This is a genomic window from Priestia sp. FW507-14D1A (assembly GCF_058781295.1).
Genome location: NZ_JBYSWQ010000003.1, coordinates 285538 through 343208, shown reverse-complemented (window position 1 = coordinate 343208; position 57671 = coordinate 285538). Strand labels below are relative to the sequence as shown.

The 57671-nt window shown below is 38.8% G+C and carries 64 protein-coding genes (2 of these 64 only partly in view); 57 read left to right on the top strand and 7 right to left on the bottom strand.

The window, feature by feature from the left end; translation table 11 throughout:
• The 3 genes from AC3WJG_RS15345 to pdxR form a co-directional block, all read left to right on the top strand.
• Positions 1–704, top strand: the 3' portion of a protein-coding gene (locus AC3WJG_RS15345) for a pyruvate oxidase (protein ID WP_337134378.1). It extends 997 nt beyond the left edge of the window; 704 of the gene's 1701 nt are visible here — the last part of the coding sequence; its start codon lies off the left edge, out of view; its stop codon occupies positions 702–704.
• Positions 705–841: 137 nt separating this feature from the next.
• A complete protein-coding gene (locus AC3WJG_RS15340) occupies positions 842–1084 on the top strand; it encodes a hypothetical protein (RefSeq protein WP_081085286.1) in 243 nt (80 codons plus the stop codon).
• 186 nt (positions 1085–1270) lie between these two features.
• Positions 1271–2704, top strand: coding sequence for a MocR-like pyridoxine biosynthesis transcription factor PdxR (pdxR, locus tag AC3WJG_RS15335; protein ID WP_492588379.1), 1434 nt, complete (start codon positions 1271–1273; stop codon positions 2702–2704).
• Between the two features lie 204 nt (positions 2705–2908).
• Here the strand turns inward: pdxR and AC3WJG_RS15330 are convergent, their stop codons facing one another.
• Positions 2909–3109 carry a cold-shock protein gene (locus AC3WJG_RS15330; RefSeq protein ID WP_013057405.1) on the bottom strand — a complete coding sequence of 67 codons (201 nt, stop codon included), beginning with the start codon at positions 3107–3109 and terminating at the stop codon, positions 2909–2911.
• A gap of 348 nt (positions 3110–3457) precedes the next feature.
• Here AC3WJG_RS15330 and AC3WJG_RS15325 point away from each other — a divergent pair, with 348 nt between their 5' ends.
• The 14 genes from AC3WJG_RS15325 to AC3WJG_RS15260 all read left to right on the top strand — a co-directional run bounded on the left by AC3WJG_RS15325 (position 3458) and on the right by AC3WJG_RS15260 (position 19644).
• Positions 3458–4336 (top strand): NAD(P)-dependent oxidoreductase, encoded by an 879-nt coding sequence (locus tag AC3WJG_RS15325; protein WP_337134377.1) that lies wholly within the window; start codon positions 3458–3460, stop codon positions 4334–4336.
• A gap of 23 nt (positions 4337–4359) precedes the next feature.
• On the top strand, positions 4360–5154 hold the full coding sequence (locus tag AC3WJG_RS15320; protein WP_028408234.1) for an SGNH/GDSL hydrolase family protein: 795 nt from the start codon (positions 4360–4362) through the stop codon (positions 5152–5154).
• Between the two features lie 13 nt (positions 5155–5167).
• On the top strand, positions 5168–6079 hold the full coding sequence (locus AC3WJG_RS15315; protein WP_060746655.1) for an ABC transporter ATP-binding protein: 912 nt from the start codon (positions 5168–5170) through the stop codon (positions 6077–6079).
• A complete protein-coding gene (locus AC3WJG_RS15310) occupies positions 6072–7052 on the top strand; it encodes an ABC transporter permease (RefSeq protein ID WP_013057401.1) in 981 nt (326 codons plus the stop codon). The genes AC3WJG_RS15315 and AC3WJG_RS15310 overlap by 8 nt, the downstream gene beginning before the upstream one ends.
• Positions 7053–7449: 397 nt before the next feature.
• The gene (locus AC3WJG_RS15305) at positions 7450–7896 is read left to right on the top strand and encodes a DUF6376 family protein (RefSeq protein ID WP_225049821.1); all 447 of its coding nucleotides are present in this window, start codon (positions 7450–7452) and stop codon (positions 7894–7896) included.
• Positions 7897–8523: 627 nt separating this feature from the next.
• Positions 8524–12162, top strand: a complete 3639-nt coding sequence (locus AC3WJG_RS15300; protein ID WP_492588376.1) for a multifunctional 2',3'-cyclic-nucleotide 2'-phosphodiesterase/3'-nucleotidase/5'-nucleotidase — start codon at positions 8524–8526, stop codon at positions 12160–12162.
• Positions 12163–12447: 285 nt separating this feature from the next.
• On the top strand, positions 12448–13044 hold the full coding sequence (locus tag AC3WJG_RS15295; RefSeq protein WP_043983012.1) for a TerD family protein: 597 nt from the start codon (positions 12448–12450) through the stop codon (positions 13042–13044).
• 23 nt (positions 13045–13067) lie between these two features.
• Positions 13068–13646 (top strand): TerD family protein, encoded by a 579-nt coding sequence (locus AC3WJG_RS15290; protein WP_025751616.1) that lies wholly within the window; start codon positions 13068–13070, stop codon positions 13644–13646.
• Positions 13647–13681: 35 nt separating this feature from the next.
• A complete protein-coding gene (locus AC3WJG_RS15285; RefSeq protein ID WP_013057395.1) occupies positions 13682–14260 on the top strand; it encodes a TerD family protein in 579 nt (192 codons plus the stop codon).
• Positions 14261–14354: 94 nt separating this feature from the next.
• Positions 14355–15971 carry a YceG family protein gene (locus tag AC3WJG_RS15280; protein WP_098432967.1) on the top strand — a complete coding sequence of 539 codons (1617 nt, stop codon included), beginning with the start codon at positions 14355–14357 and terminating at the stop codon, positions 15969–15971.
• An 18-nt stretch (positions 15972–15989) separates the two neighbouring features.
• Positions 15990–17081, top strand: a complete 1092-nt coding sequence (locus AC3WJG_RS15275) for a toxic anion resistance protein (protein WP_162214385.1) — start codon at positions 15990–15992, stop codon at positions 17079–17081.
• Between the two features lie 274 nt (positions 17082–17355).
• Entirely contained in the window at positions 17356–18126 is a 771-nt protein-coding gene (locus tag AC3WJG_RS15270; RefSeq protein WP_098659322.1) for a DeoR/GlpR family DNA-binding transcription regulator, read from the top strand.
• Positions 18123–19157, top strand: a complete 1035-nt coding sequence (locus tag AC3WJG_RS15265; RefSeq protein ID WP_098659323.1) for an oxidoreductase — start codon at positions 18123–18125, stop codon at positions 19155–19157. The genes AC3WJG_RS15270 and AC3WJG_RS15265 overlap by 4 nt, the downstream gene beginning before the upstream one ends.
• A gap of 13 nt (positions 19158–19170) precedes the next feature.
• Positions 19171–19644 (top strand): heme-degrading domain-containing protein, encoded by a 474-nt coding sequence (locus AC3WJG_RS15260; protein ID WP_098331808.1) that lies wholly within the window; start codon positions 19171–19173, stop codon positions 19642–19644.
• 36 nt (positions 19645–19680) lie between these two features.
• On the opposite strand, the gene AC3WJG_RS15255 is transcribed toward AC3WJG_RS15260, so the two are convergent.
• Complete coding sequence (locus AC3WJG_RS15255; protein WP_492588373.1) at positions 19681–20850, bottom strand: erythromycin esterase family protein; 1170 nt, start codon at positions 20848–20850, stop codon at positions 19681–19683.
• Positions 20851–20936: 86 nt separating this feature from the next.
• The gene (locus AC3WJG_RS15250; RefSeq protein WP_169305157.1) at positions 20937–21095 is read right to left on the bottom strand and encodes a hypothetical protein; all 159 of its coding nucleotides are present in this window, start codon (positions 21093–21095) and stop codon (positions 20937–20939) included.
• 171 nt (positions 21096–21266) lie between these two features.
• Between AC3WJG_RS15250 and AC3WJG_RS15245 the strand changes: the two genes are divergently transcribed.
• The 26 genes from AC3WJG_RS15245 to AC3WJG_RS15120 all read left to right on the top strand — a co-directional run bounded on the left by AC3WJG_RS15245 (position 21267) and on the right by AC3WJG_RS15120 (position 41511).
• Positions 21267–22028: an exodeoxyribonuclease III gene (locus tag AC3WJG_RS15245; protein ID WP_028408247.1), complete on the top strand. Its 762-nt coding sequence runs from the start codon at positions 21267–21269 to the stop codon at positions 22026–22028.
• 117 nt (positions 22029–22145) lie between these two features.
• On the top strand, positions 22146–22583 hold the full coding sequence (locus AC3WJG_RS15240) for a MarR family winged helix-turn-helix transcriptional regulator (protein WP_060746664.1): 438 nt from the start codon (positions 22146–22148) through the stop codon (positions 22581–22583).
• A 193-nt stretch (positions 22584–22776) separates the two neighbouring features.
• A complete protein-coding gene (locus AC3WJG_RS15235) occupies positions 22777–24432 on the top strand; it encodes an MFS transporter (RefSeq protein ID WP_028408249.1) in 1656 nt (551 codons plus the stop codon).
• A gap of 29 nt (positions 24433–24461) precedes the next feature.
• Complete coding sequence (locus AC3WJG_RS15230) at positions 24462–25094, top strand: HlyD family secretion protein (RefSeq protein ID WP_025751627.1); 633 nt, start codon at positions 24462–24464, stop codon at positions 25092–25094.
• Between the two features lie 154 nt (positions 25095–25248).
• Entirely contained in the window at positions 25249–26643 is a 1395-nt protein-coding gene (locus AC3WJG_RS15225) for an MATE family efflux transporter (protein WP_014459767.1), read from the top strand.
• A gap of 336 nt (positions 26644–26979) precedes the next feature.
• Entirely contained in the window at positions 26980–27411 is a 432-nt protein-coding gene (locus AC3WJG_RS15220) for a YwqH-like family protein (RefSeq protein WP_013057382.1), read from the top strand.
• Positions 27408–27665: a YwqI/YxiC family protein gene (locus AC3WJG_RS15215; RefSeq protein ID WP_013083474.1), complete on the top strand. Its 258-nt coding sequence runs from the start codon at positions 27408–27410 to the stop codon at positions 27663–27665. The genes AC3WJG_RS15220 and AC3WJG_RS15215 overlap by 4 nt, the downstream gene beginning before the upstream one ends.
• An 18-nt stretch (positions 27666–27683) precedes the next feature.
• Complete coding sequence (locus AC3WJG_RS15210; protein WP_098967718.1) at positions 27684–29702, top strand: T7SS effector LXG polymorphic toxin; 2019 nt, start codon at positions 27684–27686, stop codon at positions 29700–29702.
• A 14-nt stretch (positions 29703–29716) separates the two neighbouring features.
• A complete protein-coding gene (cdiI, locus tag AC3WJG_RS15205) occupies positions 29717–30094 on the top strand; it encodes a ribonuclease toxin immunity protein CdiI (RefSeq protein WP_098249535.1) in 378 nt (125 codons plus the stop codon).
• A 252-nt stretch (positions 30095–30346) separates the two neighbouring features.
• On the top strand, positions 30347–31360 hold the full coding sequence (locus tag AC3WJG_RS15200) for an HNH endonuclease (protein ID WP_098659326.1): 1014 nt from the start codon (positions 30347–30349) through the stop codon (positions 31358–31360).
• 2 nt (positions 31361–31362) lie between these two features.
• Entirely contained in the window at positions 31363–31806 is a 444-nt protein-coding gene (locus AC3WJG_RS15195) for an SMI1/KNR4 family protein (protein ID WP_098249538.1), read from the top strand.
• Positions 31807–31808: 2 nt separating this feature from the next.
• Positions 31809–32435, top strand: coding sequence for a suppressor of fused domain protein (locus tag AC3WJG_RS15190; RefSeq protein ID WP_169305158.1), 627 nt, complete (start codon positions 31809–31811; stop codon positions 32433–32435).
• A 259-nt stretch (positions 32436–32694) separates the two neighbouring features.
• Positions 32695–33894, top strand: coding sequence for an AHH domain-containing protein (locus tag AC3WJG_RS15185; RefSeq protein ID WP_492588370.1), 1200 nt, complete (start codon positions 32695–32697; stop codon positions 33892–33894).
• On the top strand, positions 33891–34379 hold the full coding sequence (locus tag AC3WJG_RS15180; RefSeq protein ID WP_225049827.1) for a cytoplasmic protein: 489 nt from the start codon (positions 33891–33893) through the stop codon (positions 34377–34379). The genes AC3WJG_RS15185 and AC3WJG_RS15180 overlap by 4 nt, the downstream gene beginning before the upstream one ends.
• A 183-nt stretch (positions 34380–34562) precedes the next feature.
• A complete protein-coding gene (gene cdiI / locus AC3WJG_RS15175) occupies positions 34563–34925 on the top strand; it encodes a ribonuclease toxin immunity protein CdiI (RefSeq protein WP_337134415.1) in 363 nt (120 codons plus the stop codon).
• Positions 34926–35064: 139 nt separating this feature from the next.
• Positions 35065–35565 (top strand): ankyrin repeat domain-containing protein, encoded by a 501-nt coding sequence (locus AC3WJG_RS15170; RefSeq protein ID WP_230184212.1) that lies wholly within the window; start codon positions 35065–35067, stop codon positions 35563–35565.
• Positions 35566–35595: 30 nt separating this feature from the next.
• Positions 35596–36393, top strand: a complete 798-nt coding sequence (gene imm47 / locus AC3WJG_RS15165) for an Imm47 family immunity protein (RefSeq protein ID WP_230184269.1) — start codon at positions 35596–35598, stop codon at positions 36391–36393.
• Between the two features lie 74 nt (positions 36394–36467).
• Positions 36468–37091: an immunity protein Imm33 domain-containing protein gene (locus tag AC3WJG_RS15160; RefSeq protein ID WP_225049829.1), complete on the top strand. Its 624-nt coding sequence runs from the start codon at positions 36468–36470 to the stop codon at positions 37089–37091.
• Complete coding sequence (locus AC3WJG_RS15155; protein WP_225049830.1) at positions 37078–37497, top strand: hypothetical protein; 420 nt, start codon at positions 37078–37080, stop codon at positions 37495–37497. The genes AC3WJG_RS15160 and AC3WJG_RS15155 overlap by 14 nt, the downstream gene beginning before the upstream one ends.
• Positions 37498–37534: 37 nt before the next feature.
• Positions 37535–37951, top strand: a complete 417-nt coding sequence (locus tag AC3WJG_RS15150; RefSeq protein WP_337134374.1) for a tetratricopeptide repeat protein — start codon at positions 37535–37537, stop codon at positions 37949–37951.
• Positions 37952–38225: 274 nt separating this feature from the next.
• Positions 38226–38738 carry an ankyrin repeat domain-containing protein gene (locus AC3WJG_RS15145; RefSeq protein WP_225049832.1) on the top strand — a complete coding sequence of 171 codons (513 nt, stop codon included), beginning with the start codon at positions 38226–38228 and terminating at the stop codon, positions 38736–38738.
• A complete protein-coding gene (locus AC3WJG_RS15140) occupies positions 38729–39187 on the top strand; it encodes an antitoxin YezG family protein (protein WP_337134373.1) in 459 nt (152 codons plus the stop codon). Before AC3WJG_RS15145 ends, AC3WJG_RS15140 begins: the two co-directional genes overlap by 10 nt.
• A gap of 76 nt (positions 39188–39263) precedes the next feature.
• Positions 39264–39776, top strand: coding sequence for an Imm6 family immunity protein (locus AC3WJG_RS15135; protein WP_225049834.1), 513 nt, complete (start codon positions 39264–39266; stop codon positions 39774–39776).
• Between the two features lie 116 nt (positions 39777–39892).
• A complete protein-coding gene (locus tag AC3WJG_RS15130) occupies positions 39893–40423 on the top strand; it encodes an ankyrin repeat domain-containing protein (protein WP_337134372.1) in 531 nt (176 codons plus the stop codon).
• Positions 40424–40476: 53 nt separating this feature from the next.
• Positions 40477–40971 carry a hypothetical protein gene (locus AC3WJG_RS15125; RefSeq protein ID WP_225049836.1) on the top strand — a complete coding sequence of 165 codons (495 nt, stop codon included), beginning with the start codon at positions 40477–40479 and terminating at the stop codon, positions 40969–40971.
• Positions 40972–40998: 27 nt separating this feature from the next.
• Entirely contained in the window at positions 40999–41511 is a 513-nt protein-coding gene (locus tag AC3WJG_RS15120; protein ID WP_337134371.1) for a hypothetical protein, read from the top strand.
• A gap of 34 nt (positions 41512–41545) precedes the next feature.
• Here AC3WJG_RS15120 and AC3WJG_RS15115 read toward each other — a convergent pair whose 3' ends face one another.
• On the bottom strand, positions 41546–42421 hold the full coding sequence (locus AC3WJG_RS15115) for a glycerophosphodiester phosphodiesterase (protein ID WP_430247618.1): 876 nt from the start codon (positions 42419–42421) through the stop codon (positions 41546–41548).
• Positions 42422–42689: 268 nt separating this feature from the next.
• Between AC3WJG_RS15115 and AC3WJG_RS15110 the strand changes: the two genes are divergently transcribed.
• The 4 genes from AC3WJG_RS15110 (at position 42690) to AC3WJG_RS15095 (ending at position 45527) form a co-directional block, all read left to right on the top strand.
• Positions 42690–43409 carry an endonuclease V gene (locus AC3WJG_RS15110; protein WP_221840616.1) on the top strand — a complete coding sequence of 240 codons (720 nt, stop codon included), beginning with the start codon at positions 42690–42692 and terminating at the stop codon, positions 43407–43409.
• Positions 43410–43503: 94 nt separating this feature from the next.
• Positions 43504–44097 (top strand): undecaprenyl phosphate transporter UptA, encoded by a 594-nt coding sequence (uptA, locus tag AC3WJG_RS15105; protein ID WP_098432951.1) that lies wholly within the window; start codon positions 43504–43506, stop codon positions 44095–44097.
• Positions 44098–44232: 135 nt separating this feature from the next.
• The gene (locus AC3WJG_RS15100) at positions 44233–44517 is read left to right on the top strand and encodes a DUF3219 family protein (protein WP_014459792.1); all 285 of its coding nucleotides are present in this window, start codon (positions 44233–44235) and stop codon (positions 44515–44517) included.
• A 14-nt stretch (positions 44518–44531) separates the two neighbouring features.
• Entirely contained in the window at positions 44532–45527 is a 996-nt protein-coding gene (locus tag AC3WJG_RS15095; protein ID WP_102813982.1) for an LLM class flavin-dependent oxidoreductase, read from the top strand.
• A 17-nt stretch (positions 45528–45544) separates the two neighbouring features.
• Here the strand turns inward: AC3WJG_RS15095 and AC3WJG_RS15090 are convergent, their stop codons facing one another.
• Positions 45545–46459, bottom strand: a complete 915-nt coding sequence (locus tag AC3WJG_RS15090; protein WP_043982973.1) for an aminoglycoside phosphotransferase family protein — start codon at positions 46457–46459, stop codon at positions 45545–45547.
• 92 nt (positions 46460–46551) lie between these two features.
• Here AC3WJG_RS15090 and AC3WJG_RS15085 point away from each other — a divergent pair, with 92 nt between their 5' ends.
• The gene (locus AC3WJG_RS15085; protein ID WP_098524954.1) at positions 46552–46749 is read left to right on the top strand and encodes a hypothetical protein; all 198 of its coding nucleotides are present in this window, start codon (positions 46552–46554) and stop codon (positions 46747–46749) included.
• A gap of 131 nt (positions 46750–46880) precedes the next feature.
• Entirely contained in the window at positions 46881–47294 is a 414-nt protein-coding gene (locus AC3WJG_RS15080) for a GNAT family N-acetyltransferase (protein WP_028408268.1), read from the top strand.
• A gap of 40 nt (positions 47295–47334) precedes the next feature.
• Here AC3WJG_RS15080 and AC3WJG_RS15075 read toward each other — a convergent pair whose 3' ends face one another.
• Together AC3WJG_RS15075 and AC3WJG_RS15070 are read right to left on the bottom strand one after the other, a co-directional pair.
• Complete coding sequence (locus tag AC3WJG_RS15075; RefSeq protein WP_102813984.1) at positions 47335–48921, bottom strand: MptA/MptB family glycosyltransferase; 1587 nt, start codon at positions 48919–48921, stop codon at positions 47335–47337.
• A gap of 154 nt (positions 48922–49075) precedes the next feature.
• A complete protein-coding gene (locus tag AC3WJG_RS15070) occupies positions 49076–49612 on the bottom strand; it encodes a DL-endopeptidase inhibitor IseA (protein WP_014459798.1) in 537 nt (178 codons plus the stop codon).
• 292 nt (positions 49613–49904) lie between these two features.
• On the opposite strand from AC3WJG_RS15070, the gene AC3WJG_RS15065 reads away from it, so the two are divergent.
• The 8 genes from AC3WJG_RS15065 to AC3WJG_RS15030 all read left to right on the top strand — a co-directional run.
• Positions 49905–50027 carry a hypothetical protein gene (locus tag AC3WJG_RS15065; protein ID WP_013057357.1) on the top strand — a complete coding sequence of 41 codons (123 nt, stop codon included), beginning with the start codon at positions 49905–49907 and terminating at the stop codon, positions 50025–50027.
• 299 nt (positions 50028–50326) lie between these two features.
• Positions 50327–51562: a Zn-dependent hydrolase gene (locus tag AC3WJG_RS15060; protein ID WP_014459799.1), complete on the top strand. Its 1236-nt coding sequence runs from the start codon at positions 50327–50329 to the stop codon at positions 51560–51562.
• Positions 51563–51729: 167 nt separating this feature from the next.
• Positions 51730–52368 carry a response regulator gene (locus AC3WJG_RS15055; RefSeq protein ID WP_028408271.1) on the top strand — a complete coding sequence of 213 codons (639 nt, stop codon included), beginning with the start codon at positions 51730–51732 and terminating at the stop codon, positions 52366–52368.
• A 4-nt stretch (positions 52369–52372) separates the two neighbouring features.
• Positions 52373–53494 (top strand): sensor histidine kinase, encoded by a 1122-nt coding sequence (locus AC3WJG_RS15050; RefSeq protein WP_098249556.1) that lies wholly within the window; start codon positions 52373–52375, stop codon positions 53492–53494.
• A 101-nt stretch (positions 53495–53595) separates the two neighbouring features.
• Positions 53596–54534 (top strand): ABC transporter ATP-binding protein, encoded by a 939-nt coding sequence (locus AC3WJG_RS15045; protein ID WP_098249557.1) that lies wholly within the window; start codon positions 53596–53598, stop codon positions 54532–54534.
• Positions 54535–54553: 19 nt separating this feature from the next.
• Positions 54554–55660 carry an ABC transporter permease gene (locus tag AC3WJG_RS15040; protein ID WP_028408274.1) on the top strand — a complete coding sequence of 369 codons (1107 nt, stop codon included), beginning with the start codon at positions 54554–54556 and terminating at the stop codon, positions 55658–55660.
• 1 nt (position 55661) lies between these two features.
• Positions 55662–56810 (top strand): ABC transporter permease, encoded by a 1149-nt coding sequence (locus tag AC3WJG_RS15035; RefSeq protein WP_102813988.1) that lies wholly within the window; start codon positions 55662–55664, stop codon positions 56808–56810.
• Between the two features lie 245 nt (positions 56811–57055).
• Positions 57056–57671: the 5' portion of an iron-containing alcohol dehydrogenase gene (locus AC3WJG_RS15030; RefSeq protein ID WP_081085311.1), read on the top strand. It continues 575 nt past the right edge of the window; only the first 616 of its 1191 coding nucleotides appear in the window; it begins with the start codon at positions 57056–57058; its stop codon lies beyond the right edge, outside the window.

Genomic DNA, 57671 nt, shown 5'->3' with positions numbered 1-57671 from the left:
TTTTAGAGCAAAGTCAAGAACGTATGAAAAAGTGGTGGAGTCAGCTTGATACCCAAGAAGCAAAAGAAAGCCTACCTATCAAGCCACAGCGAGTGATTCGAGCGCTTCAGCACGTAGCGGCTGATAACGCGGTCTTGTCCGTAGATGTAGGAAACGTCACAGTATGGATGGCGCGTCATTTTCGTATGACAAATCAGCAGTTTGTGATTTCAAGCTGGCTAGCAACTCTTGGATGCGGGCTGCCGGGCGCACTTGCTGGAAAAATTGCTTATCCCGAGAAGCAGGTATTTGCGGTCTGTGGAGACGGTGGCTTTGCGATGACGATGGCAGATTTTATTACAGCTGTTAAATACAATCTTCCGCTAGTTGTGGTGCTATTTAATAACCATAAAATCGGTATGATTAAATTTGAACAAGAAGTAATGGGAAATGCTGAATTCGGCACAGACTTAACAAATCCGAACTTTGCCAGGTATGCAGATATTTGCGGAGGTGTTGGCTACCGAGTAGAAAAAGAAGAAGAGCTGCTGCCGGCTTTTGAAAGTGCTGTTAGGCAAAACAAGCCGTGTATTATCGATGTAATCGTTGATGCAAACGAAGCGCCTATGCCAGCTAAGATTACGCTAGGACAAGCAACGGGTTATGCCAAGCATATGGTGAAAGAATTGTTTCAAGAAGGCAAGCTAGATTTACCGCCTCTATAAAAAATAGACTGTGACAAAAGTACTTTAGTAAAGATCCGAACGATGAATCGAGACTCTTAATAGAGAATCAACTTCGTTTGGGTTTTTTTTATTGGCACGGTTAATGTAGTTTTCATGTATTTCGTTGCTTCTAGCAGTTGATTGGAGAGCAAGGCGAAGACTCCTGCGGGAAAAGCGGAATAGGTGAGACCCCGCAGGAGCGTATGCGACGAGGAGGCTCACCGGCCGCCCGCGGAAAGCGAAGTCTTGCACGGAAATCAACTGCGGTGTACCAAGCAACCCATATGAGCTCATGTATCACATTTGTTCGTCTTCAGATTGGACTGGTGTGGTTATGTCTCAATCTCTTTTTTATGGTGAAATTCATTCAATATGATTGACTATAAAATTATTATGTAAACTAAAATATTTAAAAATGAAAAATAGCTACTATTATAATTTTTGATAAAGTGGATGAGCAAAAAAACACCGAATTGGATGGTCTTTTTTTATAAAACTGCTTTAAGATAAGAGAGATAAAGGATAAACTACTAATAAGAAAGTTTAAATGTAAGGACTGACGCCGCATGAACTGGAGACCAGATCGCGCTAGCAAAAAAGCGATTTATAAACAAATTGCAGAATATATTGAAAGCTGTATTTCATCGGGAGCGTTTCCGCCGGATTCTATGCTGCCATCAGAACGAACGCTTGCTGCTGAGCTAAACGTGAACAGAAGCACGGTAGTAGCTGCTTATGAAGAACTGCAGGCACTTGGAATCGTAGAACGTAAAAAAGGAAGCGGCACGCGAGTTAGTTCAAGCATCTGGGGAATTTCCCGTAAACGTATTCCAAACTGGGGGAGATATGTAGAAGACGGTTCATTTTTGCCTAATTTACCGCTCGTACAGCGAATAAGAAGCGAAGCTTTGCGAACAGATTTTGTAAACTTAGCCAGCGGAGAATTAGCTCCTAGCTTATTTCCAAGTGAAGATTTTCAGCGAATATTAGCGGGCATGCCGTTTAATGAGCATTTAGGCTATGATCATCCTCATGGCAATGAACGTCTGCGTGACGCTATTGCTGCTCATGTTCATGAGTACCGGAAAATCTCCACCGATGCTAATTCCATTTTAATTACATCAGGTGCACAGCAAGCACTTCATTTGATTGTTCAGTGTTTGTTAAAACCAGGAGATGCAGTAGCGATTGAAGATCCGTCCTATAGCTATTCACTGCCGCTTTTTCAATCAGCAGGTTTACGAACGTTTTTGCTGCCTATAGATAAAAATGGAGCCAACCCGGAGGACTTAGTAGAATTACATAAAAAGCATCGCATTCGTATAGTTTTTTTAAATCCGTATTATCAAAACCCGACTGGTATTGTGTTATCAGAAGCGCGCCGAAAGCGGTTTTTAGAGCTTTCTTCAGAATACGGCATTCCGCTTATTGAAGATGATCCTTATTCACTCACGGCATTTGACGGAAATGTACATCAAACGCTGAAATCGATGGACGAGAACGGAAATGTCCTTTATATCAGCTCGCTTTCTAAAATTGTGGCATCGGGCCTTCGAATTGGCTGGATAGTAGGGCCAGAGCAAGTGATTCAGCGCCTGGCAGACGCTAAGCAGCAAATTGACTTTGGCCACAGCATCTTTCCCCAGTGGATTGCTTATCAATTCTTAGATTCTCCTACGTTTTCTTCACATATTGAAAAGCTTAGACAAGAGCTCAAAAAGCAAGAGTATGCCCTGTCGTCGAGTCTGAACGAATTGCTCGGATCAAAAGTATCTTTCGATTCACCTCAAGGCGGGATTCACTTATGGTGCAAAGTAAATCAGCCGGTCGATGACTATCGACTATTGGAAGAATCGCTTAAAAGAGGAGTGGCTTTTGTACCAGGAAGCGTGCTGAGTTCTCAAAGCGGAGCTATTCGCTTTACGTTTGGCAGAGGGGAAGAAGAGGTCATTCGAGAAGGAATCAAACGATTTGCAAGCGCCCTAGAGAGTCTGGAATAGCTATAAACATAGGTAAACGTACCGGATGAAAGTTTTATTTTATTATTTCGTATAGATTGTTATGATCTTGTGCTATACTAAGAGTACCATTAACTTTACTTCTGTATTTGTACCGACTGGCCCTGTTGAAAAACAGGGCTTTTTTATGTTTGTACACAAAAAAACAGATCCTTTAAAGGATCTGTTTCTGATATGTTGTGTTTCTTATGCTTTTTGAACGTTAGCAGCTTGAGGTCCGCGTTGACCTTGTTCTACGTCAAATGTTACAGCTTGACCTTCGTCTAAAGATTTGAAGCCTTCGCTTTGGATTGCTGAGAAGTGTACGAATACATCGTCTCCACCTTCGCGCTCGATGAATCCAAAACCTTTTTCTGCGTTAAACCATTTTACTTTACCTTGTTCCATAATTGTTGCCTCCTCGTGCGGACTCGCACATTGTGGTACTATTCTTGCTCAAATCTAAAGACGAAAAGTGACAATACTCATACATCCCCACCGAACAAAAATAATTCTCTTACATCTTAGCAGAAATTTCCTATGTTTGCAAGCGCTTTATTTAAAAACCATTCGTATTTTTTAGACAAGTTTTTTATAAGACACGTCTAAAAAATGTCACATTTTGAACATTTTAGAAAGGCTATTCTTTGTATTCGCTTTTACTGTAGTTATATAATAATGAAAATATGCTTTTTCTAAAGATAGACGACAAGCATAAGAAACGTACATACTGAGTGCTGAAATGGAGTGGTAAAGATGAAGGTGGGTTTAATTGGTTTAGGAAATATGGGATTACCGATGGCGGAAAATATGATAAAGGCGGGTCATGAACTTGTGATTTATAACCGCACTGCTTCGAAGGCGGAAAGTCTTGTGAAAAAAGGAGCAAAGGTTGTGGAGACACCTGCTCAAGCAGCACAAGAAGCGAATCTTGTCTTTACGATTCTTTCAAATGATGAGGCTTTAGAAGAAGTAACGCTTTCAGAAGCCGGTGTACTTGCAGGCCTTCAAGAAGGTGGTATTCACGTCTCTGTGAGTACTATTAGCGTAGATTTATCGGAAAAATTAACAAGCGCACATGCTGCATCAGGACAGCATTTTGTTGCAGCGACTGTTTTAGGTCGACCCGACGCAGCAGCAGCCGCGGCTCTCAAAGTAATAGTTGCAGGTAACAAAGAAGCAAGAGAGCACGTTTGCCCGCTGTTTGAAGCGATTGGTCAAACTGTTTTTACTGTAGGAGACGAGCCTTACTTATCAAATGTAGCTAAGCTTGGCAATAATTTTTTATTAGTATCGATGTTAGAAGCTGTTTCTGAAGCAGTAGTCATGGTAGAACAGTATGGCATGCAAGCGGAAGAGTTTCTTGAAGTGGTTAATAGCTTATTTGCATCTCCTGTGTATAAAAATTACGGCAATTTAATTGCTAAAAGAGACTTTGATCCGGCCGGGTTCAAGCTGGAGCTTGGACTAAAGGATGTAAACCTAGCTATTGATGCAGCCAAAAAAGTGTCCGCTCCGCTTCCGTTAGGAGAGCTTGTGAAAGGTCACTATGAACAAGGAATCGAAAATGGCTGGGGTCATTTAGACTGGTCTGCTTTACTAAAAACAGTTGAAGCTCTAAAAAAAGATAACTAAAAAGACGAAAAGGAGTGCAGCCAGTGAAAGCGAAAGGGAAGTGGGTATGGATTGTATCCTTGATTTCGATTATTTCGTGTCTGCTGTTTGCAGCGGGACTTGGAATGTCTATTTATGATTATGTTAGCGCCTCAAAAGCTACTGTAAAAGAAATGCCAAAGCCAAAGCAAGAAACAAGCAGCAGTAACAAAAGTACAAAGAATTATACGATTGTTGCTTTAGGAGATTCACTGACAAGAGGAACAGGAGATGCAGCGGGAAAAGGATACGTTGGGTATTTAAAAGATAATCTTGAAGAAAAAACGAAGAAGAAAATTCTCTTAAGTAACTTTGGAATAAAAGGTCAAACGTCTTCGCAGCTGGCAAGTCAAGTAAAGCAGCAGGAAATTCAGCGGCAGGTTAAGTCGGCAGATACCGTGCTGATCACCATTGGAGGAAATGACTTATTTCAAGGCGGACAAACGCTGCAGAACTTAAATAAAAACAATATTCAAAAGCTAGAAAATGACTATTTAAAAAACGTAGACAGCATCTTAAAAAGCATCCGGTCGGCCAATAAAGACGCGACGATTTTTTTAATTGGTTTATACAATCCGTTTAGTAACCTGCAAGATGCAAAAACGACAACGGCTATTGTACGAGAATGGAATTACAAAAGCAGTGAATTAAGTGCTAATTATAAGCAAACTGTTTTTGTTCCGACCTTTGATTTGTTTCAGCTAAAGGTAGATGACTACTTATATACCGATAAGTTTCATCCTAATGCAAAAGGCTACAAGCTGATCGCAGAACGTGTAGCATCGCTTATTACGTGGTAAGGGAGGGAATGATATGAGTGAAGTAACGCTTTCAGTAAAAGGACTGAAAAAAGTAATAGGAAAACGAGAAATTATCAAAAATATTGATTTTGAACTAAAAAGAGGCGAAGTGTTCGGCTTTTTAGGACCCAATGGAGCCGGTAAAACGACAACGATTCGAATGCTTGTCGGCTTGATTCGCCCGACCGCTGGTTCCATTTATATTTGTGGATACAGCGTATCGAAGCAGTTTACAAAAGCGATGGAACATATCGGCTGTATTGTTGAAAATCCTGAGCTGTATCCATACTTAAGCGGCTGGGAAAATCTGCAGCACTTTTCACGCATGATTCCTTCTATGACAGAAGAACGCATTCATGAAGTGGTGGAATTAGTTGGCTTGCAAGAGCGTATCCACGATTTAGTTCGCACGTATTCGTTAGGTATGAGGCAGCGTTTAGGAATTGCGCAAGCGCTTCTCGGAAAACCAAAAGTGCTTATTTTAGACGAGCCAACGAACGGACTAGACCCTTCTGGGATTCGGGATATGCGTAAATTTATTCGCTTTTTAGCTGAAAGTGAAGGTCTAAGCGTCTTAGTATCGAGTCATTTACTGAGCGAGATTCAGCTAATGTGTGACCGAGTAGCGATTATCGCAAAAGGAGAAGTTATTCACACAGAATCGGTGAAGACCCTGTTAACTCAGCAAGAGCGTTTACTGTGGAAGCTAGATCCGCAGCCTGCAGGAATAGACGTTTTAAAACAAGTGACGGACTTTGTACAAGTGCAGGGGGAGTACGTCACGACGTTTTATGAAGAAGCTGAAGCGGGAGAGTGGAATAAACAGCTCATTGCAGCAGGAGTAACGGTAAAAGAAATGAATCGAAAGCTTCCAACTCTTGAAGATTTATTTATCGAAATGACAGGAGGCGAATCGATTGATTAGTTTGGTTCAAAATGAAATGATCAAGCTCGTTCGAAAAAAGCGCCTGTTAATCGTTACTCTTATTATGGGCGTTTTGATTTCCATGTTCACCTATGCTCAGCTTCGCGAAACACAGCGCCTTCAAGAAAAGCTAGGAACGACCGATTGGCGCAGTACGCTGCAGCAAGAAATTATCGATACGCAAAACCGGCTGAGCGGAAGCCAAATTTCAGATGATTGGCGCAAGCAGCTTGAAATTCGCGTGGCGCAGCAACAGTATTATTTAGATAATGATATCAATCCTTCGGAACCAGGGGCACCAACGTTTGTGCGAGGATTCATTGAAAACGCCATTCAGCTTTTGCTGCCGCTGATGATTATGATTATTGCAGCGGATTTAGTGTCTTCAGAGTACAGCTTGGGATCCATCAAGGTATTGTTGACGAGGCCTGTGAAACGGTGGAAAATCCTGCTTAGTAAATACATCACGCTCGTCATGTCCGTCTCGTTTTTAATTTTAATGTTTGGCGTTTTGTCGTATCTCATTTCTGGCGTTGTATTTGGATTTAAAGGCTGGACAGCGCCTATTCTTACGGGATTTAGCGTGCAGGGCAATGATTTGAATACAGCGGACGTTCATTTAATTTCGCAGTGGAGATATATTTTAATGGAGTTTGGTCTTGCTTGGTTTGTATCTCTGGTGGTTGGAACGCTTGCTTTTATGCTGTCTGTTTTAATTAAAAGTACGGCTGCGGGTATGGGTGTGATGCTTGCTTGTTTGATTGCAGGTACGATTTTAAGCAGCATGGTTTCTTCATGGCATTCAGCTAAGTATTTGTTTATGGTTAATTTAAATTTAACTTCTTATCTGCAAGGAACAGCTCCTCCGACTGAAGGAATGACATTAGGGTTTTCCTTAGGTGTTTTAACCATTTGGGGACTTGCCGGGCTGCTCGTGTCGTTTCTGGTATTTACCAAAAAAGACGTGTACTAATTCCGTATAAGTTGACGATAATCAGGAACGTGCGTTATGATTGTGTTAACAAAAAATGCTGTTTTGCTCAAAGGGGAGTAGCTCTTGCAGTAAAGTCGTCATTTCGAGATTATTATCTCCGGCTTTATTGACAATGCAAATTGTTAGCGAGACCTTTGCCAATGTTGCCATTGGTAAAGGTCTGGATACAAACACCTTTACCACATGTGGTAAGGGTGTTTTTTGTTATTTCAAAATGAGAGAGGAGCTTAAAAATGTCAAAACTATCGAGACTGTTAAAAAGCCCCGCTGTAAAAAAAGGAATAAAAAAAGCTGTACCCATTATTATGAAAGAGTTAAAGAAACGAAAATCGAAAAGAAGATAGCAGAAAAGAAAATAAGAAAGGTTGAGTGCTAAGTGAAAAAGTGGATGCTAGTCATATCAACTGCTGTTCTTTTTATGGTCGGCGGCTGTTCTTTTCTTGAAGATACAAGCAGTACGCTGAACTACGCAAACGATGCGAAAGATTACGTGAGTGAAGCACAAAAGTTTGCTGAAGAAATACCGCCTCTAGCGGAAAAAGCTGTTAATGATGACGAGGCAATAAAGAAGCTAGAGCAAAAGCTGCGGGAAATGAAAGGAAAAGCTGAAGAATTTAATCAAACAAAAGCTCCTGACATCGCTTCTGATGTGCACGATCAGCTTGTTCAACAAAATGAAAAAATCATTAGTGGAATTGAAGCGTATGAAGCCAATATAAAGGATGGCAGTTTCAATCCAGAAGCGCTAAAAAACAGTGAATTGTTTCAATCAATTCAAGATGTATCAAGTATTATGAAACAAATTAAAGAATTAGGTCAGTAAAAAAGCGAGCCTGGGACAAAAGTATGTAGTTGAAGAAAATCCGAACGATGAATCAAGATTCTTGATGGAGAATCAACTTCGTTCGGATTTTTTTATTTGTAGGGTGAACGTAGGTTTCATGTGTATAGATGCTTTAGGTTGGATTGATATAGTAGGTATGTCTTATAACTCAACCTCGTTTCCGTGTTATAAATGTAAAATTATATAAATATATCTATTTATTAGAAGACAAAAACCTTCTCTTTCTTTTTTATATCTACGAAATTTTGTTAGAAGCTGTGACAAACTTAATGTCTGCTTTTCATATCCTATGTATAGTACATATATACACACCGCTTGAAATAAATTTTTTTTGAATGAAAAGGGGGCGTGGGAACGTTGATGTATTAGGTAATAAGACTCATTTTAAAAGGAGGGTTCATCCAATTAATAAAAACTATAGTCCTTGGTTTTGAAGAGAGAAACTAAAAAAAATTTTTCCGTTTACAAAAAGTTAATAAAACGCATACAAATGGTTTACTAAAAAATCAAAAAATTTACATCCTTTATAAATCTTTTCTGCTATACTATTTTTGAACAGTTGCTAGATTTATAGCGATGATAACTTACTTGAAAGGTGAATGGTAGATGAAAAAGAATACTCGCAGTAAAACGAAGAAAATCCTATCCACATCACTGGCACTTTCTCTATTATCTATGCCTCTTTTAACTACACAGGCAGGAGCGGAAGAACGTCATCTTGGACAAAGCTCACAGCAAAGCAAGCATCAAGGCCACAATAAAAAAGATGCGCTTGTGAACATACGCCTGATGGAAACAACCGACGTTCATACGAATCTATTAAACTATGATTATTTCAAAGACGCCCCTTATGAAAAAGTAGGTTTAGCTAAAACCGCTACCTTAATCAAAAATGCTCGAAAAGAAGTAAAAAACAGCTTATTAGTAGATAACGGAGACCTCATTCAAGGAACGCCTCTAGGCACGTATAAAGCCAAGATTAACCCGCTGAAAAAAGGTGAAGTTCATCCTGTATTTAAAGCAATGAATCAGCTGGATTACGATATTGCAACGCTTGGAAATCATGAGTTCAACTATGGATTAGACTTCTTAACAGAAGCGTACAACGATGCAAATTTCCCTTACATAAATGCCAATGTCTACGTTGATGATCATGACAACAACCCGAAAAATGATAAAAATAAATTTACGCCTTATAAAATTATGAATAAAAAAGTCGTCGATGAAAATGGAAAGAAACGAACGATTAAAGTTGGTTTCATTGGCTTTGTGCCTCCTCAAATTAACGATTGGGATAAAGTAAACCTTGATGGAAAAGTCATTACAAAAGGCATTGTAGAAACAGCCAACAAATATATTCCGGAAATGAAGAAAAAAGGTGCAGACGTAGTTGTTGCAATGGCTCACTCTGGATTTAGCAGCAACAAGCAAAACACGGAAGATGTCATTTACTCATTAAGTGAAGTAAAAGGCATTAACGCTATTACGTTTTCACACACGCATAAAGTCTTCCCTGCTAAAACGGAAGCTGCGCTAGACGGTTTGTTCCTTGGAGTAGATAAAAAGCCTCTTCCTGGCGTTGATAATGCAAAAGGAACGATCAACGGCGTTCCCGCTGTTCAAGCAGGTTACGGCGGAGGATCACTTGGCTTAATTGACTTAACGTTAAAAGAAGAAAAAGGAAAATGGAAAGTAGTAAGCTCTCAATCGTCTACGCGTGAAACGTATAAAGACGTAAAAGATGCGTCAGGGAAAACGGTTACGCAAAGTACGGTAGAACCGGATAAAGGTGTTGTTAAAGCAGTTCAAAAAGATCACGATGCAACGGTTAAATATGTGAATACACCAATCGGTAAAACGACGGATGATATCCACAGCTATTTTTCTCTTGTGCAAGATGATCCATCTATTCAAGTGGTAACAAATGCACAAAAAGATTACGTAGAAAAATACGTTTCTCAAAACAAGCCGGAATATAAAGACCTTCCGATTTTATCAGTGGGAGCGCCTTTTAAAGCAGGAAGAAACGGCGTGGATGAATATACGGAAATTAAAAAAGGTGACTTAACGATCCGAAGCGCTGGCGACCTGTATCTATATGACAACACGTTAAAAGCGGTTAAAGTAAAAGGTTCTGTTGTAAAAGACTGGATTGATATGTCTGCAGGTAAGTTTAATCAAATTACACCGAATAAAACAGAAGAGCAGGAATTATTAAACCCAAGCTTCCCTGTTTATAACTTCGACGTAATTGACGGCGTTCAATACCAAATCGACGTCACAAAACCAGCAAAATACGATGTGAATGGAAACGTGATTCACGGAGATTCAAGCCGCGTTGTTAACTTAACGTATAACGGCAAGCCGGTTGATCCGAACCAAGAGTTTATCGTTGTGACAAATAACTACCGAGCTGGCGGAGGCGGAAACTTCCCTGGTCTAAAAGGAAGCGAGCTCGTGGTGGATTCAGCGGATGAAAACCGTCAAATTCTAATGGACTACATCACCGAGCAAAAAGAAATTACACCAACAGCTGACGATAACTGGTCCATTGCACCAATTAACGGAACGGCTAACGTGACGTTCACAAGCTCACCGCGCGGAGAAAGCTATTTAACTGAAGGAAGCAACATTACGTATACAAATAAAACGGATGACAAAGGATTCGGCATTTACAAAATTAATTTAAACGGCGAATCAAAAGATAATACAAAGGTTCAGCTGTTAGGCATGAACGACCTGCACGGTCAGCTCGATACAGATACAAAAATCAATTCAAATGGCCAAGCGCTTTTAGCTGGAAATATGAAATATACAGCAGCAGCTATTCGTAAACAAGAAGCTGAAAATCCGAATACGCTTTTAGTTCATGCTGGAGACATGATTGGCGGAAGCCCGTTAGTTTCAGCGCTGTTTCAAGACGAGCCAACGGTTGAAGTGATGGAATCACTTGGATTTGATGTGGGTACGCTTGGAAATCATGAGTTTGATGAAGGCATTGCTGAGCTTCACCGTATGATTGAAGGCGGAGACCATCCAAAAGGTACAAAAGGATACGACGGCATGAATTTCCCGGTTGTAGCGGCAAATGCTTATGATACTTCAACTAATGAATTAATTACGGAGCCTTATGCAATAAAAGAAGTAGGCGGCAAGAAAATCGGCTTTATCGGCGTTGTCACACAAGAAACGCCAAGCATGATTGTTCGTAAAGGAAATGAAAACTTAAAAATTACGGACGAAGCAGAAGCGATTGATAAATACACGGCAGAGTTGAAAAAACAAGGTATTAAAGCCATTGTAGTACTTGCTCATAATCCATCTAATCAAAATGGAACGTCTACCGAGTTTGATGCAGCAGATATCGCTAAAAAAGTTGATGATGAAGTTGACGTGATCTTTTCAGCTCACAATCACGTATACAACAACAAAGTAGTAGATAACAAACTAATTGTTCAAGCTTATTCATACGGCTCAGCGTTTTCTGACGTAGACGTTGAAATCGATAATACGGGTGACATCGTAAAAAAAGATGCAAAAATTGTAACCGTATATCAAAAAGACTATACGCCAGATCCTGAAGTTTCAAAGATTATGCAAAAATATGAAGACTTAGCGGCACCTATTAAAGCAGAAGTGGTTGGAAAGTCATCTACTGATTTAGCAAAAGGCTATCCGTCTAGCGGAGCAACAGGGGATATCGCACTTGGAAACTTAATTGCTGACGGCATGAAAGCAGAAATGAAAGCAGATTTTGCTTTAATGAATGGCGGAGGCGTTCGTTCACAGCTTGATGCAGGTGACGTGACATACGGTGATTTGTTTGCAATTCAGCCGTTTGGTAACGTCTTAAATAAAGTAAAGCTAAGCGGAGCAGATTTAGAAACGGTGTTAAACAATCAAATTACATCATCCGGACTAGATTTTCATATTGCAGGATTTAACTATACGTGGGATGGAAGTACGAATAAAGTAGTCGATATCACGCTTCCAGATGGAAGTAAAATCGACAAAGAAAAAGAATACACGGTAGTAGTCAATAACTATATGTATGGAAATGAAAAATACGGTATTGGTGCACTTTCTTCAGATATGGAAGTGGGACCAGAAGATTTACAAGCAACGGTAAACTATATTAAAACACTCAACAGCCCGTTTGAATACAAAGCTGAAGGCCGTATTCAAAACGTGGCAGCTGCTAAAACAGCTGAACAGCAAGAACCTACTTTGAAAATAGCTCAATAAGCCAAAAAAGACTGTCTCATAACTCGGATTTCCAGTTTAGAGACAGTCTTTTTTTAATAGTTTAACTTAAATTTTAAACTCTCAGTCAATGAATTTACGTTATAAAACATAGCTTAATTTTTGAAACAATCACCAAATTGTGGTATTCTCTCCATAAGAAGACTTACGTAAACGTTAAAAATAGTATCAAAGATTTCACTATTTTTTCATTTATCTACGCTATTATGTAAAGTTATATAGAACCTGTAAAAGAACGTGTTCGCTATAGTAAAGGAGTAAATAAAAGTGGCTATTAATCTACAAAAAGGTCAAAAAATTGATTTAACAAAAGGAAGAGAAGGCCTATCTTCTATTACAGTTGGATTAGGATGGGATCCTGTAAAAAAACGCAGCTTTTTTGGTTTCGGAGGAAACGGACCAAGCATCGACTGCGATGCGTCTGTTCTTATGCTCAATTCGAACGATAAGCTTGTAAGTAACTCAGCCGTTGTGTATTTTGGGAATCGTCATAGTAACTGCGGGAGCGTTAAGCATTCAGGCGATAATCTTACCGGAGCAGGTGAAGGGGACGATGAACAAATTTTTGTTAATTTAAAAAATGTTCCCGGAAACGTACATAAACTTGTGTTTGTGGTCAACATCTATCAGTGTGTTGAGCGAAACCAAGATTTCGGTATGATTAAAAATGCTTTTATCCGCGTTGTGGACAGCGCTAAAAACGAAGAGCTTGTACACTTTAATCTATCTGAAGATCATTCAGGAGCAACAGCTTTATTTGCAGGTGAAATTTACCGAGACGGGAATGAATGGAAGTTTTCAGCAACTGGAGATGCAACGAGAGATACTGGATTAGGAGAAATTGCAAACAAATATACAAAATAATCAACTAGAAAAGAGGGAATAAAATGGCTATTAATCTTTCAAAAGGACAAAAAGTAGATTTAACAAAAACAAATCCAGGATTAACAAACGTAGTAGTAGGTCTTGGGTGGGATGTAAATAAGTATGACGGTGGAAACGATTTTGATTTAGATTCATCTGTCTTTTTATTAAACGGAGCAGGAAAATGCGCTTCAGAATCTGATTTTATTTTTTACAACAATACGACGGGTGCAAACGGAGCGGTTGAGCATACCGGAGATAACCGTACAGGCGTAGGCGAAGGAGACGATGAGCAGGTTCAAGTAGATTTGAAAAATGTGCCTCAATCTATTGAACGTATCGCGTTTACCATTACGATCCATGAAGGGGAAGCACGCGGTCAAAACTTTGGCCAAGTAAGCAACGCCTACGTTCGTATTTTAAATGCAACAAATGACGAAGAGTTAATTCGTTATGATTTAGGTGAAGACTTCTCGATCGAAACAGCCGTTGTAGTAGGAGAGCTGTACCGACACGGCGGAGAATGGAAGTTTAATGCTATTGGCAGCGGCTATCAAGGCGGCTTAGCGGCACTTGTCAACGACTTTGGTTTAAACGCCTAATCATTAAAGTAAGAAAACGTACGGAGGATATTTTTATGTCAATTTCTTTATCAAAAGGTCAGCGCATTGACCTAACCAAAACGAACCCAGGCTTAACAAAAGTAATAGTAGGTCTTGGGTGGGATACAAATAAATATGCTGGATCTCAGGATTTCGATTTAGATGCATGTGCATTTTTAGCCAATAAATCAAGTCAGGTTGTAAATGACGAAGAGTTTGTTTTTTACAACAATTTAAAAAGTCCAAATGGCGCTGTGGAGCATACCGGTGACAACCGTACGGGTGCAGGAGATGGAGACGATGAGCAAATAGCCGTTGATTTTTCTCTTCTTCCTGACCACGTTGAAAAAATCGGAATTAGCGTCACGATTCACGACGCAGATGCTCGCGGACAAAACTTTGGACAAGTATCCAACGCGTTTGTTCGTCTGATTGATGCTGAAACAAATGAAGAAGTACTGCGCTATGATTTAGGTGAAGATTTTTCAATCGAAACAGCTGTCGTTGTATGCGAGCTATACAAGCACGGAAACGACTGGAAGTTTAATGCCATTGGCAGCGGATTTTCCGGTGGCTTGGCCGACCTTTGCCGCAACTACGGATTATCCGTATAAAAAAGGCATGGGATAAATGAAAAAGAAAGGGTGCTTTAACGAGTACCCTTTCTTTTTAGCATGTATATGTCTGAAAAGAAAGGAGCTGTAAGGCGTGAGTAAACTAATTGATCCTCATATCATTAATCTTAACGAGCAAAATGGAACTTCTCTTTTTTCTCAAGATGTTTCTCTGCGAGGTGACTTTATACAAAATGAGCAGCAAATTTCCTATAAACAAGTGGCGGGAAGATATGTAGGCACCCATCTTGATGCGGACGAGTACGCAGCTTTTCTTTATGAACTTGCGCATTCATCATCATCGATCCTTGTCCTGCACGATAAGCTTGATAAGTCCATTTCAAATGATAGATTAAAAGAAGTACAAACGATTCTTAAAATTAATCAAGAAGAACGCGGCCTTTCTGTCAATCGACTGTTTGCTTTTTTAGAAGGAAAAAAGCTGATCGTGAAGTCAGAAAATCCCGCTATACATAGAAGAATACGCGAAAAATTTATTGAAACGTTAACGTGCTTTAAAGAACAGCACGCAGAGGGCTTTATGGACGGGCATTTTCAACGCTTATTAATCGATTTAATAAAGTGGCAGTGGAATCACGTGAAGTCTTGGATGGTCGATCAAGCATTTCCTGAACACGCGCCTCGCATCATGTGGTATGGAGATGCGAATAAAAGCGAGCAGTATTTTCTCTATTATTTGATTTTACTAGGTTTTGACGTCCTTACCTTTCATCCAGAGGGAAAGGATCATTTAAAAGAAGTAGATAAGAATCAACATTTAACAACGGTTTATACGTTTCCTTCTACTAGCTCGCTTTTACCTTTTCCAACGGATAAGCCGGTTCGAAAAGGTACGGTAGCATTTCGAGCTTCTCAGGAAATTGAGCAAGTGCTTCATTCAGAGGAGTCTATGCTGTATAAACCATGGCAATTTCGTTCGTATTTTCCAACTTCAGTTACTCTTAAAACGACGTATGATGAGATTTTTTTATTAATGAGAGAACGGGCGTTTATTCGTCCTAATTTTGAAGTGTCAAAGCCATATGTACACGTGCCGGTTCTGTTTTCAAAAGTGCTTGGCATTTCCAAAAACCGAAAAGAGTACTGGAGTAAAGTACATGAGCTCATGCAAACAGAAAATGAGTTAGCTCTGACTGTTGATTCTGTTCCTTTTGCCAAAAAAATAGAAGGAAATAATCACTTTCACTACCAAGGCGCTCTCGGAAGTGATGGGACGCTCAGTCCTGATAAAATGATTGAAAGCAACTGGTGGCGCTATAAAGAACTGCCTATCGGGCTTCAGCAAGGGCTAGCTGCTGCTATTTCCAGATACTGTGCACATTCAAAGCTCCTTCGGTTGGATCATGAAGATGCGTATCAGCATCAAATGTACTTGTTTAATCAGTCTTTGAAGCTTCCGAACAACGTGCTTCGCATGCTTCAAAAATTTGATTATACGCAGCACGTCCCTCGGCTCATTATTTATCACGGAAATGAACATGAAGCGTTTACGCGTGAAGATGCAGCTTTACTGCTTCTGTTAAATGAATTTGGCGTTGACATTGTACTTTTTAATCCGACCGGTCAAATAGATATAGAAGCGTTTGTCGAAGAAAAATATTTCGATATACATTGGCTAGAAGAAATTAGCTTTAATGAAGAATTCAAAGAGCCGTCGCTCATTCAAAAATGGTTAAAACGAATCTTTTAAAGAAAGAAGGGTTTTTAAATGGCAACAAACGAATTACAGTCTTTAGATGTAAACGAAGCCGAAGAAGTTTTAGAAACAAAGCCTAATGAAGTAAAAGCAAAACTGCGAGAAGAGCCGGAAGTACGTCGCTTAGCAGAACAAATTGATTATAAAAATCAGCTGGCTTTACTTGAGTATGGGAAAGAAACAGCCAATGAAATTTCCTCGTTTTCCGGAAAAGTGCTTAGTACGATTAAATCGTCTAGCATGGAAGAGTCAAGTCAATTATTAAAGCAGCTTGGAAAGATTATGGACAAATTTGATGCAAAGGATTTTGTTGAAGATAAAGGGTTTTTCTCTAAGCTTTTTAAACGCGGTCAAAAAATAGTGGATAAGCTGTTTCAAAAATATGAAACGATGGGCTCTGAAATTGATAAAGTATATGTAGAGATTACAAAATATGAAACTGAAATGAAGCATTCAACCACGACGCTTGAACAGCTTTACGAGCAAAACTATCAGTATTATATGGAGCTTGAAAAATACATTGTAGCGGGCGAAGTGAAAGTAGAAGAGTTAAAACAAGAGGTAAAGGTGCTTGAAGAAAGAGCGTCGAGTGGAAATCAGCTGGCGGCAATGGAGCTTCAAACCTTAAAAAATGCGGTTGAGCTGATGGAGCAGCGATTATATGATTTAGAAATGGCAAAACAAGTATCTTATCAATCCGCTCCTCAAATCCGTATGCTGCAGCGAGGAAATACAAAGCTGATCGGCAAAATCAATTCTGCGTTTATTACAACGATTCCTATTTTTAAAAATGGACTCATTAACGCAATCGCAGCAAAACGTCAAAATTTAGTAGCGGAGTCTATGAACGAATTAGACAAACGCACAAATGAGCTGCTCATTCGCAATGCAGAAAACATTTCACAGCAAAGCGTTAAAATTGCCAAAATGTCCGGTGCTCCTAGCGTAAAAGTAGAAACGATGGAACAAACGTGGAATATTATTATGAAAGGAATGCAGGAAACAAAAGCAATCGAAGAGGAAAACAAACGCCTTCGTGAAGAAGGACTTGTTCGCTTAGCGCAATTTCAAGAAAACTTCAAGGCGCTTGAACATAAGATGTAACGAAAAAGCGGGAATCTTTACGATTCCCGCTTTTTTTGCCTATACGTTTGCTAGAAGTCTGAACCGTAAGAGATTAGTGAAAAGCGTGAAAGGGTATCAGGTATAAAAGAAGTATTATCCAAAATAAGATAGTTATTTCCAGAAGACGTTTATGTACTTTTATAATTTAAGTTAAAAATGCAAAAAACTTAATTATTTTAAGTTTTTTGCTGGTTTTTAACTTTTCTTTGCGCTACAATTAGCTCATATCAAAGTAAAAAAGGAGGGTATTCGGGTGTATCAAGAACAGCGCATGAGTGCGATTATTGAATACCTTCACACACACCGCACGATTACATTAGACGAAATTTGCGATATGTTCACCGTTTCAAAAGATACGGCGAGGCGTGATTTAGTCAAGCTTGAAGAAAACGGCGAGGTTATGAGAGTTAAAGGCGGAGCGACGCTATCGTCAAGTCATATCATTGATTACAGTGAACGGACGCCTACCAAAGCCAAAGAACAAATTGCTAAAGAAGCAGCTTTGTTAATATCGGAGGGGTATGACGTGCTTTTAGATACGTCTTCTACCATCGTACTGATGGCGAAGTATATGGATGTAAAGCATGTAACCGTTATTACGAATTCCATTGATAATGTGGATTTGCTCGATCAATATACAGCGTGTGATACGTTTTTGCTGCCGGGCAAGTTTAACGGGAAAAACCGTAACGTCACTGGGCCAAGAACGATTTCTACGTTGCAGGAATACAAAGTAGATCAGCTGTTTTTAGGTACGTGCGGCGTTGGTGCAGATGGTATTACATCTCCAAGTGAAGAAGAAGCGTTTTTAAAAAGACAGATGATTCAATGCGCAAGACAAGTTATTATGCTTGCGGATCATACAAAGTTTGAACGTGAATTTTTACATCGAGTATGTGATATGAGCGACATTGATATCCTAATTACAAATAAAGCGCCAGAAGTGGATGTAAAAGAAAAAATAGAACAAAATCAAGTGCGGCTTATCGTAACAGATTTTGATAAAGGAGAGGAAACACAATGAAGAAAATAAAAGTAGGATTAGTAGGATACGGATTTTCAGCAACGGTCTTTCACACGCCGCTTTTAAGCGTGTTAGAAGAATTTCATATTTCAAAGGTAATGAGTTCAAATCCTGAAAAAGTAAAGAGTGACTTAGAGGATGTTGAAGTAGTGAGCACTCTATCTGAACTTCTAGAAGATGACAGCATTGATTTAGTTATTATTACAACGCCTAGCGGCATGCACTATGAAATGGTGAAAGACGCACTACGCGCAGGTAAGCATGTAATTGTTGAAAAGCCGATGGTCGTATCAGAAAAAGAAGCAAATGAATTAATTCAATTAGCAAAAGAACAGGATGTTCAACTAAGCGTCTATCATAACCGCAGATGGGATAATGATTATTTGACGGTGAAACAGCTGATTGAAGAAGGGAAATTAGGCGACGTTAAAATGTATGAAGCGCATTTTGACCGCTATCGTCCAGCTGTTCGAGACCGCTGGAGAGAAAATGAAGGACCTGGGTCAGGAGCGCTTTACGATTTAGGATCTCATTTAATTGACCAAGCTTTACATCTTTTTGGAATGCCTGACTTTGTTCAAGCTGATGTGTTTGGTCAGCGAGATCATGCACGTACGGATGATTACTTCCACGTAGTGCTTGGATACGGTTCTCTTCGCGTTATTTTGCATTCAAGCGCTATTGTGCCAAGCAACGGGCCGCGCTTTCAAGTTCACGGAATAAAAGCAAGCTATATTAAATACGGGATTGACGGCCAAGAAGATATGCTGAGAGCCGGCAAGAAGCCTGTGGACGATACGTGGGGAGCCGACAGCCCTGAACACTACGGGAAGCTGACCACTGGCGAAGGCGAAACGAAAGAAATTCAAACGCTGCACGGTTCTTATGTGACGTATTATCAAAAAATTGCCGACAGCCTGCTTCGAGGAGAAAAACTTCCGGTTTCAGCAGAAGAAGCTCGTGACGTGGTTAAAGTCATTGAAGCGGCATTTGAAAGCAGCAAGGAAAAACGAGCGGTTTATTTTAACTAAGGAGCGAGAAACAGTGTGTAATCATTCGGTAGAGACGCTGCTTGAAAAAGTAGTTCAACAGGAAAAAGAACTGATCTTTTATCAATTTACAAATGACCAGGCGTTACAGATCGGCACGGCCATTATTAATGAAGCAAAAAGCAAGGGTAAGGCAGTAACTGTAAGTATTAAACGAAATGGTCAAACACTTTTTCATCATGCGATGGAAGGGGCGATTCCCGATCATGAAGAATGGATTAAACGAAAATCAAACACCGTTCTTCGTCACCATCACAGCTCGTATTATATGAAGCTGTACTGCGAGTTAAAAGATCGTTCTTACGCGCAGTTTTATGCAGCGAACCCTCAGGAATTCGAAGCGGTAGGCGGGTCATTTCCAATTTTGGTTAAAAACGTCGGCGTAATTGGAAGCATCACCGTATCAGGCATGTCACAAGAAGAAGATCATGCACTGGTGACCGATACGATTCGTAGCTTTTTGCAATAAAAATAAGCGGACTTCGTTGGAAGTCCGCTTATTTCATTAAAAGATGAGTGGCGATAAGGCGTGTGTTTTTTCTACATACATAAAAGCATCATATCGTTTTGACAAGCGAGAAGGAACATAATTTCCGTATTGTTCAATCTCTGGGTCGTATACAACACCAATGGCGCGATGGCCTATCGTTGAATGAAAAAATGTTCGGTTTTCCTCTGTGAACATGAGGTATTGATCAAAAGCACCTGCTCGGTGAATGGCATCTTCCCAGCTTCCTTCTATAGCTGGAGGAACGGTTAATTCCTGATGAGGATTACCCCAGCTATCAGAAGCAATGACCGTGCCGTGATGAGTTCCGAATCCGACGGCGTAAACATGCTTCTGTCCGTATTCTTCACGGGTAAGCTGACCTACATTCACCATGCCGCTGCTTTTCATGTCCGTTGCTCTTGCATCTCCGATGTGAGTGTTATGCTCCCATACAATTCCTTTAGCGCTATCTTTGTAGTAAGCTTGAATATATTTTAAAGCTTCTACCATATGACGATCGCGAATATTCCACGATTCATTGTCGTTGGTAATCATCGTATGATAATAAGCTTCAGCATTGCTTGCTACCAGCGCATTTACCTGCATACTAAGCGCAGCCTCAGGCTCATGAGTATAGGTATCTTTCTTTTGCTGAATGGTTTGTAAAAGCTCTAAGATTTCTACCATGCAGTTTTTTCCGTAAAGGGCAGAAGAAATTCCGTACATCTGTGCTTCGCGATGAAAAGGTTCAAAGCATTCAAAGGCTTTTTTCGCTTTCTTTGCATCAGAAGCGTGGTTGTTTTCTAAGTACTCAATAATGGCTTCCATCGATTCCCACAGGCTGTATACATCTAAGCCGTAAAAACCTACTTTTGGCTGATGTGCTGGCAAGTTGTTGTTATAATCACGAAGCCATTCAATCAATTCTTTTATTTCTTGATTAGCCCACATCCATGAAGGCCAGTCTCCTTCCACTGCTATAAAGGAAAAATCATAATGCTGAATTAATTCTTTCGTAATAGCTGCTCGAATTTCGTAAAATTCAGATGTGCCGTGAGAGGCTTCTCCAAGAAGTACGTATTGAGCGCGGCTTGCTGTGTTAATAAGCGGCAGTAAGTCATCGACATCAGCAAAAGGCATAGAATGTTTTTTAATGGCTTCTATCATTTGAATGGTTTTTAGCATACGACCACCTTATGTTTAAGAAATGGATAGCAAGAGCTTGAGAAAGCAAGTCTTGCTACCAGTTAACGGGTTTTTATTTTTATGAATTACCTGCTAAAGTGCTTAATGGCAGAATCATTTAAAGAAAAATCTTCTTTAGTAAGCGCCGTTTGATTCTGTGTTTCGCATTCTTTAGCAGGGTGCTCTTCTTTTTTAGAAACAGCAGAAACTTCTTCGTTATTTTCATACATGTTGTTTGTTGACATTATATTTCACCTCTTGTATCTAGTGTTTGAGGTACAGAAAATAAAATAAGAAGAAATATCAGGAATACCTTGAAAAGAAAAGTATACGCTTTAAATTATTTGAACTCATGCAAAAAATTGTCTACACTAAACACTGATACATAAATCGAGTGAGGAGAACGTGAAAAGTTTATGAAGTTGATTTCGTGGAACGTAAATGGCATTCGCGCGTGTGTGCGAAAAGGATTTTTAGATTATTTTCAAGAAGTGAATGCGGATGTATTTTGTATTCAAGAGACGAAGCTGCAGGAAGGCCAAATTGATTTGCAGCTAGAAGAGTATTATCAGTACTGGAATTATGCCGTGAAAAAAGGGTATTCCGGAACGGCTGTTTTTACAAAGCAAAAGCCTTTATCCGTTTCATACGGTGTGGATAAAGAATTGGAAGACGAAGGACGTATTATTACGCTTGAATTTGAACAATGCTATGTAGTAAATGTGTATACGCCAAATTCTAAAAGAGACTTAGCAAGGCTTGAAGAAAGGCTTCAATGGGAAGATGATCTGCTCGTGTACTTAAAAAAATTAAATACCCGTAAAGCAGTGATTTTATGCGGAGACCTAAATGTAGCACACGCAGAAATTGACTTGCGTAATCCAAAGCCAAACCGAGGCAATTCTGGTTTTACCATAGAAGAGCGAGGGAAAATGACGACGCTTCTTGCTAGCGGATTTCTTGATACATTCCGCTATTTATATCCGAATCAAGAAGGATCCTATACCTGGTGGTCGTATATGAACAAAGTGCGAGAACGAAATATCGGGTGGCGCATTGATTATTTTATCGTATCAGAGAGAATGAAAGACGTTATCCAAGAAGCTGCTATTCATCCGCATGTAATGGGAAGCGACCACTGTCCTGTGATGCTAGAATTAAATGTACCTCATCTATGATTTCTTTCTATATAATAGAAGAAAAACGGAAAAAAGGTTGGTTCACGCGAACGGTTGCGGTATAGTAAACATATTAAAAAGTACAGAATGTTTTATAAGATAAAGGGGGAGACAGAGGTGAAGCGAGACTCGCTGCAAACCATTGAGCACGAAATTGCGCTGCTTGTTCGTCTAACAACGACGCACAGTCCTAAGCTTGGAAGCCTGGACCGTTCTGAGTATTTACTGTTAAGCGAGCTAGATCAGCGCAGTCCGCTCGGGATTAATGCATTAGCTGAAAATTTAAAGCTGAGCTTATCTACAGCTAGCCGGCAAGTATCTGCGCTTGAGACTAAACAGTTTGTCCGCCGCTTTCCAAGTCCGGAAAACGGGCGAATTAGTTTAATTGAAATGACGGATTCAGGAAAAGAGATTTTGCAGCATGTACAAAACAAGCGTAAACAGGCCTATGCTGAAGTATTAGAAGATTGGTCGGAAGAAGAGGTTTTAGCACTGGAAAAAAGTTTATCCCGCTTGAATCTCGATTTTAAAAAATGGCGCAGTAATGGATGTTAAAGCGAATACATATAGATAAACAAAAAGGCTATTGAAAAATAGTCTTTTTAAGTTGAAACAAAGAAGTTGATTTCTTCTTTAAAAGATGTATAATATGTAGTGCTGCTATAACTTGCATGATACAACTTGTACAATAAAATATGTAAGGAATTGTTAGTCATATGAAAAGAATTTAATAAAAGGAGGAATAAATATGAGTCAGAATAATCCAGCAGTAGCCTCCGACAAACAAGGTTTAAGCGTACCTAAATACTTGATTATGGCGATTTTAACGCTATTTTCAATTGGCCCTCAGTATTTTTTGAATTTATCTTACACGGTCAATCAAGTATTGATTCAAAATCGATTTGATGCGAGTACACAAAGCTTACTATTGCCATCTATTATTTCTAACTTGGCATTTGGACTTGGGGTACCTATTGGTCCGATGCTGGCGAAAAAATATGGCGTGCGTAAAGCATACTTAACGTTCGTTTTAGTCTTTTTAGCGGGTTCAATTATCAACGTTTTTTCCGAAAACGTTGCGTTTTTATCCCTTGGTCGTCTGATTCAAGGCTTAAGTTCAGGAATGCTGTTTTTAACCATTATTCCAGCTGCGCTGATCTCGTTCCCGAATAAAATCCGAAACTTCTTTTTAGTATTAGCGATCGGCGGACTGTTCGGTTCAACGGCGATTGGAGCCTTTTTAGGTGCTGTATCTCTTAGCATGGATAATTGGCGCTGGGTTTTTGTTTTAGGAATACTTGCTTCTCTTGTCTCTCTGTTTATCGGATATAAGGTATTACCTGCTCATGATCCAACTCAGCAAGAAGATCGACCAGTGGATAAGAAAAGTATCTTTATTCTTAGTCTTATTATGATTTTATTAGTGTATCCACTGTATGAACTAAGATACGAAGGATTTGCTTCTATTCAAGTGTGGCCGTTCTTACTAGCTGCAGCAGGATTAGTTGTCATTTTTGTCTTAGTTGATTTAGCGGCTGAAAATCCGCTAGTACCATTAAAATCGCTGCTAGCCGTAAAACCAGTTGCAGGTACAATTATGGCAATTGGCGGTCATATGGCGTATATTCTAGCCATTGCAGGTATTAATGGCGTCATGCAAAATGTGCAAAATGCATCGTACACCACGCTTTCTTATTTTTATTTATACTTTTTTGTTGGGGTACTGATTTCAGCATTTGCAACGACATTCTTATATGACAAATTTGGTCCAGGTTACCTTGGAGCAATTGGATCACTTCTTATTGTCATTGTAGGATTTAGCTGGGTAAACGTATCAGCCGATACATCACTAGTGAGCTTGTATGTTCACATTATGCTCTTTGGTATGGGTGTTAGTATGGCACTTGTATCCGGTGCGCTAGGAGCGGCACTAGCCGGAGATTTACATCAAGCTTCGATGCGTTCGATTTCACTGCACTCCATTCGAAATTTATTAGGAGCCATCGTGGCACCTGTGATTGGGTGGTTTGTTGTTCGACAAAACGCCATTTATTATGAAGATTTTCGAGGGCAAATTAGCTCAGTAGATCCTCAGGTGAAGCTGCAGCTGTCTGAAATGATCAAACGCTATATGGGTATGGGAATGAGTCAAGCAGACGCAAAAACATCGGCTGTGACGGCTGTTGTAGCAGGCGCTAAAAAAGCGTCGATTTTACATGCGTATCACAACTTATTTTACATGCTTGGTATTTTAGGCGTAATTATGCTCATTGCTTCACTAAGTAAAGCATGGAGCGGTGAAAATAGAATTCTTGTTCAAAAAGAAGAGGTTCAAGAAGAAGCTGAGCCGCAAGAAGAAAGAAAAATGCTGCCGGCACCTCAAACAGAAGAAACCTCTGTATAATATACTAACTATAGAAAGAAGGAATTCCGATGAGTAAAAGTCGTTTATTGGTTACTAACATTGTTGGAATCATTGTGATTTTATTACTAGTAGGCTTTGGTGGATATTATTTCTACGAAAAAGCAAATTACGTTAAAACAGATGAAGCGCAGGTAGAAGCACCGCTTTCACAAGTCATCGCTTCAGCTAACGGTCAGTTAAGCGAATGGAATGTAAAAGAAGGAGATAGCGTTTCTCAAGGTGATTCTGTTGGAAGCTTAAAAGAAGGCGAAAAATCAACAGACGTAACGTCTATGATTGACGGAACAATTATTAAAAACAACGCATCTCAAAATCAATTAGTAAAAGCTGGCGATGTGTTAGCACAAACAGCTGATTTATCTAAAATCTATATCAATGCAAACATTAAAGAAACAGACCTAGGTGACTTAGAAGAAGGAGACAGCGTCGATATTACAGTGGACGGAGACTCAGGTAAAGTTTTCAAAGGTCACGTTGAAGCAATTGGCCGCGCAACAAACTCAGTGTCTTCTATGCTTCCTGCTCAAAATACAGGAAACTATACAAAAGTAACGCAAAAAGTACCGGTGAAAATTTCAATTGATGATGCATCAGATAAAGTTCTTCCAGGTATGAACGCAGAAGTGAAAATTTCAATTTAATAACGGAAAAAAAGCTGCTTCCTCTAAGGGAGCGGCTTTTTTTATGCCTAAACAAATAAAATAAAAAATGTGCTAAAAAGGGGATGTATACTAAGGAAATGTGTGGTAAGATACTTCTTGTTTGAAATTGGATATCGGTAAAGAAGGTGATGGGATGACCGCGGTCGAAACAAAAAAAGGGCCAAAAGAAAAGCTGAATTTGTTTTTCTTAACGTGGCCGATCTTTTTAGAAGTGTTTCTTTTTATGTTAATGGGGATTGCTGATACCTTTATGCTAAGTGCGCTGTCGGATGATGCGGTATCAGGAGTCGGAGCAGCCAATCAATACCTTCACATTGCGATTTTGGTGTTAGAGGTCATTGGTAACGGGGCGGCAATTGTTGTCTCTCAGTATTTAGGATCAAAACGGTATATGGAAGCGTCAAAGATTTCTGCTTTGGCCGTTACGTTAAATTTAGGAGTCGGGCTAGTCATTAGCGCGGGTTTTCTTTTGTTTTCAAGACATATGATGGAAGCGATGAACTTACAAGGTGACGTGCTGATGTATGCACAAAGCTATTTATCCATCGTCGGAGGAGCTATTTTTCTTCAAGCGATTATTAACTCTCTTGCAGCCATTATTCGCGTACATGGCTTTACGAAGCAGGCAATGTTTGTTTCACTTGGAATGAACATTTTTCATATTGCAGGAAACTATGCTTTAATCTTCGGGAAGTTCGGCTTTCCGGAAATGGGCGTGCAAGGAGCAGCAATTTCATCTGCGTTCAGCCGATTCGTTGCCCTTATTGTGTTCTTTTGGCTGCTGTATCAAGTGATGGAATATAGAGTGAAATTTCAGTACTACATTACGCTTTCAAAAGAATATATCGGTAAAATTTTGAAAATCGGTATTCCGTCGGCTTTTGAACAAGTGATGTATCAAGGCTGTCAAATTGTCTTTTTATACTATGCAACCTACCTAGGAGCAGAATCACTTGCTGCGAGACAGTACGCGATGAATATTTCAATGTTCATTTACTTATTTGCCATTGCAATTGGAATGGGTACAGCGATTATTGTCGGCCGTTTAGTAGGCGGAAACGAAAAAGATGAAGCGTACCATCGCGTATGGAAAAGCGTCAAATGGGCCAGTGCCGTAACGATGATGATGGTTGTTCTTGTGATGACATTCAGAACACAGCTGATCAGCGTGTTTACAGACAATCCGCATATCATTGAGCTTGGGGCGACGGTGCTGCTTCTGAGCATTGTGCTTGAAACGGGAAGAACAATGAACATTGTGCTGATTAACTCGCTGCGGGCAGCGGGAGATGCCAAATATCCGGTGTTAATTGGTGCGATGTCGATGGTCATGATGAGCTTGCCGCTCGGTTATTTCTTCGTTTTCCATTTAGACATGGGGCTCGCTGGCATTTGGCTTGCCATCGCAGCCGATGAATGGACGCGCGCAGTTATTATGTTTTTCCGCTGGAAAAGCCGAGCATGGGAAAACTACGGACTTATACAGCACGAACAAACAGCTGAAGAACCAACCCCGGTTCAAGTATAAAACAAAACCTCTGCAGGATGTGCAGAGGTTTTTTGCTGTGTAAAAAAACGAAGTGAAGTTGGTCTTTTTACGAAAAAAGCTTTAATTTGTGGGAAAAAACGGGTATGGGTACAAAGGAATGGTTTTATTCTACTTATTCTTTGTTTTAGATAACGGTATATGGTTGGATAACGCATTTAGACATGAGTCTTTTTTCTCTTATTTTTCATTTTTATCTCAATTCATGAAACTAGAAGCATAAAAAAGAGAGTTTTTTCCTATTTAGCTATAATGAGACAAATTTTATACTTATAATTATTGGATTAAACTCGAAATGTGCGGAACAGGAGGAACGATATGGGGTTAGGAAGCGTATTAGACGGACTGCTGGGTGAAGTATCTGGAAGAGTCTCAGATGTAGAAGGGAAAATTTCTAAGCTAAGAACGGCTAAAAGTAAAATTGAGCATGAACAAGCTGTTTCATTAAAAGAAATTGAACACATCAAAAAGCCTGAGCTGGGAGACAAATGGACGGGTACGTTATCGGATGATTTTGACGAAAAACGTACGGCAGCCTACGACAACATAAAAGGCATTTTAGACGGTGATTACGATGGATACATTCGTGAAATTGAAACAAAGATATGGGCGCTAGAAGCTGAAAAAGGAGCTTTGAGTGGTTTGAACGCCGTTATTGGAGAAGCGGATTCTTTATTAGCTAAAGGTGAAGAAGCCTATGACGCAGTAGAAAACAAGATTAGTGAAATTAGAAGGGGGCTGTTTTCATGACAATTAAGCTTGATCACGCTGACGTTATCAAAAAGCTTGAAGCAGTCAGCACAGCGATTGGAAATTTATCCATTAGCAAAATGCCTGACCTTGGAAAAAATAGCCTTGATACTACAGAGAAATGGGAAGCGCGCGAAGAAGAAATTCAAACGCTTATTTCTACTTATATAAAAGCACTAAACAAAAACGTAAAAGATACAAAATCTAATGTAGACTTACTAAAAGAACAAGACGAATCTATTATCCATTCGTAGCAGCAAAGGGGGATGACTGTGGGAAAGGTATACGATGCAAAAGCACTGTTTGATGTAGCAAAAGACAGGGAAAAAGCCTACGATGAGTTACTCAGCCAGCTGGGTGAACTGAAAAAAGCGCTGCAGGGCGTAGCGGACTTAGATGGCAGCTTAGAAGGAAAAGGCGCTGACAATATAAAATCTTTTTATAAGCAGCACGCCGATACGGCCGGACAGTGGGAAAACTTAATTAAAATGCAGCAAAGCTATTTTTCAACGCTTCACGTTAAAGCTGAAAAAGCAAAGCTATCAGGAAGCACGATTGTAACTGAATCATTTTTAGAAACGGAGCTGAAAAACGCCAACAGCAATGCTAAAGAAATGGTTGCGCAGCAGCACGAAGATCTGCAGAGTATTTTAAACGGCATCGATGATATCGTCTCTATTTCAGCGTTTTCAACGAGTGAGTTTAACGATAAAATAGAAGAAGCAGAGAAAAAACGCACCGATACAATTGAAGCAGTGAACCAGCTTGACGCTGAATGGTCAAAAGAATACAGCGAAATGGACGATTTCTATGCGGTAGTGGATATGCTAGTAAGCGGCTTAGAGCTTGCTACGAGTCAAGGAGGAAGTGTCTATCAGCTTGCCTTTGACGAAAAAGCCTATCACGACAGCGAGCTGTATAAAGTTCAAACAAAGCTAAACGACTATGCAACTTCATATGTTGACTACAACAAGCAGCAAGAAGAAGTATACGAGCTGGAAAAAAAGCAAGAAGAAGAAGCAAACAAGCCGTGGTATGAAAAAACGTGGGACGCGGTTTCTACCTTTACAGGAGAGGTCAGCGGATATTATGATTATAAACGAGCAGCAGAAGGCGTGGACCCTGTTACGGGTGAAAAACTTTCCACCTCACAGCGCGTCGCAGCGGGAGCCATGGCAGCAGCCGGCTTCATTCCGGTTGTCGGCTGGGTAGGAAGAGCCGCAAAAGGCGGAAAAGCCATCTACAAAACGGCTAAAGGCCTAAGCGCAGCGGATCACGCCCTAGACGCCTACAAATCCGCCAAATCCTTCAAAGTCCTGGAGCAAACCGAAAAAGGCCTCTACGGTCTTGTGGCCGCAAACGGCTTAGGAGAATACATGACCGGACGCGACATGTTTGGGAATAAAATCAGTGAAGAGCAGCGTAAAGCAAGTCTTCTGCAAGCATTAGGAATTGCTGGAGCTGGGGCGCTTTCTACGAAGGTAGCGGGGAAAACAGCGAAAGCAGGCGCTAATGCCGTGGCAAACGGAGCGAAGAAACTTAGTGATATGCGGAATGTACTTAGCAAACAAGCGACTCAACGTATTATGCCGCCGCTGCAAAGCGCTCAAAAAGCTTACCGTTCTTCTTCGAATTACGTCAAAAAGAAAATTAGTCAAGCCGGAGATATTAAGCTGGCTCCTAAGAAGGTCCGAGTAGTAGAAGAGCCGATCACTGGTACGCGTATGCCAGTGGTAGATGAGTGGATTACTGGAAAAGATGTTGGGCGGATGTTTTCGGTAGGAAGTAAGCAAACTAGTAAATCTGATGCTAAAATAATTACGCCTAAATATAAACCAGGATTTGATGAGCATCTCATAAAAGTGGAAGGATTCTCTCAAAAAAAAGGAATCATTGGGGGGCATAACCTAGAAGAATTTCATTCCTTTTTGAAAAAAGAGGGGATAAATATTAATATAGTATCTAAGACACCCCATGAAAATATCAAAGGAGTTTATCAAATAGAGTACCAAATTCCTGCGCGTGACAGCGCAGGAAATGCAATAGATGGGGAATGGAAGAAAAAGGTGTTCACCAAAACTGTATTTAACCCATCTGAAATTTCAAATGAAGAAATTATAAAGCATGGGCAGGAAGCTATGATTGAGGGGATCGCGTCGGGCAAAATAAAACCTCAAGTTAACAGTAATGATATTATAAATGGAAAAGCAGGAAATGGATTGAGTTATACAGGTTATAGAGATCCAACGAGTGAAGAAATATTAAATTTTCATCCAGTAATAGATGAATAGAAAGAGGAATATAAATGGAGAAAATAGTAGAAGTATTTAATGGTATAGATAGTTCTTTGTCTCCCATGGTAAGTTTTTATAGTGCTCTATCAGATAAAAAATTTTTAAGAGTATTAAACTATTTTTCAGAAGAGATTGGTTACGGCAATGAATACTACATTTGTACATTCCCAGGTGATTTAGAACCATGGGAAGAAGGTTATTTTGAAAATGGCATTGAATTTTTGGACAGTACGGGTGGTATTGACAAAAGTGTTAATGTTGATTATCAAACTTTTTTCAAGTGTTTAAAAAAAGTTTGTCATGTATATATTGAGAATAATGCAGATGATGAAGAAAAGGTAATGGCTCTTTTAAACAAAATTAAACAGAATTATAATGTTGAAGAATAACATACGATAGCTAATTACTAGAGTATGTGAATAAATAAAAAAGATGCTTAGCGTACTAGTTAAGCATCTTTTTTATTATCTAATTGATTTTAATTTAGAATAAATCTACGCATTTGTCTGTAATATGTACTTCAAAATTGGCAATGAGTAAAGTCTTTGTTTTAAATATTTATTGTTGATAAAGAACTTTCTACATCATGGGGCGTCGCAACAGGAACCCCAGAGCCATGGAAGCAACTGGCTTCATTCTGTTTGGCGGATGGTGAGGAAGAGCAGCGTAAAGCAAGTCTTCTGCAAGCATTAGGAATTGCTGGAGCTGGGGCGCTTTCTACGAAGGTAGCGGGGAAAATGGGACAAAGCCTTGCGACCAAAGGAACCGAAAAGCTCAACAACATGCGCAACATGCTTCGCACAAGCGCCGTTGCCAACGTCACAAAGCAAGCCTACCAAAGCGTCAAAAACGCACCGGCCTCTTGGACGCAGTCGCTACATAAAACGTATAACAACATCCTAGACAGCAGTATGCCAAGACTCATGCCAGAACTTGTGCCGGCTGGTCCAGCACTTGCCCAGCAGACCGTGAGGGAGACCTTGCAGAATGTGAAGCAGCAGACGATGCAGATGGTAACGAAGGTGAAATATTATCCGAATCGCAACAGCTACCGTGGACCTGGCGGCAGGTTTATGTCAGAGAGTGATGTTAAAAAGCTGGGTGACGAGGTTGAGGTTGAGACGGTTCATAAGCAAGGAAGAACTATAGAGATTAAAGATATAAATCCTACCGAAAATAAAAGAATAGCTTCCAATCAATCAAATCAGTTGAAAAAACCTCGTAAGCCAATAAAGCCAGATCGTAAAAAATGGGTTGAAAAAGGTGGGAGTATTAAAAATAATAAAGATGGAACTATAACATTTACTAATTCATTTGGGCAATCAGTTACCTATGATAGAAAAGGTTATCCAGACTTTAGTCCGTATGCTCACCCTAAAGTTGAGCCCGTGAAAATTACAGTTGCTTATCCTGAAAATCGTAAACAAGATTTTAAAAATGCTAATATTAAAGCAGGGTTAAATAAAGAAACTATCCGCCCTGTTAGAAAAATTGATCAATCACCCGAAGGATATACATGGCACCATCATGAAGATGGAACTACAATGATTTTAGTAGAAGAAGAAATTCATGCCCAATTTTCTCACTCAGGTGGGGTATCTGTAGTTAAGCAGCGTCACGAATTTCCTGAAATACAGGAGAAAGGAGAGAATTAAAAATGGTATATATCACTAGTCTGGGTAAAAAGCTATCTAATCAAGAAATTAATGCATTCGAAATTGAACATAACCTTTCTCTTCCCTTTAAATATAAACAATTCATGTTAGAGAATAATGGAGCTATAATTGAACCATCTGTATTTCAAATTTCGGAAGACAAGGGTGAAAGTGTACTGTCAGCTCTTTTTGCTATTGATCGTAATTTAAAACGAAATGTATTAGAAAAATACATATTTATATATGATGGCCGCATTCCTGAAGAGTTTCTGCCTATTGGGAAAGATCCGGGAGGGAATGTAATATGTGTGAATAACGATGATCATATTTATTTTTGGGATCATGAGGAAGAAACAAGTCAGCCTAATGATTTAAACAACATGTATTTACTTGCTGAAAATATTTATATGTTTGTTGATTCATTATATGAAGATGAGGAGGTATGAATATGAAAGACTTTTATCAAAAAAAATTAATTCATACTTTTAAGAACAAAATACCGCAAGATGTTACTATTAAAAGGCTTTCAAACAATGATGTACCTTGGCCAAGAGAAGCTGGTTGGGAAGATAAACTTGAATTTGATATTTTGGCATTTGAGCTTAACGATCAAACATCAGTATATGCTAGCGCGGGGTTATCAGGTGCGGAATCATATTTGGATAAGAAGCGCTATGAGTTTATGACATTTTACCGAAAAGATACAAATTTTTTAGAATTAACAGAGGATGTAGAGGATCAGAACCTTTATTCAGAAAATTTGTTGATGTATCTTTGTTGTTATAGCGTGAATGAAAATGATTATAGTAAGCCAGGAGAAGTTTGGATTAATTGGTTTTCAAGGTATACTAATTTTAACAGTGAGCTCGAACACCTTTTCTTTGTAGAGTCAAAAATATTCTTTCATGATATAAGTTTTGAAATAGAAGGTGACGAAGTTGATTGGTTAATAGCCATTCCGATTACTGATCAAGAATTGGCATTTTATGAAGAAAAAGGCCCGCAAGCTTTGCAGGATTTACTTGTTGGAAATAACATTGATATATCCAATCTATTCCGAGGTTCTCTACTCTAAAAGCGGATTAATATATGTACTTAATTTTGTTCCACATTCTGCTTATCAAACTATTGTAGAATTTAGTTTGATTTGAACCAATAAATCATCATATTTGAGGCCCCTTCTAAGGTTTTTAAGGGTATGGTTAGATAGAGAAGAAAGTGACAAGAGGACTAAAAAAATGCAAGTATCTCCGTGGGGAAATACTTGCATTTTTCTATTTAAGATCGTGAAAGGAATTAACTCAATGTGTGATAACCCACTTTTGTAAGAGTAGTTGTTTGCTAATTTTAAACGCATAATTTCAGCTTTCATGGTTGGGGGTGTTGGTTGGATAACAAAATGCACAGAAGCCATCTACAAAACGGCTAAAGGCCTAAGCGCAGCGGATCACGCCTTAGACGCCTACAAATCTGCCAAATCCTTCAAAGTCCTGGAGCAAACCGAAAAAGGCCTCTACGGTCTTGTGGCCGCAAACGGGCTAGGAGAATATATGACCGGACGCGACATGTTCGGGAATAAAATCAGTGAAGAGCAGCGTAAAGCAAGTCTTCTGCAAGCATTAGGAATTTCTGGAGCTGGGGCGCTTTCTACGAAGGTAGCGGGGAAAATGGGACAAAGCCTTGCGACCAAAGGAACCGAAAAGCTCAACAACATGCGCAACACGCTTCGCACAAGCGCCGTTGCCAACGTCACAAAGCAAGCCTACCAAAGCGTCAAAAACGCACCGGCCTCCTGGACACAGTCGCTACATAAAACGTATAACAACATCCTAGACAGCAGTATGCCACGACTCATGCCAGAACTTGTGCCGGCTGGTCCATCACTTGCCCAGCAGACGGTGAGGGAGACCTTGCAGAATGTGAAGCAGCAGACGATGCAGATGATTGAAAAGCCTGTAAAAGTAGAGCGTGTGAGTGAACGTCAAATTCAAACGGGTACTAAGGGTATAGATAATGCTAATAGACTTATTCCAGGTACTCCTGGAAACCCTACCTCAGGAGACCCAACTAAATTAGGTAAAAACTTACTAGAGTCAATGGGGTTACCTCGCTCTAAAAGTTGGAAAGGTTATCAAGCACAACATATAATTCCTTCTCAATTAAATAAACATCCAGTTATTAAAAAAATTGGAATGGAAATGAATGACTTTACAAACGGTATATTTTTACCTATACCTTCTGACGATGTTAGTAGTCTATCTAGACATAGAGGCTTTCATAGCGTTTATAACAATGTTGTAAGAAAACAGCTTGATAAAATGGATGTTAATCAAGATATAGCAGTGTTAGAAAAACAAGTATATGAACTACAACAAAAGCTAAAAAAGGGAGTGGAAAATGGATTACCGTTATATAAGACTAAAATAAATAATATCGAGGAATTTTACAAAAGTGGTAAAAATAAAAAACTGCCTGTTTGGAACAGAGGCGGTGGAGCAACCGAAGAGTTATGGGAAAGGTGGTTATCTAAATGAAATTTGGTGAAAACACTCAATTAGTAGAAGAAGTAATGGATTTTATTCGTAATGATAAGATGTTTAATAAGAATAACTTTCATGTAAATAACTTAGAGGTAATAAATGATTTCAATGAAGCCCAAAACCTTGCCTGGTCTCAGGACTCAAGTGAAGTCGATACTGTATGGGAATATGTTAAATCACAGGAAGCAGAAAGTATTGTTGAAAAGGTATATGATTTGGATTTAGTAACTCAGCAAGATGATTTATATGATTTTTTTAGTGACCATGACAATTACTCGAATGGCTTTCTTCCTTTTGATTATATTGATATTAATGAGGAAGTTGAGGGAGACCTCACGATGTGTGCATTAAATCGATTAGTTAATGGGAAAACAGATAATTTTTATGAAAAAATCTTTGAAGTTTATAAGCAAGGAGGTTGGCCTTGTGGGTGGAAGGGAACATACCCTATTGGTGAAATTATTGTGTATGTGCCTTAAATTAAATGAATTTCAAACCTTGATGGCAAAGTGCCTTTCAAGGTTTCTTTTTTGTGGTAGGGCCACCTAGTGACTCATAGTTCATTTTTTATTCAGAGAATATAAGTAACTCCTTAAATCCCCATATTATGTTTTTACGAATTATATAGGACGTACAACACCTTTTAAACGTATGCCCTATTTATTCTTTATTTTGTTAAGCAAATAACCACAATATCATTAATAAGTTTTTATAGCGCTTTATCAGATGAAAAGTCTTTAAAAGTCTTACACTATTTTTCAGAGGGAACTGGTTATGGAAATGAGTACCACATTTGTACATTTTCAGACGACTTAGAGCCGTGGGAAGAGGGCTATGTTGAAAACGGTATTGAATTTCTAGACGGTACGGGTGACACTGACAAAAGTGTTATTGTCGATTATGAAACGTTTTTAACTTACTTGCACAAAATCTGCCACGTATATATGGAAGATCATGCCCATGATAAAGAAAAAGTGATGGCTTTTTTACATAAAATCAAACAAAATTATAGTATCGAAGACTAGTAGGAATACATAAAGAAGCCACGAATCGAGTCTTGCTATAGAGCATAAGCTCCCCACACTACAGCGCATCACACCAAGCAGAGGGACGATATATTTTGGAGAGGATTCTACAAGGTAGAAAGTAGAGGGAAAACGAAAAATGGAAACAACTCACATAGCAAAAGCTATTAGAAGTGCTATAAAAGGTGGTCACTTAAATAAGGTAAGAGACTTATTTGAGAAAAATCCAGAAATGTTAACATGGATCACACCTTTTGGCACATGGCTACATGTAGCGACAGCTCATGGTTATTTAGAAATTGTACAATACCTTATTCGTGCTGGAATAGATGTGAATGCACAAGGAGGAACTTTTTCTGCCAATGCCTTAGAAAGAGCGGCTGCAAAAGGATATATAGATATTGCTAAGTATCTTATTAACCACAACATTGAAATTGATATCAGTGAACCAGATAGAAATCCGCTGTTTGCTGCCATATATAACGGTCATTTTGAGATGGTTAAACTGTTAGTTGAGAATCATATTAATATATCGATTACATACTCTGGTGAAAATATGAAAGAAATGGATGCTTATGCATTTGCGATTGAACGAGGACAAATAGAAATTGCTGAATATTTAAAGGGAAAGTTGAAATAGATAATTTACTTAGCGAAAGCAGGTGTAATGATGGTAGGCTCAAGAAACCTTATGAATAGTATATGGTTTGGTGAAAAGACCACTTTATCTCAAGCTGAAATGAAAGAACATCTATTGAAAAGCCATACAGAAAGGGACATTTTATTTAATTTAATCGAGTTATATAAAATAGGGGATTTTACTCAAAAGCCGCTATTAATTCAATTGATGAACGGGACTCAAGATGAAGCGGTTTTGAATTTGTGTATAAGGGTCTTTTTCGCTATCGCAACACATGACGACTTAAGAGATTCAAATAATCTGCGATTTTTGAGTAAAAGTACTGAAGAAACGGTTGATACGTTTGCATCAGCAGCGATAACATCATTTTCTCTTGAAGTAGTTCCGTATTTATTGGCTTTTTTGCTTGAAGACTGGAATGAAATTGACGATACGGCTATTATCATAAAGGATTCGCTTGATTTTTTCCTTGACTATGAAGCGAAAATCGGAGAAGAGGCGACTGTGGAGGAAATAGGAGACTATTATGCTGAGTATTGCAATGAGAATGATCCAGAAAGTTATTACTTTCAACAAAATTTAGCTTTTCCCGGAGACTTAGCACAAAAATTAGTCCAAAGAGCGATGAGTGCAGCACATAACGAAGAACCATTAAAAATGGAGTTGATTCCATCTTTATTATCCATTTTAACTGGGGAAAAAGTGCCTGGAGATTACCGCACAATTATGAATGCAAGCTATTATAAAAAAATGATGGAGTATATTGATAATCTTTCCATTAAAAACTGGGAAAAAGGACAAAAGTATTTTTATGGGTATAAGCTATAGAAAGAAACCTTACGTACTGTCCAAATGCAATCCATTTGGCAACAAAATTAGTGAAAAAAGAAAGGGAAGAATAATTGAAAAAATTCGTTAGAAATATAGGGGATAAAGTAGTCGTAGTTCAAGCAGAACACGAATTAAAAATGCAGGTTGAGAGTCTATTTCGTATCTTTGAAACGATAGAAAGAGAAAAATGGACTGACGGCTTTTCGATACAAATAGGGTGGTCGAACTTTATTGTTTCTGTAAAGGGTGAAGAGTATTACATTCTTTCACCGGACTATTCAGGCAATCCCTTTGAGGATTATACTGAAGATTTAACGCTTGCTCTATGGGTGCAGTTGGAACAAGATCACTTTTTGCGCAAGTTAAACATGAAAAACGGTGAAGATGTAAGCTTTAGTGATAAAGTCGTGATAGCTAAAAATATACTAGAAGTAGATAGTATTTACTTACAAAGAAGCGGCGAAGCTGAACGAGGAGATTCTGGCTGGTACATAGGGCCGGTAAATGAAGAAGATGATACAGAAGAGCTTGAGGCTTTTTATGTCTATCAATTATTAAAGATTCGTCCATCTCTTATTCAAGTTTTGGCTTTACCATATGAATATATGGTGATTTTTGAAAGAGATAAAGTGAAGGCAGTATTAAATGAAAGAAATCAAGATATTTTGAGTGGAGGAAGAAATGATACAAATTGAACCTGAAAAGCAAGTGAGAATTGAGAAATATAAGACCAAAAGCGATGAATGCTTTGAAAATAATGATTACGAAACATCTATAGATTTATTGGTACAAGCTTGGGGTGAAATTCCACAGCCTAAAGGTTTATATCCTAACACTTACAATATTGTACGGGATATTATTGATACATTTACAGTGATAAAGAATTACAAAAGCGCTAAGCAATGGTTAAATCATTTATATACATCGGATTTTGAAAGAATAGATGACGGAGAGCGTGAATTTTTATCAGGAACTATTTATTATGAGTTGAGCGAATTAAATGTCGCAAAAAAATTTTTTGATATTGCTAATAAAAAGTCAGAAGGAAGATCGTTCGAAGGGCAAGATGTCAAATATATAAAGCTGCTAAAAGGATCATGAAGATGAAACCTTATTATTTCAGTAGGGAGATGCTGTAATGGAAATGAACGAGCAACTTCACCAGCAAATTGTCAAGTTATGTGAAGAAGGTGATCAATTCGCTGAACTGAAACAAATGAGTGAAGCGATTGCTTCTTATCAACGAGCACTTGAATTAGTTCCAGAACCAAAGGAAAAATGGTCAGCGGCTACGTGGATTTTCGGAACTTTAGGTGATACATACTTTTTAATAAAAAACTACGAAGATGCTATACGCAGCTTGGAATATGCCTTGAAGTGTCCGGACGGAAATGAAAATCCTTTTCTGTTGTTGCGGTTAGGGGAAAGTTTTTATGAGCTTGGAGAGTTTGAAAAAGCAAAAGCGTATTTGCACAAGGCTTATCAAATTGAAGATTATAAAATCTTTTTTCAGGAAGATGATAAATACTTTAAACTTATTATAGAATTAATTTAAATAGAGAAAAAATATAGTTTAAGTGAAGAGTAAAACCCTCAGTAGAGCATGCTATTGAGGATTTTTGGTTTTAATGCATATGAGTAGGGCGTGTGAACTAATATGCTGAAATAGAGTAAGAGTTTAATAGAGCACTATTTAAAAGAATATCCACATAATCCTATTTAAATCATTAGAAGAATTCTGGAAGGGGTTTCAGAAGGCTAAAGAAATCTCTCTGATACTATAAACTGGTGAAGAAGCCGTATGAACAAAAATATCTTAGGAGGTTTCTATGGATAATAAGGAAAAAGCAGTTAAAGCCTATGATTTCATTAAGAATGGTGATACAGAACAAGCAAAAGAGATTCTGATTGTAGATAAAAGGTTGCTTGAGTTTATAACTCCTTTTGGAACGTGGCTACACGTGGCTGCTAGAGCTGGTAGCCTTGATATGATAAAGTTCTTAGTTGAATACGGGATGGATATTAACACAAATGAAGGTGTACCAAAGTCAGCGCCAATTGCACATGCAGCGAGTGTAGGTGAATTTAGCATAGTTCAGTACTTATACGATAGAGGTGCAATATTAGATGTAAGCGATTCGAGTAGAAATCCTTTATTTTCAGCGATTTATGGCGGGCATCTTGATATTGTAAAATACCTTGTTCAGAGTGGTATTGATATTACTGTAACGTATACGGGGGATACGATGAAAAATATGGATGCCTATGAATTTGCGATTGAACGAGGACAAATAGAAATTGCTGAATATTTAAAGCAGAAGGTGGACAGTAGATGGAATTAAAGCTTAATAATATTTATCAAAAGGTGGCCGATAATTTAAAGGAAATGATACAAGAAGACTGGCGAGAAATCTATTTGTATGCAGAAGTAGGAGAAGGTTCTCAAACAACGTATTTCTTTTATTATCCAAAAGGAAGCGATGAACCTATATATAGTCATGATATACCTGAACTATTTGAGGTGTCAGAACAGAGCTACTTAGTGTTATTAGATAAACAGTTAGAGTGCTTTCGTGAGTTGTTAGATGTATTTATAGAAAACAAGCAGGAGATATGGACAAGTTTAACTTTGCATTTAGGTCATGATGGGAAATTTGAGATAGACTACGGGTATGAAGATATTCTTACTGTTGACCCGTATGAACAACAGGTGATTTGGGAGTATAAGTACTTAGGGGTTATTTCAGAAGATGAATATGATAAAAAGATCATAAAAAACTTTCTTTCCTAATCATAGAAGAGCAAAAGATATATGGACGGAGGCGTTAAGCTCATCATAGTGAGGGAAATGGAAACGGAGTTTAAGAATGACTAATGCTAACTTCAATAGTTTAACAGAACATGATAAAGTGATATTTTTTCTGGCACTTTCAGAAAAAGTGGTACCGTTACTTTTTCGTACGGAAGATCAAATTTTAGCCCGGAAAGTTATATGTAAATGCTGGGAATGGTTAAAAGACAAAGAAAATAGTGGAGATACTCTTTATGAATTATTAGATCACGAGGAAAATGGTATCACAATAATTCAAGAGATGTCAGATAATAAAACAGATGTGATAGCCTGGGACTGTATTATTGATGCAGTTGCTTATACTAGTAGAAAAGCATTTGAAAGAGAAGGCGTCGAATATTACCCCGAACCCATTGCTTTAGTGGATGATACATTAGTAGAGCATTTTATAAATGGTTTTGAAAGATGTATAGAGAATGCGGATAGTTACATAGAAAGATTAACTTCTTTATTAAATGATGATACGAATAGGAAAACAATGAATGATCTGCGAACAAAAGTGTTAAAAGAACTACAAATACGACAGTGATTTTAATTGATCACAACTATTTAAAAGCAAAAACGGTAGAAACAGCTAAATTATTGAGGGAGATGTCTATATTAAAACACGGCAATAATGGGCGACTACATTAAGGGGGATATGATTTGGAGAAAAACAGCGTCAATAAAGCAATAAGAAATGCAATTAAACTTGGTGACATTAACTCAGTCAAAGAATTAATAGGTAGTAATACAGAAATTCTACATACCATGACTCCATTTGGTAGCTGGTTGCATATAGCAACAAAAAAAGGACAGATGGAAATAGTAGAGTATCTAGTGCATAAAGGAATCGATGTAAATATAAAAGGGGATATATTTGATGCTTCTCCCTTACGAGTGGCAGCAGGTGAGGGGCATGTAGATATAGTACAGTACTTAATCCAATCTGGAGCAGAATTAGATGTAAGCTCAGCAAAAAGAAATCCATTGTTCGCAGCAATTTACGGTGGTCATAAAGAAGTAGTTGAACATCTAGTTGATCAAGGTATAGATATTTCCGTTCAATATACCGGAGAGAATATCGAGGATATGGATGCGTACCGATATGCTAAGGAATTTGGACAAATAGAAATTGCTGAATATTTAAAGCGAAGGCTGAATGAAAAAGTACAAAAGAGAGTGTTTAAAGATTAATTAAATCGTATACAACAGGTCACAAAGCTAATAAAAGCAAGGAGGTCCATCTCATGCTAGAACCTATATATGCTGAAAACGTAATTGTCGGAGTGGTACATAAAAAGCAGTTTCAATGGTATGTAACCGATCGAGAGCTATGGTATTTAGATTATGTGAAGTTTGTGCAAGCTTTTGAAAATGAAGGTGATTTAGCGGTTGATGCATATATTGAACCTGAACGAAAAGGAATGGAGATTCTCAGCAGTGAAAATGCTGGGCTTTTTTTAAAACGTATAGAGTCATATAAAGGAGATGCAGCTACTCTTTTAAAGCTGTTTGAAGATAAAATAGAAAGCGGAGAGGAAGAAGACGTATTAGACTTTATCCCTTCGTTTTTGGTGGACTTTGATGAAAAAACGTTCTACTCACTGTTTCCTGAACCGGCTTCATTTAAAGAATATGTTCCAAGCGATTGGGAAGGAACGTATGAAGACTTTACAGGTTTGATTCCAGAAATAGAAAAGTATTGGGTAAATAAGGACGGAGAAAATTTATTTGAGCTGTGAAAGTAAACAGAGCATGGAGGGATAACGTTGTTTCGTGTTCAAACATTCATTAAGCGTCCAGGTATTTTGATTACCGATTTATCATCTCTATATGAAAAGGAATCGCACTATTTTATCGATATATCAAATGAAGCAGAACTCATTCGTTACGGTAATCAGTTTGATTTTACCTGTCTTGAAGGAGCTATTAAGCTTGAATACTATGGTGAACCGCTTCTTGATGTATCTGCATGGGACGTTATAGATGGGATGTGGCTTTATTTGTTGAATGCAATGGAGAATTTAAAAGAGACCGGGTATGGAGAGATGAATTTTCCAGATCAACCGTTAGTATTAACCTTAAAATCGGCTTCTGAACAGTTTGTACTGTATACCTTGCATACATCTCCTCCCGTAAAAGCAGTGCTTCCGAAACAAGACTTTTTTATGATGGTGTTAGGAGGAGCGGAGCAGTTTTTTAAAACGATGGAGAGATGTTTTAAAGGGAACTTTCAATATTTCAATGAAATTAAACGTATTGAAGCGTTAAAAAGGCAGTAAGGAAGACGAGGTTACTAGTAAAAAACTACAGGAACTATGGCCACATTGTGACGGCAAGTGTAATTACTCGGCGTGCGCTTCCTTTTTCGAGCTGTTGTCCGATAGCACTTGATGTTTGCACCCAATTCACTTCATCAGGATAATTCGTAATCACTCCGTCACTTTTTGTTTTCCACAAAAATGAAGCCGGAAGCCGCTTGGTTCCAGACCACGGCGATATTTTCATTCCGGCAGAATGAACTTGGTGGATAAGAGCAGGCGTTAGGATGTCATAGGAAGGGTTAAAGTAAGTGGCAAAATCAGCAAATTGCCGGATTGAGTTTGGGTTTGTATCTCGCTCTGAAGAAGTTAGTATGCCTATAGGAACGTTTGGGAGAAGCTCATGCATTTTTTTCATGGATGAAACGTTAAAAGACTGAACGATAACGTGATCGAGCTGTCGCTTGTTGATTTCAAAAGCTACTTTTCTTTCAATTCCAGGATAAAGTTCCGGGGCTTTTAACTCTATTAATATACCGATTTTTCCTTGAAATTCATCTAACACTTGTGAAAGAGTTGGAATTTTTTCGTTCGTAAAAGAATCCCCTTTCCAGCTTCCTGCGTCCAAGCGCTGAAGCTCAGCGTACGTTAGCTCTCGAACGTGTCCGCTTCCGTTTGTTGTTCGGTCTACGGTACGGTCGTGCATAATAACGAGTACACCGTCTTTGCTTTGCTGCACGTCAAGTTCAATGTAATCCGCATTCATTTCTAGCGCTTGGTGAAAAGCAGCCATTGTATTTTCAGGTGCGTAAGCGGAAGCTCCTCGGTGCGCGATGTTCGTAAGTTTTTCTTCCGTGCGTGCAAAAGCAGAAGAGGCGATTGAACAGCATAACAAGGCGACGGCGCTTAGACCAGCTAAATATTTTTTCATCACGTTTCTCTCCTATGCGTTGGTATAGAAACAGCGTAACGAAAAAATGTGATGCTGATATAGAGAAAGTGTGTGGAAAGCGTTGACATTTCGTAAAGAAAAATAGGGATTTTTTCATGGTGATGTTTACAAAAAATGCGTAAACGAATAGGGATTTTAATCAAACGTTAAGGAAACAGCGCTATAATAAAAGGTGTGAAAAAAAGAATAGGAATTTCTTAGAAAATAGTTGTATAATAGGTGAGTCAGTCAATGAAAGGAATGGAACATGGATATTCAGTACATACATACGTTTACGATGCAAACAAAAGAGGAGTGCCGGACGCTTCAGCAAAAGCTAAAAGCACAAATTGATTTAACATCAGGCGTCAAAATGACGCATATACATAACTGTGCTGGTGTTGATGTTGCGTATTGGGAAGAAAACGGCATATCTTACGGAGCTTGCAGCATTGTAGTGGTTGATTATCAGACGAAAAACGTTGTAGAAAAAGTGCACAGTGTAGGAGAAGTAACTGTTCCTTATCTTCCTGGATTCCTAGCTTTTCGAGAGCTGCCTTTAATTCTTGAAGCGGCTAAAAAACTTCAAATAGAGCCCGACGTGTTTTTATTTGATGGCAACGGATATTTGCACTACGAGCACATGGGAGTAGCCACACATGCTTCGTTTTTTCTCAATAAACCTACCGTTGGAATTGGGAAAAGCTATTTAAAGATCAAGGGACATGATTACGTTATGCCTGAAGATACAGAGGGCGCTTATGAAGATATTGTGATTGATGATGAAGTTTATGGTAGAGTAGTAAGGACAGCTAAAGGGGTAAAGCCCATTTTTCTGTCGTGCGGAAACTATATTGATTTGGACATGTTATATCAGCTTATGATGCATTTTATTTCAAAAGAAAGTAAGCTTCCAATTCCGGTCCGCCTAGCGGATCTGCATACGCATGAGCTGCGGAAAAGGTACCGGCAGTCAACAGGGAAGTAAGCTGTTCATAATGAGTTCATAGTTTCCTTTTATACTGATGGTTGGAATATAGTAGTAGTGTAAAATTATTAAAGAATGAGTAAGGTGATTAAAGGTGAGTTCATTTATTACGAGTATTTTGGATTTTTTAACGAGCCTTGGCTATTTAGGTATTGCGCTCGGCTTAATGATTGAAATCATTCCAAGTGAAATTGTACTAGCCTACGGGGGGTATATGATTTCTAAAGGCATGATTAGTTTTCCTGGAGCAGTCATTGCCGGAATTATTGGCGGAACGATTGCACAGTGGTTTTTATATTGGATTGGAGCCTACGGAGGACGTCCGTTTCTTCAAAAATACGGCAAGTACTTATTTATTCATGATAAGCATATCGATCTTGCGGAAAACTGGTTTAATAAATACGGCGCGGGTGTGGTTTTCTCCGCTCGTTTTGTCCCGGTTGTTCGACATGCGATTTCGATCCCTGCAGGTATTGCTAAAATGCCGTTTTGGAAGTTTACGTCTTTAACCGTGTTAGCGATGATTCCTTGGTCGATTTTATTTATTTACTTAGGCGGAAAGCTAGGGGAGAACTGGGCGAATATTGAAGACGTAGCAAGCAAATATACGCTTCCGTTTGTGGTTGCGGCATTTGTGATTATTGTTCTTTATTTCGTATTCAAACGCACGCGTGCAAAGCGCGTATAAGATCGTTTTTGGACTAAAAGCATGGCAAAAAAGCCATGCTTTTTTTGCATGGGCAACCAGAAGCTCTTTTATTTGCTCATGACTTCTTCAAGTGCTATTATTTTTCATACGCACTAAAAAAGGAGACGATTTAACGTGGTACAAGAAATTGTATTAAATGATACGCCTATTCAAATTTACAGCTATGAACAAGAAATTGTAAAAGGCAAAACAAAAGTTTCAGTTGATTTCAAAGTAACAAGTGAGGAATATCATGATATTACTACACTTTTATATAAAGGTACTTTTCATGTAAATGTCCCGGAAGAAGATCTGGATTTCCAAGGAACGATTCATCAGTACTCTACGTCTTTTACAAATTTATATGAAAAAGGCCAGGTAGGGGATTTTTCATTAAGTTTAATTGAAGTGAACGAATAAGGAGCAGATGTGTGATGAAAGTAAGTATACTCGACCAATCGCCTGTTTCATCCCATCAGACCCCAGCGGAAGCGTTAGAAGCATCGATGCAGCTGGCCAAAGCGGGTGACAAGCTTGGCTATGAGCGCTACTGGATTGCAGAGCACCATGATTTGTCTGGACTTGCCTGTTCGGCTCCTGAAGTGATGCTTGGCTATATCGGCGCACAAACTAATAGAATTCGAATTGGATCGGGAGCGGTGCTGCTGCCTCACTACAAGCCGTATAAAGTAGCTGAAACGTATAACATGCTTGCAACGCTGTTTCCAGGGCGCGTTGATTTAGGAATTGGGCGCGCGCCGGGTGGATCGGCTGAAGCAACAAATGCGCTGTCGGAAAACTTCTTGCAGCAAGTATTTAAAATGCCTGAACTTGTTAAAGAGCTTCTGCAGTTTTTAGACGATAAATTTCCGGCTGAACATGAATACGCAAAGCTTTCAGCTTCGCCGCTGCCTCCTGTCTCTCCGGAACCTTGGCTGCTTGGCACAAGTAAAAAAAGTGCCGAGCTCGCCGCTAGAAACGGAATGGCCTATACGTTTGGACAGTTTATGAGTGAACAAGATGGTTCAGCTATTATTGATCAGTACAAACAGGCATTTCAGCCAAGACGGACCGGTGATCAGCCTTATGCGATTGTCACTGTATCGGTCATTTGCGCTGAAACAACGGGGCAGGCGCATCGCATCGCAACGAGCTCACTCGTATGGAAAATTCAGCAGGATAAAATGGAAGCAAAAGGTGTGCCTTCTATTAAAGAAGCGGCCAGCTATCCGCTTACAGAAGAAGAAGAGAAAAAAATGAAGAAGATGAAAGAAGCTATGATTATCGGAAACCCGGAAGAAGTACACGTCCGTCTTCAAGAAGTTCAAGCACGCTACGGAGCGGATGAACTCATGCTTGTCACCATTACGCACGATCCGGCTGACCGATTAAAATCATATGAGCTTGTCGCAGAGAAATGCAAAAAATAAGAGCCAAATGTCGGCTCTTATTTTTTATGCCCGTAATAGTACTCAAATAAGTGCTGAAATGCTTCTATAGCACGTAAAAAAGAAGCGGCGTCTTGGCGGTCTTCTATTAACCAGCACGTGGCTAATACAGAATGAGCGTATCCCCACAGTAAAATGCGTTTTTTACTTACGTTCAGTTCTTTTACAAATATATTGATTCGATGGTCAATTGTCTCTGCCACGTTTGTTTTAGGCAGATGATTTAAAAGAAAAGGGATAATTTCGTACTCTTTTTCTCCAATTAACCCTTTTGGATCAATTATTTTCCACGCCTCACCAGACTGTAAGATGTTATCATGATGCAAATCACCGTGAAGCAAAAAAAGCTGCTGAGAAGTGCGGTTTAATTCAGAGAAAACGGCTAGTGCGTGTTGAAGCGTTTCAGAAGAAAGAAAATCAATACCGCTTGGATACATTTGTGTATACTCTCGAAGCTGCTTCTCTCTTTTAACGGCTGTTTCGATAGTGGAGTCCGAGTGAGGCATGCGCCACAGGGATTTCATAAGCCGAGCAGCGGTTAACGCAGCTTCGTCTTTAGTTGATAAAGAGGAAAGCGGGCATCCGGGAGACAGCTTTTCAAGCAGTAAAATGCCTTTTTCAGCATCGCTGTCCACGACCTTTACCGTGCTCTCACCAGCTAGTGCTGTCAGTGCTTCTTGCTCATGAAGCAGCTCTGAAGGCTCTACAAAAAGTTTGACAACTAGTTCACTTCCATCTGCTTTGCGCGCAGGAGCAACAAAGTGGTAAGAAAGGGGAAAGTGACTGTGAATGTTGATACGCCAGCGCTCTTCACAGTAGCGAATAAGCTGAGGAAAGTCAGTTAACCACTTTTGACCTTTATGAGAGTGAAGGTGAGTAATCGTATCACAAAACGTTTGAGGCAACGTATGCATGCGTTTGTCTCCTTTGTTGTTTCCAATTTTTTCTGATAAACTCATCATATACAGTCTATATAGAATCTGTAAAGAAGGAGGAGATCCTACATATGAAGAAAAAGAAGGTGAAATCCCCTTGGGCTCTTGCGGGGTTCCCGGTTTATATCATGGGGTTTTCACTTTTACTTGCTGGAAGCGCACCGGAGTGGCTAGAAACGGTGAGTAAAATCATGATTGTTCTTGGAGTCATTTTGCTTATTATTGCAGGAATTGATCTTAAAAAACGAAAAAAATCAGTACAAGCCTAAAAAACTGCCGTTTGGCAGTTTTTTTATTTGGAGAAAGGGTAACAAGATAACTAGATAAAAATGTTGAATTATTATTCTATTTAATGTATAAATATAATATAGAAAGCAACGGTATTGAAAGGAGAATGAACGTGTCCTACGTAATAAAAAAAGAGGTTCCGCTATTTGAGCAGTTTGCAGCTCTGCATGAAGCGAGCGGATTACATAAAAGTAAAAAAGGAAATTATACAAAAGAACAGCTGTTTGAAGCCGCAGCCAACAGCTGGTTTAGAGTCGGCATTTATGACAATGACCGATTAATTGCATTCGGCCGTATGATTTCAGACGGAATTTACCAAGCGCTTATTTGCGACGTAATGGTGGATCCCACATACCAAAACAAAGGGCTTGGAAAGCAAATTATCCAAGAGCTGTTGACGAAATGCCAAGAAAGCGGAATTGAATCGATTCAGCTGTTTGCAGCAAAAGGAAAGCATCATTTTTATAAAAAATTAGGGTTTCAAGAAAGAGAAGAAGACGCGCCAGGCATGTCGCTTGTTATATAAAAAAGCTCAGTGATCAATCATACTCACTGAGCTTTTTGTATTATGCAGTTTTTAAAACCGTACTTTTTTGGACTGAATTCCAAGCAACTTTTACTAAATAAACAACAAGCAAAACGTTTAGCATAGACGTAGCAAACATAGAAAACGGATAGGACGTACTGTTTTGCATATTGCTGTTATCGTATAAAACAAAAAAAGTGTTCATAAAAATACTGATGCTAAATCCAAAGGATAAGTAAAGCAAGTTTTTGTCTTTCAAATAAATATAAGCGAGCAAAGCAAGAGCTGCTGCTGGAAATAAGTAGCGTTCATGCATGCTTGAAGAAAACGTAAATACTCCGGAAATTTGAATAAGTGCTGCAAGAGCGGCGTATTTAAAGCTGCGCCCTTTTATATAAATAAGCCATGAAAAAACAGTTGTTGCCACGATAAAAATAAGTCCCCACGTATGATAGCTGAAAAACAGCAGCGTTGCAGAGCTGTCTTTATAGTTTGCGCCTATTAAACTAAAAAAGTTATAGGCGTTAACAGAGGCATACGGGTACTCTCCAATGGTGGATGAGAATAAATCAATAATCCACGCAGGACTTTTTCCTGCTGAAAAAGGCAATAAAATCACAGCAGCAGTAAAAGCCGCCGTTAAAGCAATACCGAAGAAATGTTTCACTTGCTTTAGGCGAATGAGTTCGAAAAATAAAATAGGCAGGATAATAATCGCCTGCGGCTTCATTAAGACCGCTGCTGTAAAAATAACGGCCGACGCGTAAATTCTTTTTTCCGTAATCATTACAATCGCTAGGACAATAAGCAAAGTGAAAAATGAATCGACTTGTCCCCAAAACGTTGAATTAACTAAAATGGCCGGATTAAATAAATACCCAATTGCTAACAGATATGCAAAAGAAGGTGCCAAGTATTTACGAGCTAAACGATAGAGTAAATAAGATGTGACGACATCTGCTAAAATAGGCGGGATTTTAATCAACAGCGAAAAATACTGCTGAAAATCCGGTAAACTGCCAACTTTCCCAACGATAAACAAGATATAAATATAAAACGGCGGGTAATCGCTTCCGCTTTTAGCGTAGAAATTTGAAAAATGATTAGCCGCAACCGATGCCCAGTTTTTGAAAAGAGATGCATCCATATGAGAGCCTACCCACGGAATCAGTGCAATCCGGATAAATAGTCCAGTGCCAAGTAATGACCATAAAATAACGCGAGAATGCCCTATCGAATGATGCCATTTCTTTTTCTTTAATAATCCGTAAACGAAAGCTGATGCTATAAAAAAGCCCACCGTATAAAGAGCGAGCGGTGCTTCATAGTCTTTATTAGCTCCTTGACTTCCGGCACCGTTATCCATAGATAGATTATGAAAAGGCGTTACGTGTTCTCCGGAATTGCTAGACGAAGCGGGACCGTTTCCTGAAGGAAGACGATGATCCCTCGAATTATTATCAGAAGCAGATATACCATTCGTAATCTTTTTTAACTGATGACTTTCTTGAATCGAAAATAAATGTTCTTCTCCTTTGTAGTGTGATAGTGAAACGATACTGAAAACAAATGCTAAAAGAAAAGCAGCCATTACGATAAAAGCCGTTCTTTTTTGTAGTATGTTCATATAAAATCCTCCGATGACAATGTATCGAATAAGTAGTAGTGTGTATCCATACTATAAGGGGAGTTAGTGAAAATAAAGTGAAACTTCTTTAATAAAGAGCGGAAGAGAGAGCATAAAAAAACAAGGCCTTAGAAGACCTTGTTTTTTATATTGCTTATAGTACAGCATCAAACTTATTTACTTTCCACTGTGAACCAGATTTATAAAATGTAACGGTGCGTTTTACACTTCCTCCGTCAACTGTTGGAACCGTAAATTGATAAGAGCGAACATCGGCACGCTGATAAGTTAGTTTTGCTTTTGCTTTGTTCCACTCTAGCATGCTGAATCCGTCACCGACAGGACGAGCAAGCTTTCCGTTATATGTGATGTAGCGATAATTTGTTAATCCTTTTTGAATAGCACTGTTTGTAAACGTTTCAGATAAGTAGCTTACTAGTTTGCTTTTTGTATTAAAATCTTGACAAAGATATGAGTACTGAGTGCCTTTATAATTAAATGTTTTTTGAGTACATAAATTACCTTTAGATCCATGAAGTGCATTCCAGAAATGGTTGCTTGCGTTTGCTGCAATTTTTACCGCATTAGTCGTTGATAGATTTTGTGATGCTGCTTGAGCTGTAACTCCTGTGCTTAGTGAAAAGAAAAGAGCAAGTGATGCTAAGATTATTCCAAATTTTTTCATTTCCATTTCCCTCCTACTCATTCATTGAAATATATGTAACATTCATGCTGTTAATATTACAATTGTTACATTTATATTACAATACTTCTTTAAAGAAATAAAGAGTATTTCTTATATATGTTTGAATTATTCCCGTATTTTCTTAAATAAAACGTAGAATTAAAAGAAAACATATAAACAGTATGTCAATTATGTGTCACATATTTCGTCGCTTTACAAGTTCGTATATAATAGGAATAAACCGACCAGTATGCTGATGTAGGTAAATAGGTCAGGCACAAAAGGAGAACGTAGACTAATGGGTGTTTCAGAAGTAACATCAGGAATTATTATTACCACTGCTGTAATTGCTATTGTGATTATTACAGTCGGTGTTTTAGCTACAATGATTGCGATTGCGAAGAAAGCAAATAAAAAGTAAGTATGTAGAGGAGAGTTAGTATAATAACTAATTCTCTTTTTTTTGAAAAAAACCTATCGCTATTTTTATAATAAAAATGCATAAATAACGCGTGCATTATTCATAGAAAAAAGCAGGAAATTTACGTTTTGAAGCTAATAGATACATAAGGCAAACTGCGCACTTTCATTATAAAAATAATGGAAGGGGTTCTAACAGACTTCAAGTGATATCGCCTATTTTATGTCATAATGAATGATATTCATTAACACCGCATCTTAGACGCACTTTATAACCAAATAATGAGGAGAGTGGTTGAGTTGCAACGACAAAAAGTAGCAGTGAATGGAGAAAGGTTAAAAAATACGCTTGAACGATTTGCCGATTATGGACGAACACCTAATAACGGTGTAACCCGCCTAGCACTGTCAGAAGAAGATCGCCTAGCACGAGATTATTTTTGCTCATGCTGCCGGGATCTTGGAATGGATATTAAAATCGACGATCTTGGATGTATTTACGCCACGCTTGAAGGACTAGAAGATAAGCCGCCTGTTGTGATTGGCTCACACATGGACAGCGTAAAAAAAGGCGGAAGGTTTGATGGAATCCTCGGTGTAGTTGCAGGGTTAGAGTTAGTAAGGACGCTGGTTGAACATAATATTAAGCCGAAGGTGCCGATTACCATTGTTAACTTTACGAATGAAGAAGGAGCGCGTTTTGAGCCTTCTATGATGGCTTCAGGTATTTTATCGGGCAAGTTTCAAAAAGACGTTATGATGAAGAAGACAGATGTTGACGGCGTGACGTTTAAGCAAGCCCTTCAATCATGCGGATATGAAGGCGATACGAGTAGCCGTCTTACTGAAGCATCGGCATTTGTAGAATTACATATTGAGCAAGGGCCTATTTTAGAAAGAGAAGCCAAATCAATCGGTGTAGTCGAGTGCGTGCTAGGAATGGTATGCTATGAAATTGAAGTTACCGGGGAGTCAGATCACGCTGGGACGACGCCGATGGACATGCGGAAAGACGCACTTTTTGCAACTAATAACCTGATTGCTGAAGCTCGTCATGAGCTCGGCAGATTAGATTCAAATTTAGTCTATACAATGGGTCGTATGAACGTACTGCCTAATATTCATACCGTTATTCCAAATAAAGTTATTTTTTCGCTTGAAGCGAGACATACGGATGAAGATGTCATTGCATCTGTGGAAAAAATTATTCAATCACTGCCTGATCAAGCGGAGCTGTTAGAAGGCTGCGAAGTGCGGGTGACCAAGCTTTGGGGTCGCGATACCGTGTGGTTTGATAAAACGGTTTGCGATGAAGTGGAAGAGTCGGTTCGTTCGCTTGGGTATTCCTACAAGCGAATGGTAAGCGGAGCTGGACATGACGCACAGTTTTTAGCTAGCTATATTCCGACGGCTATGATTTTTATTCCGAGCGTAAACGGAAAAAGTCATTGTGAGGAAGAGTTCACTCCTTGGGAAGAATGTGAAAAAGGTGTAAACGTACTTTTAGAGACGGTGATGAAGTTAGCTCAGAAGTAATGAGATAAAAGAGTAAACCTGCGGAGGTTTGCTCTTTTTTAGTGCTTAGAAAGACTGCGAACTATCGCATTGAACTTTTGGTTTATTATGGCTACAATAAATGAGAAGCATCGGGATGGATGTGAAAAAAGGATGTGAAAAAAAGTGAGGTCTTCTCACTTACAGAAATGAAAATTACTATTATTATTGCAGATGATAATTCGTTTATTCGAGAAGGAATGAAAATTATATTAAATACATACGAGGAATTCGACGTTGTCGCTACTTTAAAAGATGGTCAGGAAGCTGTTCAATATTGCAAGAATCATTCCGTTGATATTGCATTGTTAGATGTAAGAATGCCTGTTATGGACGGTGTAGAGGCTACAAAGCTTATTTCAGAGTCAACGAAAGCAAAGCCGCTTATTTTAACTACGTTTGATGACGATGAATATATTATTGATGCCGTAAAAAACGGAGCTAAAGGCTACTTGTTAAAAAATACAGAGCCAGAGCGCATTCGAGACGCAATCAAAAGCGTGTTCAACGGGCATACGGTTCTTCAAGATGTTGTGCTTGATAAAATCAAATCAAGTTTAAACGCTGCAACTGAGCGCGAGTCAAAAGCGGATATGACACAGTTTACAGAGCGTGAAACGAGCATTATGACGCTGATTGCCAAAGGGCTTTCGAACAAAGAAATTTCTAAAACACTTTTTATTTCAGAAGGTACCGTAGCAAACTATATTAGTTCGATTTTAAGTAAGACAGGACTGGAGCACCGTACTCAAATTGCTATTTACTATTTAACCGGTAAAGGGAAGTAAGGCTATGGAAGTCGGATTAATGATGACTAAGCTCATCCTTATACTGTTTTTGGCTATTACGTACATTCAGTTTAATTATGTACACTCGATTTCAGCTATTGTGTTAGCACTGCTTCTTTACAGCTGTGTTAACATTGCAGCGTCCATTGTGAAAAAGAGCGTGTTCAAGCGCATGTTTATTGTTAGTTCAATTGTCCTTATTCTATATTGTGCGTATAAACTTCATCCTTTGTTTTTTCTTCTTTTGCCGCTAAACCTTTGTGAGCTTATTGGAGAATCAGTCGTGAAAAAATGGATGGTGCTGCTGCTTGTTTTGCTTCCAATACTGCTTGTTCCCTCTGATATTAGCGCGCTGTATGTGTTAGTCGCTGCGTTTACTTTCTTTATTTATACAGGAGCAGCTCTTTATCAAAAGAGGACAATCAATTATGAACAAAAGCTTGATGAAATGAGAGTAAGTATGCAAAAGCTGCAAAAGCATGTGAATGAAAATAAAGAGTATGTGAGACAGTCTCAATATGCTTCAAAATTAGAAGAGCGAAATCGATTATCGCAGGAAATTCACGATAAGATTGGTCATTCAATGACTGGAGCACTTATTCAAATGGAGGCAGCAAAGCATGTAATGAAGCAAGATGAAGAAAAAGCGCTGTTTCTTCTTCAAAATGCAATTACAATTTCGAAAGAAGGCATTGAAGAAATCAGGTTAACGTTAAAAAGTATAAAGCCTCCGGCTGAGCAAATAGGAATCAGCAGGCTTAAATTATTTATTGGAGAATTTGAGGCTAAACATAGTATCGCACTGCCTCTTGTATACAAAGGGAATTTGGATCTTATCACCCCTCTTCAGTGGAAAATTATCCATGAAAATATAACGGAAGCTATTACGAATGCCTTAAAATATGCAGAAGCAACAATGATTTCTATTGAGCTTCATGTATTAAATAAAATGGTTAAAGTAGAAGTCAAAGACAATGGAAAAGGGGCTCACTTGTTTCAAAAAGGCCTTGGCATAGCAGGAATGGAAGAGCGAGCCGCTTCCATTAACGGAACGGTGATCGTTGACGGGGCAAACGGATTTTCTGTTACAACGCTGCTGCCGATAGGTGAGAAACTTCATACATAAATAATGAGATTTCTCATGGAGAAAAGGTGAACTTATGCACTGACGTAAGTTTGCCTTTTTTTCATAAAATAAGGATATACCAACACACTAGAGGTGAAATGATGAACGTATTATCGATTCAAAAATTAACAAAGAAATTTGGAGATTTTATTGCGGTAGATAATTTGTCTTTACAAGTAGAAGAAGGAGATATATTCGGCTTTTTAGGAACAAACGGAGCAGGAAAAAGCACAACGATTCATATGGTGGCTAGTCTGCTTCAAAGCAACAGCGGCGATATTGAAGTGCTTGGGAAAAATATAAAGAAACACCGAAATTTCGCAAAGATGAACATTGGAATTGTTCCGCAGGACTTAGCGATTTATGAAGATTTGACAGCCTATGAAAATGTGAAGTTTTTTGCAGGTCTCTACGGATTAAGAGGGTCAATTCTTAACGAACGAGTCGAAGAAGCTTTAGCGTTTGTAGGGCTTTTAGATAAACAAAAGGCGTATCCGAAAAGCTTTTCAGGAGGAATGAAAAGAAGGTTAAATATCGCATGCGCAATTGCTCATCGACCGAAGCTGATCATTATGGATGAACCGACGGTTGGCATTGATCCTCAGTCGCGAAATTATATTTTAACATCTGTAAAAAAGCTAAATGAAATGGGAAGCACAATCATTTATACGAGTCACTATATGGAAGAAGTAGAAGAGGTATGTACAAAGATTGCGATTATTGATCACGGCAAGATTATTGCTGAAGGAACAAAAGAGCAGCTGAAAGCTATTATCACTGATGCAAAAGATATTTGGATTGAAGTAAAAGAAGCAGACGATATAGATTGCAGCGGTCTAAAAGAAATTCCAGGCGTAACAGCCGTTACGTATGAAGATGGAATCATTAAAATTAATTCAAGCGCCGAAGTGAATAACTTGAACAAAGTCATTCATTATTTAATGACGCATCATATCGAAATTAAAGCAGTTAAAGAACAAGCCCCTAATTTAGAGACGGTCTTTCTGACGCTCACAGGTCGCAGTCTAAGAGATTTATAAAAGAAAGGAGGAATGAGGAATGAATATTATTGCAATTGCTTTAAAAGAAATGAAAAGCGATCTGCGAGATAAGCGTGCATTTATCTTTATGATTCTCTTTCCGCTGGCGCTTGTCCTTATTTTAGGAACAGCTTTGTCTCAAGCCTTTAATAACGACATGAAGATAGACGACAGTTATGTTCTCTATAAAATCGACACAAGTAATGAAGAATCTGCTGCTTTTAAGCAGTTTGCTGCCCATGCAGAAAAATCGGGCATTCATTTCAAAGCGCTGAAAAAAAATCAGGATGGAAAAAAAGAAGTAAAAGAGCAGCGCTATACAGCTTATGTAGAAGTGAAAGAAGGAGACATTCATCTCTACGGAAATGAAGAAAACAGCATTGAATTCAACATGGTCCAAGGTATGTTAAGCACTTTTGTGGATAAGTACAATGTGGCGATGGAAGTGGCAAAAGTAAACCCTCAGCAAGTGGATAATCTGCTCCGTGCGTCTAAGCATGACTATATTCAAGAAACATCTCTTCATTCTCAAAAACAGCCAAATTCAATAGACTACTACGCCATTTCAATGACAACTATGATTGTTTTGTACGGATCTATCTCAGCGAGTTATTTAATTAGAGGAGAGCGTATGCGAAATACAGCTAGTCGATTAGTAGCCGCACCGATTAAAACCGCTGAAATTTTTATAGGGAAAATTTTGGGCACTGTTTTGGTTCACGCCATTTGTGTATTAGTGGTCATTATGTCGACTAAATATTTTTTTGATGCCAACTGGGGAGATCATTTACTCTTAGTACTCGTAATGTTAGTATCTCAGATTCTTTTTGCCATTAGCTTTGGATTAGGAGTTAGCTACCTTACGAAGACGGAAGCGGCGTCAAGAGCAATTATTATGGTTGTTATTCAAGTGTCGTGTATTGTGGGAGGAACCTATTTTCAAAATGGATCTGGAGAGGGAGTCGTCAATGTATCACCTTTAACTTGGATGAATAATGGACTTATTAAATTGATTTATACAAATGATATCGGCGCTTCTCTTTCAGTTATCGGGTTGAACGTAGGCTTCTCTATTTTATTCCTGGGCATAGCAATTGTGCTTTTGAGAAAAAGAGAGGGGTTATAACATGAAAAATATCATGTGGCTTGTCACAAATATGCTAAGAAATATGCTGCTTAGAAACAAAAGGACGCTTGTGCTTGTTATTGGTTTGCCTATTGCAGGGATTTTAATGTCCGTTCTTATTTATGGAAATGCAGGAGGGACTTCGGTGAATATCGGAGTTGTCAATCACGATTCAACGGATATTACAAAAGATACCGTTCAGTTTTTAAAAGGACTGCATAAAACAAATGTTAAAATGCTTACGGACAAAGAAGTGGATCATGACATTACGTCAAAGAAAGTTGATGCGGTTATTACCTTTGAAAAAGGGTTTTCTGACAGCGTCAAAGCGAACAAACCAGATCATATTACAATCACTTCAATAAAAGGAGCAGAAGTAACGAGCTTTATTAAGTCTTATCTGTATCAATATATTGATAATATTTCTGCGCTGAATCAAGCTGCTGAAGGCGACGATGCTGCGTTTAAACAAATGTATGAGAATTATCAAAAAGCGCCATTCCACGTCTCTACGCACGCCCTTGAAGACAAAGGAACCGATCAAAATATTGTCAAGCAGACAATTGGGTATTTAATTATGTTTATGCTTTTTTCTGCGGTGAATTTATCGGCTCTTATCACAAAAGAAAAAGAGCAGCGAACGTATTTTAGACTGTTAGCTTCGCCAGTTAGCGCAAGGCAATACGTGATATCCAATGTTATTACAAATATGATTTTATTAACTCTGCAAGTAATGATTACACTTGTTTGTATTACGACTCTTTTTCACGTAGATATGAACATTCCCGTGTGGCAGCTGTTTTTCATTTTAGTTTTGTTTGGTCTAGTAGCCATCGGCTTGTCTCTTGTAATTATCGCTTTTACAGAAAGTTCAAAAGCAGCGAATGGTCTTCAGACGCTTATCATCACGCCAACTTGTTTACTGTCCGGCTGCTTTTTCCCGCCTGAATTTATGCCGGATGTGATGCAGAAAATAGCCGACTTTCTTCCTCAAACGTGGGTATTAAGTACGTTAAAAAGTGTTCAACAAGGAGCTGATTTAAGCAGCCTATGGTTAAATATCAGCATTTTACTAGCTTTTGCACTTGTTTTTTTCCTGCTGTCTATTTATAAATTAAATCGAAATAATACTGTTCAAAAGTTTATTTAAATGGTAAAGTCAGAGAATACCTCTGGCTTTTTTTGTAATTTTTAAAAAGTTACAAAAAAAGATTGAAAAATATAAGATGAAATTTTAGAATGAAAGAGGAAAGGGGTATACAAAAAGAGAATAAATAGGGGAGAAAAACGAAGTTCATGTTGGTTTTTTGCACAAATAAATGAAATCGCTTACATAAGTCAGCATGAAAAGACGGAAGGAGAGATTGTCAGCGAGATAACAAAGGGGGAAAAACAGTGGGAATTTATGAACTACTTGTACCACGCACGGTTTTATATGGAGAAGGATCATTTTCTAAAATTGGAGAACAGGCTGCACTGCTTGGGACAAAGGCATTGCTTATAAGTGATGACGTTATGGTGAAAGCAGGCAATGTAGAAACTTGCCGTCGTTACTTAGCAGAGGCTGGCATGGACTGTGCCGTGTATACAGGCGTAAATTCAGAGCCGACAGATATTCATCTAGATGAAGCGCTTGTTATATGTAAAACGGAGCAGTGCGATGTGGTTATTGCCTTAGGGGGAGGCAGCTGTATCGATACTGGAAAAGCGGTTGCCATTATGATGACAAATGAAGGGCAGCTACGAACATATTTTCAAAATCAACAAGATTTTCAAGATAGTCCTCTTCCTTTGGTTGCCGTGCCTACGACTGCTGGAACAGGCTCAGAAGTGACGAAAGCGACTGTTATTACAGACACGGCGTACGATGTGAAAATGATGCTTGCAAGACCTCAATTATTGCCTGATACAGCCATTGTTGATCCGTTATTAACTCTATCATGTCCAAAACACGTAACGGCAGCTACAGGAATTGATGCACTCAGTCATGCAGTGGAAGCGTATTTGTCTA

Coding starts and splice junctions, on each gene's coding strand:
- pdxR (WP_492588379.1), top strand. CDS start 1,271: ATGAACTGGAGACCAGATCGCGCTAGCAAAAAAGCGATTTATAAACAA.
- AC3WJG_RS15330 (WP_013057405.1), bottom strand. CDS start 3,109: ATGGAACAAGGTAAAGTAAAATGGTTTAACGCAGAAAAAGGTTTTGGA.
- AC3WJG_RS15325 (WP_337134377.1), top strand. CDS start 3,458: ATGAAGGTGGGTTTAATTGGTTTAGGAAATATGGGATTACCGATGGCG.
- AC3WJG_RS15315 (WP_060746655.1), top strand. CDS start 5,168: ATGAGTGAAGTAACGCTTTCAGTAAAAGGACTGAAAAAAGTAATAGGA.
- AC3WJG_RS15300 (WP_492588376.1), top strand. CDS start 8,524: ATGAAAAAGAATACTCGCAGTAAAACGAAGAAAATCCTATCCACATCA.
- AC3WJG_RS15290 (WP_025751616.1), top strand. CDS start 13,068: ATGGCTATTAATCTTTCAAAAGGACAAAAAGTAGATTTAACAAAAACA.
- AC3WJG_RS15285 (WP_013057395.1), top strand. CDS start 13,682: ATGTCAATTTCTTTATCAAAAGGTCAGCGCATTGACCTAACCAAAACG.
- AC3WJG_RS15275 (WP_162214385.1), top strand. CDS start 15,990: ATGGCAACAAACGAATTACAGTCTTTAGATGTAAACGAAGCCGAAGAA.
- AC3WJG_RS15265 (WP_098659323.1), top strand. CDS start 18,123: ATGAAGAAAATAAAAGTAGGATTAGTAGGATACGGATTTTCAGCAACG.
- AC3WJG_RS15255 (WP_492588373.1), bottom strand. CDS start 20,850: ATGCTAAAAACCATTCAAATGATAGAAGCCATTAAAAAACATTCTATG.
- AC3WJG_RS15250 (WP_169305157.1), bottom strand. CDS start 21,095: ATGTCAACAAACAACATGTATGAAAATAACGAAGAAGTTTCTGCTGTT.
- AC3WJG_RS15245 (WP_028408247.1), top strand. CDS start 21,267: ATGAAGTTGATTTCGTGGAACGTAAATGGCATTCGCGCGTGTGTGCGA.
- AC3WJG_RS15235 (WP_028408249.1), top strand. CDS start 22,777: ATGAGTCAGAATAATCCAGCAGTAGCCTCCGACAAACAAGGTTTAAGC.
- AC3WJG_RS15230 (WP_025751627.1), top strand. CDS start 24,462: ATGAGTAAAAGTCGTTTATTGGTTACTAACATTGTTGGAATCATTGTG.
- AC3WJG_RS15225 (WP_014459767.1), top strand. CDS start 25,249: ATGACCGCGGTCGAAACAAAAAAAGGGCCAAAAGAAAAGCTGAATTTG.
- AC3WJG_RS15220 (WP_013057382.1), top strand. CDS start 26,980: ATGGGGTTAGGAAGCGTATTAGACGGACTGCTGGGTGAAGTATCTGGA.
- AC3WJG_RS15215 (WP_013083474.1), top strand. CDS start 27,408: ATGACAATTAAGCTTGATCACGCTGACGTTATCAAAAAGCTTGAAGCA.
- cdiI (WP_098249535.1), top strand. CDS start 29,717: ATGGAGAAAATAGTAGAAGTATTTAATGGTATAGATAGTTCTTTGTCT.
- AC3WJG_RS15195 (WP_098249538.1), top strand. CDS start 31,363: ATGGTATATATCACTAGTCTGGGTAAAAAGCTATCTAATCAAGAAATT.
- AC3WJG_RS15190 (WP_169305158.1), top strand. CDS start 31,809: ATGAAAGACTTTTATCAAAAAAAATTAATTCATACTTTTAAGAACAAA.
- AC3WJG_RS15180 (WP_225049827.1), top strand. CDS start 33,891: ATGAAATTTGGTGAAAACACTCAATTAGTAGAAGAAGTAATGGATTTT.
- AC3WJG_RS15170 (WP_230184212.1), top strand. CDS start 35,065: ATGGAAACAACTCACATAGCAAAAGCTATTAGAAGTGCTATAAAAGGT.
- imm47 (WP_230184269.1), top strand. CDS start 35,596: ATGGTAGGCTCAAGAAACCTTATGAATAGTATATGGTTTGGTGAAAAG.
- AC3WJG_RS15155 (WP_225049830.1), top strand. CDS start 37,078: ATGATACAAATTGAACCTGAAAAGCAAGTGAGAATTGAGAAATATAAG.
- AC3WJG_RS15150 (WP_337134374.1), top strand. CDS start 37,535: ATGGAAATGAACGAGCAACTTCACCAGCAAATTGTCAAGTTATGTGAA.
- AC3WJG_RS15145 (WP_225049832.1), top strand. CDS start 38,226: ATGGATAATAAGGAAAAAGCAGTTAAAGCCTATGATTTCATTAAGAAT.
- AC3WJG_RS15140 (WP_337134373.1), top strand. CDS start 38,729: ATGGAATTAAAGCTTAATAATATTTATCAAAAGGTGGCCGATAATTTA.
- AC3WJG_RS15135 (WP_225049834.1), top strand. CDS start 39,264: ATGACTAATGCTAACTTCAATAGTTTAACAGAACATGATAAAGTGATA.
- AC3WJG_RS15125 (WP_225049836.1), top strand. CDS start 40,477: ATGCTAGAACCTATATATGCTGAAAACGTAATTGTCGGAGTGGTACAT.
- AC3WJG_RS15115 (WP_430247618.1), bottom strand. CDS start 42,421: ATGAAAAAATATTTAGCTGGTCTAAGCGCCGTCGCCTTGTTATGCTGT.
- AC3WJG_RS15110 (WP_221840616.1), top strand. CDS start 42,690: ATGGATATTCAGTACATACATACGTTTACGATGCAAACAAAAGAGGAG.
- AC3WJG_RS15095 (WP_102813982.1), top strand. CDS start 44,532: ATGAAAGTAAGTATACTCGACCAATCGCCTGTTTCATCCCATCAGACC.
- AC3WJG_RS15090 (WP_043982973.1), bottom strand. CDS start 46,459: ATGCATACGTTGCCTCAAACGTTTTGTGATACGATTACTCACCTTCAC.
- AC3WJG_RS15085 (WP_098524954.1), top strand. CDS start 46,552: ATGAAGAAAAAGAAGGTGAAATCCCCTTGGGCTCTTGCGGGGTTCCCG.
- AC3WJG_RS15075 (WP_102813984.1), bottom strand. CDS start 48,921: ATGAACATACTACAAAAAAGAACGGCTTTTATCGTAATGGCTGCTTTT.
- AC3WJG_RS15070 (WP_014459798.1), bottom strand. CDS start 49,612: ATGGAAATGAAAAAATTTGGAATAATCTTAGCATCACTTGCTCTTTTC.
- AC3WJG_RS15065 (WP_013057357.1), top strand. CDS start 49,905: ATGGGTGTTTCAGAAGTAACATCAGGAATTATTATTACCACTGCTGTA.
- AC3WJG_RS15055 (WP_028408271.1), top strand. CDS start 51,730: ATGAAAATTACTATTATTATTGCAGATGATAATTCGTTTATTCGAGAA.
- AC3WJG_RS15050 (WP_098249556.1), top strand. CDS start 52,373: ATGGAAGTCGGATTAATGATGACTAAGCTCATCCTTATACTGTTTTTG.
- AC3WJG_RS15045 (WP_098249557.1), top strand. CDS start 53,596: ATGAACGTATTATCGATTCAAAAATTAACAAAGAAATTTGGAGATTTT.
- AC3WJG_RS15040 (WP_028408274.1), top strand. CDS start 54,554: ATGAATATTATTGCAATTGCTTTAAAAGAAATGAAAAGCGATCTGCGA.
- AC3WJG_RS15035 (WP_102813988.1), top strand. CDS start 55,662: ATGAAAAATATCATGTGGCTTGTCACAAATATGCTAAGAAATATGCTG.